This window comes from Mycoplana ramosa (assembly GCF_041930185.1).
GTDB classification, from domain to species: domain Bacteria; phylum Pseudomonadota; class Alphaproteobacteria; order Rhizobiales; family Rhizobiaceae; genus Mycoplana; species Mycoplana ramosa.
The window spans coordinates 170,786-226,352 of the sequence record NZ_JBHEEW010000005.1; the positions used below are offsets into that span (position 1 = coordinate 170,786).

Consider the following 55,567-nt stretch of genomic DNA (forward strand, 5'->3'; position numbering starts at 1 on the left):
GGACCGCTTCGACACCAAGACGCTCGACTTCACCTATGACGTCACCCGCGGCGCCGAGGCCATGCCAGAGATGCTCGACCGACTGTGCGAGCGGGCGGAAGCGGCGGTCAAGGGCGGCTACAACATCATCGTGCTCTCCGATCGCCAGATCGGCCCGGACCGCGTCGCTATCCCCGCACTTCTGGCAACGGCCGCGGTGCACCATCACCTTATCCGCAAGGGGCTGCGCACCTCGGTCGGTCTCGTGCTGGAATCGGGCGAGCCGCGCGAAGTGCATCACTTCTGCCTGCTCGCCGGCTACGGCGCCGAGGCGATCAACCCCTACCTCGCCTTCGACACGCTCACCGACATGCACAAGCGCGGCGAGTTCCCGAAGGAGGTCGAGGAGAGCGAGGTCGTCTATCGCTACATCAAGGCGGTCGGCAAGGGCATCCTCAAGGTCATGTCCAAGATGGGGATCTCGACCTACCAGTCCTATTGCGGCGCGCAGATCTTCGACGCGATCGGCCTGTCCTCGAAACTGGTCGACAAATACTTCTTCGGCACCGCCACGACGATCGAGGGCATCGGCCTGGAGGAGATCGCAAAGGAAACGGTCGCCCGCCACAAGGCTGCCTTCGGCCGCGATCCGGTGCTGGCCAACACGCTCGACATCGGCGGCGAATATGCTTACCGCATGCGCGGCGAGGACCATGCCTGGACGCCGGACGTCGTTGCCTCGTTGCAGCATGCCGTCCGCGGCAATGCAGCAGACCGCTACAAGGAGTTCGCCCGGCTGGTGAACACCTCGTCGCTGCGCATGAACACGATCCGCGGCCTGTTCTCGATCAAGGATGCGGCCGCCTGGGGCAGGAAGCCGATTTCGGTCGACGAGGTCGAGCCGGCCTCCGAGATCGTCAAGCGCTTCTCCACCGGCGCCATGTCCTTCGGCTCGATCTCCAGAGAGGCGCACACGACCCTGGCGGTTGCCATGAACCGGATCGGCGGCAAGTCGAACACCGGCGAGGGCGGCGAGGAAGCCGACCGCTACATGCCGCTCGCCGACGGCTCGATGAACCCGGAGCGCTCGGCGATCAAGCAGGTGGCCTCGGGCCGCTTCGGCGTCACCACCGAGTACCTGGTCAATGCCGACGTGCTGCAGATCAAGGTGGCGCAGGGCGCCAAGCCGGGCGAGGGCGGCCAGCTGCCCGGTCACAAGGTCGATGCGACGATCGCCAAGACCCGTCACTCGACTCCGGGCGTCGGCCTGATCTCGCCGCCGCCGCACCATGACATCTACTCGATCGAAGACCTGGCGCAGCTGATCTACGACCTGAAGAACGTCAACCCGCAAGCCGACATCTCCGTCAAGCTCGTCTCGGAGGTGGGCGTCGGCACGGTTGCGGCCGGCGTCGCCAAGGCGCGCGCCGACCACATCACCATCGCCGGCTTCGACGGCGGCACCGGCGCCTCGCCGCTGACCTCGCTGAAGCACGCTGGTTCCCCGTGGGAAATCGGCCTGGCCGAGACGCACCAGACGCTGGTGCTGAACGGGCTGCGCTCGCGCGTTGCGCTGCAGGTCGATGGCGGACTGAAGACCGGCCGCGACGTCATCATCGGCGCGTTGCTCGGGGCCGACGAGTTCGGCTTTGCCACCGCGCCGCTGATCGCGGCGGGCTGCATCATGATGCGCAAGTGCCACCTCAACACCTGTCCGGTCGGCGTCGCCACTCAGGATCCGGTGCTGCGCAAGCGCTTCAAGGGCACGCCGGAGCACGTCGTCAACTACTTCTTCTTCGTCGCCGAGGAGGTGCGCGAGATCCTGGCCTCGCTCGGCGTGCGCAAGCTCGACGAGATCATCGGCGCCTCGGAGCTCCTCGAGAGGGAGAAGATGATCAGCCACTGGAAGTCGCAGGGCCTCGACTTCAGCCGCATCTTCCACAAGGTCGATGCGCCGAAGGCGGCGACCTACTGGACCGAGCGGCAGAACCACCCGATCGACGACATCCTCGATCGCGCGCTGATCGAGAAGGCAAGGCCGGCTCTGGAGGAGAAGACGCCGACGTCTATCGAGGTCGACGTCAGGAATGTCGACCGTTCGACCGGCGCGATGCTTTCGGGCGAGGTCGCCCGGCGCTACGGGCACAAGGGCCTGAAGGACGACACCATCACCGTGCGCCTGAACGGCACCGCCGGCCAGTCGTTTGCGGCATTCCTTGCCCGCGGCATCACCTTCGATCTGGTGGGGGCCGGCAACGACTACGTCGCCAAGGGGTTGTCCGGCGGCCGCGTCATCGTCCGTCCGCCGGAAAGCGCCAGGACGGTGGCGCATGACTCGATCATCGTCGGCAACACCGTGCTCTACGGGGCGATCGCCGGCGAATGCTACTTCAACGGGGTGGCCGGCGAGCGCTTCGCGGTGCGCAACTCCGGTGCGGTCGCCGTCGTCGAGGGCGTGGGCGACCACGGCTGCGAGTACATGACCGGCGGCGTCGTCGTCGTCATCGGCCAGACGGGGCGCAACTTCGCGGCCGGCATGTCGGGCGGCGTCGCCTACGTCTTGGACGAGGAGGGCGATTTCGCCCGCCGCTGCAACATGGCCATGGTCGAGCTGCAGCCGGTGCCGGAAGAGGACGACATGCTCGAGAAGCTGCACCATCACGGCGGCGACATCATGCACAAGGGCATGGTGGACGTCTCCGGCGACATGACGCGGCACGACGAGGAGCGCCTGTACCAGCTCATTTCCAACCACCTGCACTACACCGGCTCGAAACGCGCCAAGGACATTCTGGACCATTGGACGGACTACCGCCCGAAGTTCCGCAAGGTCATGCCGGTCGAGTACCGGCGCGCGCTCGAGGAGATGGAGCGCATGAATATGGCGGAAGCGGCCGAGTAACCGGCCCCCGCATGCGTGCCCCTGATCGCATCAGGTCGGGGGCCATTCCACGCGCCGTGACGGCGCCTGTCGAGACACGCTTAAGTCAGGAAATTGAAAATGGGTAAGGTTACAGGGTTCATGGAAATCGACCGGCAGGTCGCGAAGTATCAGCCGGCGTCGGATCGCATTCGCCACTTCCGCGAATTCACGATTCCCATGTCGGATCAGGAAGTCCAGAAGCAGGCAGCGCGCTGCATGGATTGCGGCATTCCCTATTGCCACGGTCCGACGGGATGTCCGGTGCACAACCAGATCCCCGACTGGAACGACCTCGTCTACACCGGCAACTGGGAACTGGCGATCCGCAACCTGCATTCGACCAACAACTTCCCGGAGTTCACCGGCCGCGTCTGCCCGGCCCCTTGCGAGGAGGCCTGCACGCTCAACCTCGAGGACACGCCGGTTGCCATCAAGACGGTCGAGCAGGCGATCGCCGACAAGGCCTACGAGATGGGCTACATCGTGCCGCAGCCGGCAACGGTGCACACCGGCAAGAAGGTCGCGGTCATCGGCTCCGGTCCGGCCGGCATGGCAGCGGCCCAGCAGCTCGCCCGCGCCGGCCACGAGGTGCACGTCTTCGAGCGCGAGTCCAAGCCCGGCGGCCTGCTGCGCTACGGCATTCCGGACTTCAAGATGGAGAAGAACTTCATCGACCGCCGCATCGAGCAGATGCGCGGCGAGGGCGTCTCCTTTCATTGCGGCGTCAATGTCGGCGTCGACAAGTCAATGGACGAACTCTTCGCCGCCTTCGATGCCGTGCTCTACTGCGGCGGCTCCGAGACGCCGCGCGACGCCGGCATCCCCGGCGTCGATCTCTTCGGCGTGCATGACGCCATGCCCTATCTCGTGCAGCAGAACCGCCGTATCGGCCGGGAGAACATGGACAGCGTCGGCTGGCCGTCCGATCCGATCCTCGCCGGCGGCAAGCACATCGTCGTCGTTGGCGGCGGCGACACTGCTTCGGACTGCGTCGGCACCGCCTTCCGCCAGGGCGCGGTCAAGGTCACCCAGCTCGACATCCGGCCGCAGCCGCCGGAGAAGGAAGACAAGCTCGCCGTCTGGCCGTTCTGGGCGACGAAGATGCGCACCTCCTCCTCGCAGGCCGAAGGGGCTATCCGCGAATTCCAGGTCGGCACGCTCGAATTCGTCGGCGAGGAGGGCGTGCTGACGGGGGTGAAGTGCTGCCAGGTGGACGACCGCCGCAAGCCGGTCGCCGGTACGGAGTTCATCATCAAGGCAGACCTAGCCTTCATCGCCATCGGCTTTCGCGGCCCGTTTACCGACGGGGTGCTGAAGGATCTTGGCGATAGGCTCGCGATCAACACCGACCGGCGCGGCTCCTCGAACGTCGTCGCCAACGACCGCGACTACAAGACTTCAGTCGACAAGCTGTGGACGGCGGGCGACGTGCGTCGCGGCCAGTCGCTGGTGGTCTGGGCGATCCGCGAGGGCCGGCAGGCGGCGCGCGCCATCGACGAGGCGCTGATGGGCTCGACGACGCTGCCGCGCTGAGCGTTCTCGGGCGCGCCGATCTCCTCGGGCACGCCTCCTCGGGCGCGCTGGCCGTTATCCTTCGGTCATCCCGGCCTTGAGCCGGGATCCAGCAGCGCTGCGTCTGCAGCGCGAAAAGAGTTTTTGCGCTCAAGGACTCGAGCGCGCTGGCCTCCTCGGGCGCACTGGCCTCCATCTGCCGTCACCCCGGACTTGATCCGGGGTCCAGCCGCGCCGCGTCTGCGGCGCGAAAGGGTCTTCTGCGCTCAAGGACTTGAGCGCGCTGGATGCCGGATCATGTCCGGCATGACGGTGCAGTTTCTTGGGGCTGCTCGAATAGATGTTGCCAGCAGCCTGGATGGCGGCCTCGCGTCTACCAGGCCGGGCCGGGCTTTCCTTGTCCTGCGGGCGGGGCTGCGGCCCTGTCAACCCGCAAAGGCGATCAGGTTGCCGTCCGGATCGCTGACGATGATGGTGCTGGTGCCCCATTCTTCCGTGCGAAGGGGCTGGTGAAAGATCGCCCCCGAGGCCTCGTACTCGGCCGCCAGCGCTGCGACGTCCTCGACGAGGATGGTCGCCGAAAGCGCGTCCTGCTCCACCGAGCGGAATGCCGGGTCGAGGGGCAGCCGCTCTACCTGCCGCAGGTTCAACTGCACGCCGTCGCGATAGATCTGGCCATAATAGGGCGGATCGCCGTAGAGGAAGGCGATGCTGAAACCAAGCTTGTCGGCATAGTAGTCGCAGGAGGCCTCGATATTCGAGACGAACAGCTGCGGTTCCACTGCCATGAAAACCGGCCGGCCTTCGGTGGCGGGCGCGTTATCTTCGTTCGACATGCGAATCCTGTCCTGATCAGTTGGTGGCCTTTTGCGGGCCGATCGACTGTGGCCGCTTGTCCAGCCGGAAGTCGTCCACCCGGCCCTCGGGGGCGGCGGCGAACTCGCCTTTCTGTATCATCCTGTCGCGCGGGCTGCGGCCGCTGCCCTTGTCGAGTGCGGAGCCGCCGAGTAGCACCGTGCCGCCGTCGAGCGCCGGATCGGTCAGGCTGATCGGCTGCGTCCGGACGATGTCGGCGGCATCGGTCGGGATGGTCACGACCAGGTCGGAAACGGCTTCGCCACCCTGCCTTTGTCCATCGGTCGTCATGGCGTCGCCGAGGATCCGGCGGATCTCTTTTTCGACATAGAACGCCATCTTGCGCTTGCCGGCCTTCGTCATCGAGACTCCGTCGGACCCGCGCAAGCGCGCCTGCTGACCGTTGATGTCCGACCCGGTAACGACGAACTTGCCACTCTCGTCGACGAAGCCGTCCCAGATGTCGACGAAGGTGCCGCCGGCCTTTTCGACCGTGCTGCGGTAGGTCGTATTGAAGGCCGACATGTCGGCTGTCATCGAGGCGGTCTGGAACGCCGGCATGCCGACCCACAACAGCGGCACCTTCCTTTCCACCGCCAAGGACGCGAGCGCCGCGACGCGTTTTTCGTATTCCTTCGTCCAGGCTTCGCTGCGGAATTTCTCCTTGCTGCCGCCGATCGTCATCATCTGCCGGTCGTTGGCGCCGAGGCTCAGCACCACGACGGCCGGCTTGATCTCATCGATCAGCGCCGGCAGTTCAGTCTGCCAGTTGTAGTAGTCCTGCCGCACAAGGCCGGATGAGCCGTTCGTGCGTGCCTCGATCGCCACACCGGGCATCTCCATAAATGCATCCGTCAGGCCGTCGCCAATTCCGCTGGCGATGAAATCACCGACGACGAGCACCTTGCGGGCGTCCGGAAGTTTCGCCACCGCGACCGGCTCGGGAACGGCGACCGCCGGCGGCACCTTCTTCTTTGCTTTGGGCGTTTCGGTTCTCGTCTGTGTACGACGCTGCTGCTGGCGTTGCTGGCTCGGCTGCTGCTGGGCCCGGCGACCAAATCCGAAGCCGCCGAACAGAAGATCGAGCACAGTCCGGCGCTGGACGCGTTCCTGCGCAACCGCATCCGAATACACGGCCGCCGGCGGCACGGCGATCGCCAGACAACCCAGAAACAGCAGCAATCGGCGTAGTCGTCGCATTCGCGGTCAGGATCCTGTTCGGCCGGCATGATACGCCGACGCCCTTATGGCATGATCATGGCAAATTGATCGCGTTCGCGAAAGCCCGCGATACCATTCGGACGCCGCAAGGGCGCCCGAATGTCAGATTGGCGATGTCCAAATGGTCACTTGCGCAGGGCGTTCAGCAGGGCCGTGCTCGGCTGGCCGTCCGTCGTCAGGCCGAGGCGACTCTGGACGGCCTGAATGGCTGCCTTCGAGCCGGATCCGAGATTGCCGTCGACCTCGCCGTCATAGTAGCCGAGCTCCTTGAGACGGGATTGCAACTCGAATTTTTCGGCAATGTCGAGCGTGCCCTCAGGCCGCGGCCAGCGCTGCTTCACGCCGCCATAGCCGGCAAGCTGATCGGCCAGCATGCCCACGCCCATCGCATAGGAGTTCGAAGCGTTGTAGCGCTTGATGACGAAGAAGTTGCGGGTCATCAGGAAGGCGGGCCCATTGGCGCCGCCCGGCATCAGCAGTTCCGCACGGTCGCCGCCATTCTTGAAGCCCTTGCCGCCGGGACGGAGGAAGCCGAGCTTCTGCCACTGCGCGAGCGTTTTGGTCTGGCCCTCGTAGGCGCCGCCGCCATTCGGCGAGACGACTTCAAAGCCCCAGGTCTTGCCCGGTTGCCAGCCGTTCTTGTGCAGGAGGTTTGCCGCGGTGGCCAATGCATCGGGCACCGAGTTCCAGATGTCGCGGTGGCCATTGCCGTCGGCGTCGACCGCATAAAGCAGGTAGCTCGACGGAATGAACTGGGTATGGCCCATCGCGCCGGCCCAGGAACCGGTCATCTCGGACGCCTTGATGTCACCGTTCTGCAGGATCTTCAGCGCGGCGATGAGCTGGGTCCGCGCATACTTGGCGCGCTTCGGATCGGCATAGGCGAGCGTCGCCAGCGCCCGCGGCACGTAGTGCAGCTTGTCATCCTTGGCGAGCACGGCGCCGTAGTTCGTTTCCATCGACCAGATGGCGAGCAGGACGTTGCGGTCGATGCCGTAATGCCGCTCCAGGGCAGCAAGCGTGCGCGCGTGCTTCTTGCCCATCTCCTGACCGATCCGGACGGTGTAGGGATTGACGCGGGAATCGAGGTAGTCCCAGATCTTGTGCTTGAATTCCGGCTGGTAGGCCGCCTTCTCCAGCACCTCGGGATCCGGTGTCTTGACGCCGGCAAAGGCCTGCTTATAGGTCGACTTGGAAATGCCGCTCTTGGCCGCTGTAGCGTAGAAATTGGCGATCCATTGCTGGAAGCCCGCGTCGGCCCATGCGGCGGTCGGAGAGGCGAGGAGAGTCGCGGAGACGAACATGGCGAGAGCGGGGCGGAAAAGCCTTGACTTGCTAAGCTGGTACATCGGTCGTTGGTTCCGTCTTTCGAACTATCGATCGGGCGGAGCGTTAAGCTTCCGGTGGAAAGCTCAGCCTACAGACATGAAGTCAACAAATTCTTTACCATGGAATTCCACCTAGGTCTCTCTTTGCAAATCGGTAGCAAATTGAAACTAATGCGGGAAACGTGCCTCCGATGAACGGAGGCCATTCAAGAGGTTTATGATGGCTGAAAAACGCAAGTTGCGTAAAGCGGTGTTCCCGGTCGCGGGGCTCGGGACACGATTCCTGCCTGCAACCAAGGCCGTGCCGAAAGAAATGCTGACCGTCGTCGACCGGCCGGTGATCCAGTACGTGGTCGATGAAGCACTGGAGGCGGGTATCGAGCACCTGATCTTCGTCACGGGCCGCAGCAAGGCCGTCATCGAGGACTATTTCGACATCCAGGTCGAACTGGAACAGACTCTGCGCCAGCGCAACAAGACCGCCGAATTGACCCTGCTCGAACATATCCTGCCGGTCGCGGGTTCCACCAGCTTCACCCGCCAGCAGGAGCCACTCGGTCTTGGCCATGCGGTCTGGTGCGCGCGCGAGCTTGTCGGCAACGAGCCGTTCGCGCTGCTGCTGCCCGACATGATCATGAAGGCGCCGAAGGGCTGTCTGGCCGGCATGGTCGAGCTCTACGAGCATGATGGCGGTAACGTCGTTGCCGTGGAGGAGTGCGCCCCGGACCAGGCGCACAAGTACGGCATCGTCGGCATCGGCGGCGAGGTCGGCAACGGCCATCGGATCACCCAGATGGTGGAAAAGCCGGCCCCCGGAACCGCACCGTCCAACTTCTTCATCAACGGCCGCTACATCCTGCAGCCGGAGATCTTCTCCATTCTCGCAACCCAGGAGCGCGGTGCCGGCAACGAGATCCAGCTGACGGATGCGATGGTGAAACTGCTGAAAGAGCAGCCATTCGCCGCCTATCATTTCCGCGGCGAAACCTATGACTGCGGTGCCAAGGACGGGTTCATTCTTGCCAACGTCGCCTTCGCGCTGGCGCGCGCCGACATTCGCCCCACGGTTGAAGAGCCGTTGATGGCAATGCTCAAGAGCCTGAGGTAATTCGAGCGCGCAACCCAAAGTCTCAAATCGGCTTTGGGTGCTGCGCGTTGTTGGCAAGACCCGCCTGTGCGATTGCAGCGCGAACTTACTAGCGACGCAACACCAGTCCAAGGCCGGCGCGGGTCACTCCGGTGTTCGCGCCCGTCTCCGGCGTGGTCAGCTCATACGATACGTCACCGCTCAGCGCCAGGTAGCGGTTCAGGCCCCAGGTCAATCCCGTGCCGATGATGTAGACGTTCTGGTTCGATGAGGGAGATGTCGGAAAGTCGCGCCACTCGTAGGAGCCCGCCAGGCGCGCGACGAGGTTGCTGCGCATCTCGTGCGTGATGTCGGCGCTCGCGAGATAGGAAACATATCCGCTTTCGCCCGGTGTAGTTGACGGTTCGATGGACGTCCTGAGGCCGAGGTTGACGTTCGTGCCGCGCTGGGGCGACCAGTCCACCGATCCGTCGACGCTTAACGCATTGATGGTCTTCAGCCGCTCGTCGTCATAGGTCTCGCGATCGTAGCCGAACGCGAGTTCGCCGCGCAACTTTTCGCCGAGATCGAGCTCTACCCCGGTGCGCGCGGCGTAAACGTCGCCCGAGCGCGCATAGCCGGCGAAATCGCGCGCGTCGTCATAGCGAACGCGGCCGACGGCCGCTTCGATGAAGGGAATGAGGGCCGGCGAGAGCTCGTAGCCGATCCGGCCGGTGATAACCCCCTCGGTGTTGTTGCGGTCGCTCTGCGACAGCTCAGAACCGTCGGACAGCTCGACGTCGCCATAGGTGGTGCGTTCGATGTCCGCTCCCAGCGTGCCGCGGATCAGCCCGAAATCGCGCTGGATGCGGGCCCCGCCCCGGAAGGATTGCACTGCCGACTGCTCGTTGGCATTCGCAATCGCGTTGGGGTCAGCGGCGTCCTCGCGCTCGAGACTGTAGCCGGCGGTCAGGTTGGCCGTGGTTTCGGCCGACAGATCGAGCCTCAGGTCGGCGTCGACATTGGCCTCCGGCTCGGTGGTCTTGCCTCCGGAGAAATTCTTCTCGAAGGTTCCCGCACCGCCGATCGTCAACTGGTGCAGGGACCAGTCCGAAACCAGAATGCCACGCAAGGTGGTCGTCGAAAACGAGCGCGTCTGGACGTTGTCGCCGGTCTTGGTGCGCTCATACCCGATACCCTGGGAAACCGTGGGCCGGAGGATGAACGTGCCCAGGCGCATGCCGGGCGGCTCGTCGCTCCACGGAGCCGTGGCGGTCCGAAGTCCGTCGATCGATGGAACCGGGAGGTTCTGCCGGCCAATCTCTGTTGCGGCGTCGGCCTCCTGCCCATCGGCGGAGGCGAGCGGTATGGCCGGCGTCGTTCTGGTGGTCGCCGCGGGGCTGTCCGGGGCAGTTGCCTGTGTGGCAGGCGGTTCCGCGACAGGCGGGTCCTGCAGCGCATTCGTTGCGGTCGCGTCCCCGGGATCGGTTGGCCCGGTCTCCTGAGCCGGCGCCGGCCCCGCGGCCAGCATCGTGCCGGCAAGCAGCAAGCCGGCCACGCGGCGCGGCAGCGAGGCAGGTAGCGCCCGTAGAGATTTGCTGTGCGGATAAGGCATGGCTTTCGCGGATTCGTCGAATTCCTAACCGAACGTAAAGGCTTGTGGTTAACGTTTGGTTTCCGACCCGGCAGCTAATTTACCGGGACGATGCGACTCGATGCATGGACATCGAAAAACAAAAACGCTAACGAGGCGCATGATCAGAAAACTAGCATTGGTAGAAAGCAGCGGCGCAATCGCGTCCGCAATCCGTACCGTCGAAACCGAGCGCGCCGGCCTGGATGCGTTGACGCGCGCGCTTTCGGGCGCGTTGCACGACCCCTTTTGCGAAGCCGTGCGCGTCGTCGCAGGCATCAAGGGCCGCGTGATCGTTACCGGGATCGGCAAGTCTGGCCATATCGGATCGAAGCTCGCTGCGACATTTGCATCCACCGGAACGCCGGCGTTCTTCGTCCATCCGGTCGAAGCCAACCACGGCGATCTCGGCATGATTTCTTCGGACGACGTGGTGCTCGCCATGTCATGGAGCGGTGAAAGCTCGGAGCTGCAGGGAATCGTCTCCTATACCCGGCGCTTCTCGATCCCGCTCATCGCGATCACGGCCGGCGAGCGGTCCGCGCTGGCGCGCGAGTCCGATATCGTCCTGTTGCTTCCCAAGGAGCAGGAAGCCTGCCCGCATGGACTCGCCCCCACCACCTCGACCCTGATGCAACTCGCCGTCGGCGATGCGCTGGCGGTGGCGCTTCTGGAAGCACGCGGCTTCACGGCCAGCGATTTCAAGACCTTCCATCCGGGCGGCAAGCTGGGGGCTAGCCTGACTCATGTGGGCGACATCATGCACAGTGGCGAGAACATGCCGCTCGTGCCGCTCGGTACATCCATGCCGGACGCCGTGCTTCTGCTGTCGCAGAAGCACTACGGTTGCGTCGGTGTGATCGACGATGAGGGCAAGCTCATCGGTATCGTCACCGATGGCGACATCGCCCGAAACCTGGCGCGTAATCTCGCCGAGCTGGATGTCGACGACATCATGACGCGGTCGCCCAAGACGGTGCGCCCGACGACGCTAGCGACCGCTGCGCTCGGCCTTTTGAACCAGCACAACATTTCGGCGCTGATCGTCACCGACGAGACGTCCACCCCGGTGGGGATCGTCCACTTCCACGATCTGCTGCGGATCGGCGTCGCCTGACCGGCTTTAGTGCGGCTGCTTTCACGAAAATCCTGCCACACGGCATCGACCGGGGCGGGATTTCTGGTTTCTGGCCTATACCGGCTCGACCGTCAGGTCGCGACCCGAACTTGCCACCACGCGCACGCGCGTGCCTGTCGGCAGGTCCGGCCCCTGCACGCTCCACACGGTATCGTCGAGGCGAATGCGGCCACGACCTTCCGTTATCGGCTGGTCGAGGGTTGCCGTCCGGCCGACGAGGCTGCGGGCACGCTGGTTCAAGAAGGGCTCGTCGGTCCGCTGAGCATTAGAGAGCACGAGGCGCCGTCCGACGAGGACGGCTGCGATCGACAGGGCCGCGAAAACCAGCCATTGCACTTGCCAGATCCACCAGCCGACCTCCCAAAGAAGCAGCGACAGCGCGCCAGTGATGATCGCCGCGACGCCGATCCAGACGAGGAACACCCCCGGCATCAGCACCTCGAGGATCAGCAGCACGATGCCAAGCACCCACCAGGCCCAGGGCCCCAGTTCTGCGGCAATGCGGGCGATCATGGCTCAGCTTTCCCTCGTGGTATCGAACGGATTGCGGACGGTGCCGCCTGTGGTGGGGGTCGATTGACGCACCCGGTTGGTCGCCGGTGCGGGGCCATCGCCGAACACCTCCCTGGCGATTGCGCCGATGCCGCCGAGCGAGCCGATCAGCGACGACGCCTCCATTGGCATCAGCACGACCTTGGAGTTCGGCGCGCTGCCGACCGTCGCTAGCGCTTCGGTGTATTTCTGCGCGACGAAGTAGTTGACCGCCTGCACATTGCCGGCGGCGATCGCCTCGGACACCATCTTCGTCGCCTTGGCTTCTGCCTCGGCGAGGCGCTCACGGGCTTCGGCATTGCGAAAAGCGGCTTCGCGCTGGCCTTCCGCCTGCAGGATCGCCGACTGCTTGGCGCCTTCGGCCCGGAGGATCTGGGCGTTGCGCGAGCCTTCGGCTTCCAGCACCTGCGCGCGCTTGTCGCGCTCCGCCTTCATCTGCCGCGCCATCGCGTCGACCAGGTCCTTCGGCGGCGCGATGTCCTTGATCTCGACGCGGGTGATCTTCACGCCCCAGGGCTTGGCCGCCTCGTCGACGACGTGCAGCAGTCGGTCGTTGATCTTGTCGCGATTGGAGAGCAGCTCGTCGAGGTCCATCGAGCCCATGACCGAGCGGATGTTGGTCATCGTCAGGTTCAGGATCGCATTCTCGAGATGGGCGACCTGATAGGCGGCCTCAGCGGCGTTCAGCACCTGGTAGAAGGCGATGGCATCGGAGGAGACGCTGGCGTTGTCGCGGGTGATGACCTCCTGGGTCGGCACCTCCAGCACCTGCTCCATCACGTTCATCCGCGCGCCGATCTTGTCGAAGAACGGGATGATGATGTTGAGGCCGGGCTCGAGCGTGCGCGTGTAACGGCCGAACCGCTCCACCGTATATTGAAAGCCCTGCGGCACCGTCTTGATCCCGGCAAACAGCAGCCACAGGACCAGAACCACCACTGCAATGACGAAAATATCCAGCCCATCCAACGACATGCCACGCCCCTAACGCTCGGTTTCGCGTCACTCTACGCAATCCGTGCGACAAGGCCAGCGCAATTTGCGGGGCGTTTCGTGCTGCCGATGCGCAGGGGCCTGCGCGCTGCGTGCCGACGTCAGATCCAGCCGGCGAGTTCGCGGCGGACGACGGACTCCAGCACCGCCATACCCTCGGGGCTGTCGTTGAGGCAGGGGATGTGGGTGAACTTCTCGCCGCCGTTGTGCAGGAAACTCTCGCCCGCCTCGCCGGCGATTTCCTCGAGCGTTTCCAGGCAGTCCGAAACGAAGCCCGGGTTGATCACGGCGATGCGCTTGACGCCCTCCTGCGCCAGCTTCTCGACCGTCTTGTCGGTGTAGGGCTGCAGCCATTCCTCCGGGCCGAAGCGCGACTGGAACGTCACCTGCAGCTTCTCCTTCGACCAGCCGAGCCTGTCGCGCAACAGCCGGGCGGTTTTCTGGCACTGGCAGTAATAAGGGTCGCCCTTGTCGAAGTAGCTTTTGGGAATGCCGTGGAAGGAAGTCAGGACAACCTCCGGCTCCCAATCGAGACCCGCGAGATGTGTGTTGATCGAAGTTGCCAGCGCATCGATATAGACCGGATCGTCGTGATAGGGCGGCACGGTGCGAAGGGCCGGCTGCCAGCGCATCTTCAGCAACGTCTCGAAGGCCTTGTCGTTGACAGTTGCCGTCGTCGCTGCGGCGTATTGCGGATAGAGCGGAAAAACCAGGATGCGTTCGCATCCTTCCTTCTGCAAATACTCCATCCGGGAGGCGATCGAGGGTTGGCCATAGCGCATCGCCCAGTCGACGATCACATCCGGATGCCCGGCAAAGGACGTGGCCATCGACTCCGCCTGGCTGCGCGTGTAGGTGCGCAGATAGCTCTCGTTCCTCTCCTTGTTCCAGATGAGCTCGTAGGCCTTGCCGACCTTCTGGGGGCGCCTGTTCAGGACGATGCCGAAAAGGATCGGATACCAAAGGACCTTCGGCCATTCGATCACGCGCTTGTCGGTCAGGAACTCCTTCAGGTAGCGCCGCATCGACGTGTAATCGGTTCCGTCCGGCGTGCCCAGATTGACGAGCAGGACGCCGATCTTGCCATGCTTGACGGGCGGGTGTGCGGCGGGCTTTGGAGAGGCGGTTTGCATGTCGGGTCCTGTTCGGCTCATTGTCCGGGTGGATTTAAAAAATTGTCGGTCATCAACTCTGTGACCGTTCTAAGAAGAAATGCCGGCCCGGGAAAGCCCGAACCGGCGGAAAGAGCGGAGACAAATTGTCCTTTATCGACCCGGCACCTGCAACTCGGATCCGATCTTGAGCGCACGGGGCTTCGGATTGCCGTTGGCCTCGGAGATCTTCCGCCAAAGGTGGCCTTCGCCATACGCCGACTTGGCAATGTCCCAGAGGGTGTCGCCGCGGACGACGACGTGCTTCGTCGCCTCGCCGGAGGCGGCGGGCTTGGCGGCCTGCGTCGCCGGCGTCGCGGTGTCGGGGGTGGGTGTGCCCGCAGCCGCATCCGTCGCCGTCACAGCCGCAGCCGCCACGGCCGTGATGCGCCCATCGGTAAAAGGCTTGTAGGGCCGATTGGCGGCCAGATAGTCCGCCACCACCTGATCGAGCGTTGGGCCGTAGTCGTAGGCGTTCGTCGCGGCGGTCGCAAAGATCCTGTAGCCGTCGCCGCCGGCGCGCATGTAGTTGTTCGAGGCGAGCGTGTAGACCTTGACCGGATCGAGCGGCACGAAGACGTCGCCATCCTTCATCTCGACGGAGACGACGCGGCTGCCCGCCGGCCTCGACCTGTCGAAGGAGAACTTCATGCCGGCGACCTGTGGGAAGCGGCCGGCGTTCTCCTCGATCTGGCTCAGGCCGTTCTCGAGCGCCGCCAGCAGGTCCGTGCCCTTCAGCTGGAAGGTGGAGACGGTGTTCTGGAACGGCAGCACCGTCACCACTTCACCGATCGAGACCGGGCCGCCGTCGATCGAGGCGCGCAGGCCGCCGCCATTGGTGATCGCGGCGGTCACGCCCTGGCCCCTGGTGCGGTCGACCAGTGCGTCGGCGACGAGGTTGCCCATCTGGCATTCGCCGGTCCGGCAGCGCTCCCGCGATCCGTCGATCGGCGCGGCGGTCTCGGCGACGATCTTCGTCTTCATTTCCTCGATCGGCCCGGCCAATTCCTTGACGCGGGCGACGACCGCCTCATCCGGCTTGAAGCTCGAACCGATCAGGATCGGATCGCCCTTGGCCTCCTTGACGACGCCCTGATCGTCGAACACGACCTTCAGGTTGCCGAGGTATTTCGTGTAGGCGCTGGCCTGGACGATCGGAACCTTGTAGCCGCCCGGGTTGTCGACCATGGTCGGGTAGGGGCCTTCGGCCTTCTCGTCGGTATTGGAAAGCAGGCTGTGCGAATGGCCGCCGACGACCACGTCGACGTCCGGGATCTTGGCGATGGCGGCAAGATCGCGCGGACTCGCCGCCGACCTCGAGCACGATGAACGGCTTGATCCGGTCGCCGAGCCTGGAGCTGGCGCCGGCAGCGACGTTCGCGGTCACCACCGGAAACTGCACCTTGTCGAGAAAGGCGGCCAGCCCGTCCTCGCTGTCGTCGAACTCGTGGTTGCCGACGGTCATCGCGTCGAACTTCATCAGGTTCAGAAATTCGGCTTCGGCCGCGCCCTTGTAGGTGGTGTAGAACAGCGAGCCCTGAAAATTGTCGCCGGCGTTCAAAAGCAGCACGTTCTTGCCGGAGAGTGCCTGCCGCTGCGCGTCGATCGCGGCCTTGAGGCGCGCGACGCCGCCGAAGCATTCGTTCTTGCTCTCCTCTTCCGCCGAGCAGGTCGAATCGAACTTGTTGATCGGCTCGATGCGCGAATGCAGGTCATTGATGTGCAGGATGTCGAGTTCGTAGTCTGCGAAGGCAGCGCCCGCGGAAAAGGCAATCAGGGAAGCGGCCAGCAGGCTGATGCGGACTGAAGTCATGAACATGTTCTCCCGGTCAGGCGGAACGCCCGCTCGATCCGTCATGGGTCGAGCGGTCTCGTCTTCTGCGCGAGCAGATGGTTCCATTGCATCCAAAGAACTTCAAGGGGGAAAGCGGCCGGTCGCGTGAAGGCTTGCGAAGACGGTTAAGGCGCGCAGGCGACGAGCGGGATGGCCGCACGCGCGGCCACTGACCGCAGCGCGCAATGGACGTGATTGGCGGATTCTGCTAGGTGCGCCCGCACAGGCGTCGGCACTGCGTGTCGACCTCGCAAAGCTGGAGCGACCGAATTGCCCGGTAAATTTCCCCGTAGCACCGGAAACGTCACCTTGCAGCGCGCGTTTTCGAAGCTCGGCATCTGCTCGCGCACGCAGGCGGAGGCCTTCATCGCGGCCGGCCGTGCTCGCGTCAACGGGCGCAAGGTGGTCGACCCGAACGCCTGGGTCGATCTGGCGCGGGACAGGATCGAACTGGATGGCAAGGCGCTTGAGGCCAATGACAAGGTCTATCTGGCGTTGAACAAGCCGCGCGGGCTGGTCACGACGCGATCCGATCCGGAAGGCCGTCCGACGGTGTTCGATTGCCTGAAGGACCTCAACCTGCCCTTCGTTTCGCCGGTCGGTCGACTGGACAAGGCGAGCGAGGGGCTGCTGCTCTTCACCAACGACACGGCGCTGGCCCAGCGCCTGCTCGACCCCGAGACGCATGTCGGCAAGCTCTACCACGTCCAGGTCCGCGGAATTCCATCCGAGGAGGACCTGCATCGCATGACATCCGGCGTCGTCCACCAGGGAGAGACGTTGCAGGCATCCGCTGTCCGCGTGCTGCGCTCGGGCGAAAAGAACTGCTGGCTGGAGGTCGAGCTCGACGAGGGCAAGAATCGGCAGATCCGGCGAATCCTGGAGGTCATCGGACTGGAGGTCCTGCGGCTGATCCGGGTGGCGATCGGCGACCTGGTCCTCGGCGACCTGCCGAAAGGCAGCGCGAGGCATCTCACGGCAGCGGAGCTCCGGGCGCTGCAGGCCCAAACGGGAATGAAATAGCCCTCTCCGCCTCAGATCTAGGCAATGCCGTGGAGTGCCCTCGGCCTGCGGAGGACGACGATCGTTCTACTGCCTTCGACCTGCGGCCCCTCGGAGGTCGCGGCGCGCCCGCGGGCAAAATTCCTGCCTGGCGCCCGAGCGCGCCTCAGCCCTGCCGGTTGAGCGTGAACTGGGCGCCCGAACCCGAGGTGCAGTTCAGCTGGCGCGGGGTGACGAGCGAGCAGTTGGCCTTCGAGGCGGACTTGGAAATGTTGGAGTAGAGGCTGATCTCGATCAGCCCGCCCGGCTGGGTGACATAGGTGCCGGTCGCCATCGTCGTGTTCGTGTCCGTCGTCTTCGTGGCAAACTGGCCCGCAGAGAAGGTCGAGATCAGTCCGTTCGCATCAACCCATGATCCTTCCACGCCCTGCGGCGCCTGCGCAATCGGCCGCACCGGCGCCCGGTCGTACGACTGGCACGAGGCGAGCGTAGCGCCAGCCGCAAGCAGGGAAGCAAAGATCAAGGGTTTCATGGGGTTCTCCATAGCCTTGCCCAACGATACGGCATTGAAAATGTTGCCAGACCATGCCGTGAACAGTCGGTGAATGCAAGAGAAAGGCGGCTTTGGCGACAGGTTATCCGTGCCAAAACGAAACGCCCGCGGCGCGCCGCGGGCGTTTCAGGCAGCGATCTTTGCCGCGGATTGTCAGCGGAACAGGACGTTGCGGAACTGCCACGGATCCTTGGTGTCGAGGTCCTCCGGAAACAGGCCGGGGCGGCCGTCGAGCGGGGTCCAGTCGGTGTAGTGGCCCTCGACGGGGCCGAGATAGGGCCGCTGCACTTCGAGGCAGCGCTGGTAGTCCATCTCGTCGGCCTCGACGATGCCGGCCTTCGGGTTTTCCAGCGCCCAGACCATGCCGGCGAGTACCGCCGAGGTCACCTGCAGGCCGGTGGCGTTCTGGTAGGGGGCAAGCTCGCGGGCCTCTTCCAGCGACAGGCGCGAGCCGTACCAGTAGGCGTTCTTGTCGTGGCCATAGAGCAGCACGCCGAGCTCGTCGACACCGTCGACCAGCTCGTTCTCGTCCAGCACATGGTGCACCGGCTGCGCATTGCCGCCGTTGCCGAACATCTCGTGCAGCGACAGCACCGCGTCGTTGGCCGGATGGTAGGCGTAGTGGCAGGTCGGCCGGTAGGTCACGTCGCCGTTCTTGTCGCGGACGGTGAAGAAATCGGCGATCGAGATCGACTCGTTGTGGGTGACGAGGAAGCCGTATTGCGGGCCCGGCGTCGGGCACCAGGTGCGCACGCGCGTGTTGGCACCCGGCTGCTCGAGGTAGATCCCTGCCTTGCAGCCCTTCTTGTGCTTCTTGGCGTTCTTCGGCATCCAGGTCTCATGGGTGCCCCAGCCGAGTTCGGCCGGCTGCAGGCCCTCGGAGATGAAGCCTTCCACCGACCAGGTGTTCCAGAAGGTGTCGAGCGGCTTCGGCGTCTTGGCGCGCTGGGTGTCGCGCTCGGCGATGTGGATGCCCTTGACCCCGACCTTCTTCATCAGCTTCGCCCAGCCTTCGCGATCGTCCTGCGCCGGCACCTCGTGCTTGACGCCGAGATCGCCCGCGAGGTTGACCAGCGCTTCCTTGACGAACCAGGAGACCATGCCGGGGTTGGCGCCGCAGGTGGAAACGGCCGTGGTGCCGCCCGGGTTCTTGGCCTTCTCCTTGCGCAGGGTCTCGCGAAGCGCGTAGTTGGTGCGATCCGCATTCTTCATGTTCTTGTCGAAATAGAAGCCGAGCCAGGGTTCGATGACCGTGTCGATGTAGAGCGCGTCGTGCTTGCGGCAAAACCGCATCAGGTCGACCGAGCCGGTATCGACCGAGACGTTGACGACGAATGCCTGTCCGCCGCCTTCGGAAATCAACGGCTTCAGCAGGTCCTTGTAGTTGTCCTTGGTGACGAACTCGGTGATGTGGCGAACGCCGTGGCGGGCGTAGAGCTCGTCGTCGGCTGCGTCCTTGCGCGGTTCGATAACGATCAGGCGGTTCTTGTCGTACTTGAAATGGCGCTCGATCAGCGGCAGCGTGCCGCGGCCGATGGAGCCGAAACCGATCATCACGACCGGGCCTGTGATCTCGCCGTAAACCGGGTAGGTCTTTTCTGCCATTTTCCTTCGATCTCCTTCGGGAGTGCGTGTCGCCAACAAGGTCAAGTCGCCCCGTTTCCGGCATGCAACTGCCTAGAGCACAGAATTCCGTCACAAAAAAGTGGGCACGAAGCTTCGCGCCTGAATTGTCAACCGGGGCCTCATCCCGAGTTGGCGCGTTCAGCGCGAGCGTCGAGCAGCCGCTTGCACTCCGCCTGCGGATCCATGAGCTCGGGTCCCCTTTCTTCGGGCGGCATTGCTGGCGGCGGGGCAATGTGTTATTTTGTATACATTGTCGCCAAAGGTAAACGCCATGTCTCAAAACGTTATTTCTCTGCGGGTTTCCGACGAGATGAAGGAGCGCTTGGACCAACTGGCCGCGGCGACGAAACGGCCGAGATCGTTTCTCGCCCAGGAGGCGCTGGCCGAGTATCTTGACAGGCACGGTTGGCAAATCGCCGCGATCGACGAGGCAGTCGAGGCCGCGAGCGATGGGCATTTCGCTTCTCACGAGGCAGTCGCCGATTGGCTGTCCAGTTGGGGTACAGAGGATGAGAAGATGCCGCCCGCGGTTCGCCCGATGAAATCCGCCCGATGAAGATCATCTGGTCGCGTCTTGCCGTTCGCGATCTAATCGCCATCAGAGCTTACATCGCCCAGCATAACCCGGATGCCGCCAACGGTGTCGCACGACGTATTCTCCATGGGGTCGAACTGTTGCAACAGCAGCCGCACCTTGGTCTTCCCACGCACCGCACCGACGTCCGGCGTCTGATAGTTGCCGGGACGGCCTATTCTATCCCCTACCGCGTTGAAGGTGGTGTGATCGAAATCCTGGCGGTCTTCGACGGCCGGCAGCGGGCGCCGCGAACGGACCTTGGCGGGTAGCGCCTATCCTGCCAGACGAGCGCGGATCAGGCTGCGCAGCGAATTTCCGACGAACAGGTCGCCGCTTAGCAGGTCTCCCGCTTGCAGGCGCTGTTCCGTCGCGCGGCCGGTTTCGAGCAGTTCCTCGCGCAACACGCCGGCCAGCAAGCCGCAGGCGAGCGGCGGCGTCTTCAGCACGCGGGAGCCGTCGTCGAGGTAGATGGTGGTGATCGTTCCCTCGCAGATCTCGCCGCGCTCGTTGAGCAGGATCACCTCGTCGGCCTCGGCGGGGGGAAACTCGGCGCGCGCCGCCTCGTACACGGCGCGGTGCGACGTCTTGTGGCGCAGCAGCGGATTGGCGGAAGAAAGCCGCGTCGTCGCGATCCGAACCGTCCAGACGGCGTCTGCGGCGAGCGCCACGAACGGCGCCGTCCTCACCTCGATCCGGCCGTCGGCGAACAGCTCGAGACGGACGCGCAGCGGGCAAGCCCCTCCCCCTTGTGGGGAGGGGTTGGGGAGGGGAGGTGGTGAAGACGTCGCGGGCGGTTGCCGCGAAGACCCCTCCCGGCCCTCCGGGCCACCCTCCCCACGAGGGGGAGGGTAGGACGCCGCGGCCGCCGTCTTCATCGCATCCGAAAGCGCGGCCTCGGCCCGCTCTGCCCCAAAAATCCCCAGCGCCGTCGCCGACCGCTGCAGCCGCGCCAGATGCCGCTCCAGCCGGACGAAGCCTGTTTCCGGCTGCCAGCGCAGCGTCTCGATCAGCGAGATATCCATTGGTCTCCCACCGCGAAGCGTGCCTTGAGCAGGCACTCCTCGTACTCGGCCTCGGCGTTCGAATCGTAGACGATGCCGCCGCCGACGTTGAAGACCGCCTCGCCGCCGTCGAAGAGCGACAGCGTGCGGATCGCCACGTTGAACTGCATGGTGCCGTCCGGAGCGATCAGGCCGATGGCGCCGCAATAGGCGTCGCGCGGGCCGGCCTCGAGATCGTGCAGGATCTCCATCGCCCGCATCTTCGGCGCGCCGGTGACCGAGCCGCAGGGAAAGAGCGCGGCGAAGATGTCGCGGATCGTCGTGCCCGGCACAAGCTTCGCCCGCACGTGGCTGACCATCTGGTGCACGGTCGGGTAGGTCTCGATCGCAAAGAGTTTCGCCACCTCCAGCGTGCCGACCTCGGTGACGCGCGAGATGTCGTTGCGCAAGAGGTCGACGATCATGCGGTTTTCCGCTTGGCTCTTCGGGTCGGCCAGCATCGCCGCCACGATCGCTTCGTCCTCAGCGGCGTTGGCGCCGCGCGGTGCGGTGCCCTTCATCGGATGCGTCTCGATCCAGCCGTCCCGGTCGATGCGGAAGAACAGTTCCGGTGAGCGTGACAGCAGGATCGGCCCGTCGAGCGAGACCAGCGCGCCGTACTTCACCGGCTGGCGCTCGATCAGCGACCAGAAGGCCGCCACCGGGTCGCCGTTCCAGCGGGCATGAATCGGCATCGTCAGGTTCGCCTGGTAGCAGTCGCCTTCGCGCAGGTGCCGGTGCAGCCGGTCGAAGCGCTGGCGATAGGCTTCCAGGTCCCAACCGGCCCTGGGCTCGGTGACGAAGGGTTCGTTTTCGACGCGCTGCCTCGGCGTCGCCAGCGGATGATCGTCGCCCGGCGCGTCGAAGATGCCGAAGCTCATCAACGGCGTTTCGCGGCCGTTGAGCGCAAACGGCGCGAGTTTCTTCTCGAACAGATGCCCGGCCTCGTAGCTGATGAAGCCGGCGATCCATTGTCCGGCATCATGCGCTGCCTGAAGCGTCCTGAACGCCGGCTCAAAATCCGCGCGCTTGCGTACCGTGACCATCCGGGAGGGGTCGGCGAAGACCGTGGTCCGGTCCTCGCGGTCGTCCCGCAGGAGCACATAGCGTTGGCGATCGGTCATTTCATCGGTTCTCGGCAGAGTATTCAAGCAGCCTTATCAAGCGCCTCAAGCTCGTCGATGAGCCCCTCGATCATCGACAGGCCCTTGCTCCAGAACGACGGATCGGCGGCATTGAGGCCGAACGGCCGCAGCAACTCGGAATGGTGCTTGGTGCCGCCGGCCTTCAGCATCTCGAAGTACTTCTCCTGGAAGCCGCTTTCGGCCTGCTGGTAGACGGCATAGAGCGAGTTCACCAGGCAGTCGCCGAAGGCATAGGCGTAGACGTAGAAGGGTGAATGGATGAAGTGGGGGATATAGGCCCAGTAGGTCTCGTAGCCCTCGGAGATACGGATCGCCGGACCGAGGCTTTCCGACTGCACTGAGAGCCAGAGTTCACCGATCTGCTCGGCGGTCAGTTCGCCCTCTTTCCGGGCCGTGTGCACCTTGCGTTCGAATTCGTAGAAGGCGATCTGGCGCACGACCGTGTTGATCATGTCCTCGACCTTCTGCGCGAGCATCGCCTTGCGCTCGCGCTTGTCCTTGGTCTGGTCGAGCAGGCTGCGGAAGGTCAGCATCTCGCCGAAGACCGACGCCGTCTCGGCGAGCGTCAGCGGCGTCGAGGCCATCAGCGCGCCCTGGCCGCCGGCCAGCACCTGGTGGACGCCGTGGCCGAGCTCGTGCGCCAGCGTCATCACGTCGCGCGGTTTGCCCATGTAGTTGACCAGGACATAGGGATGGGCCGAGGGCACGGTCGGATGCGCAAACGCGCCCGGCGCCTTGCCGGGGCGCACCGGCGCGTCGATCCAGTTCTCGTCGAAGAAGCGGCCGGCGATCGCCGCCATCTCCGGGGCGAAGGCCCGATAGGCCGATAGCACGGTGTCCTTGGCGTCGCTCCAGGGGATCAGCGCGTTCGGCGTTTCCGGCAGCGGCGCGTTGCGGTCCCAGAACTCCATCTGTTCCATTCCGAGCCATTTCGCCTTCATGGAATAGTACCGGTGCGACAGGCGCGGATAGGCCTCCCGCACGGCCGCGGCGAGCGCATCGACGACTTCCCGCTCGACGCGGTTGGCGAGATGCCGGCTGTCGGCGATATCCTCAAAGCTGCGCCAGCGGTCGGAGATCTCCTTGTCCTTGGCGAGCGTGTTGGTGATCAGCGTGAAGGTGCGGATGTTCTCCCTGAAGGTCTTGGCCAGCGCCATCGCCGCCTTCTTGCGGGTCTCGCTTTTGGCATCCTGCAGCAGATTCAGCGCCACCTCGAGCGACACCTCCTCGCCGTCAATGGTGTAGCGCAGCGAAGCCATCGTCTCGTCGAACAGCCGGTTCCAGGCCGCAGCCCCGGTCATCGATTTTTCCAGGAAGAGCTGCTCGGTGCGGTCGTCGAGCTGGTGCGGCTTATCCTTGCGCAGGTCCTCGATCCACGGGCGGTAGTGGGCGGCGAGCACGTCACGCTCCAGGCTCTCGGCGAGGCGCCTGTCGTCTACCCTGTTCATTTCCAAGGGAAAAAACAGAAGGTGCGCGGAAATGTCGGTGATCTTCGCCTGCACATCGCCATAGAGCTTGCCGTTAGCCGGATCGGTCGTGTCGGAGAAGTAGGTAAGGCCCGCGAAGGAGGCAATGCGGCCGAGCAGATCTTCCAGCGCCTCGTATTCCTTGACCGCCGCGCCGATCCCCTCCGCACCCGACTTGGCCGCGGCCTCTGCGAGCTTGCCCTTCCACCGGGCCTCGAAGGCCAATGCATCCGTCATGCCCCTTTCCAGATCCGCGCGAAACTCCGGCGCGGTCGAAGAGGCGTAGAGGTCGGCGAGGTTCCAGCTGGGCAAGTCGCCGAGGTCGCCGGCAAGGGCGCCGGCGGTTGCTGTGGCATGGTGAATTGCGGGCGAAACGTTCAAAGCGGACATTGGAAGCCTCGTGGGTGATTGCGGCGCTCTTGCTTGCGTCGCCATTGGTTAAAATGCAAGCCTTTCTCAAAACGGCATGTTCAACCCTTCGTGCCAAGGTCCAACGGTATTGTTGTGCCAACACTGCGCATGACGCGCGGCGAGGAGGTTTCAATGGCGGCCCACATTCTTGTCATCGATGATGATCCTGTCCAGCGCAGGCTTCTGAAGAACATGATCGAGCGCAACGGCCATGTGGCGCACGTTGCCGAGAATGGCCGCGCCGGCCTGGAAGTCCTCGACCGAAAGGGCGGTCTGATCAGTGTGATCCTGCTCGACCTGATGATGCCGGAAATGAACGGCACGGCCTTTCTTGCCGCACTCGCCGAGCGCGAGAGCACGATACCGGTGATCGTGCAGACGGGGCAGGGCGGGCTGGAAACCGTGGTGACCGCGATGCGTGCCGGTGCGTTCGACTTCGTCGTCAAGCCGGTTTCGCCCGAAAGGCTCGGTGTTGCGATCGAAAACGCCCTGAAGCTGGAGCAGCGCGACCCGCATGGCCGCCCGGGCCGCCGCAACCGCAGCGAGGCCGTGCAGTTCGACGACATCGTGTCGGCCAGCCCGGAGATGCTGCGCGTCATCGATCTGGCCCGCCGGGCGGCCCAGTCGAACATTCCCGTCGTCATCGAGGGCGAATCCGGCGTCGGCAAGGAGATGGTCGCGCGCGCCATCCAGGCGGCGAGCGACCGGGCCCACAAGCCCTTCGTCACCGTCAACTGCGGCGCGATCCCGCACAACCTGGTGGAAAGCATCCTGTTCGGCCACGAAAAGGGGGCCTTCACCGGCGCAGTCGAGCGGCATATCGGCAAGTTTGCCGAGGCGGACGGCGGAACGATCTTTCTCGACGAGATCGGCGACCTGCCGCTGGAGGTCCAGGTCAAGCTGCTGCGCGCGGTGCAGCAAGGCGAGATCGAGACGGTCGGCGCCCGCGCGCCGCAGAAGGTCAATGTCCGGCTGATTTCGGCCACGAACAAGGACCTCATCACCGAGGTGAAGGAGGGGCGGTTCCGCGAAGACCTCTACTATCGCCTGAACGTCTTTCCGATCACCATTCCGGCGCTGCGCCGGCGCAAGGAGGACATTCCGGTTCTCGTGCGCTCGTTTGTCGAACGCTTTGCCGGCGAGCAGAAGCTCGCCACGCCGCTGACGCTTTCCCCTGCCGCCATTGCGCTTTTGACCGCCTTCGATTGGCCGGGCAACATCCGCCAGTTGGAGAACGCGATCTTCCGGGCGGTCGTGCTTGCGCAGGGGCCGGAGCTCCAGGCATCCGATTTCCCGCAAATTGCTACGCAGGTTCCCGGCTACACACTGACTGAATCGGGTAGCGTGACCTGGGAAGCAGCCACCGCACCGGTCTCCGCCAGGGCCGCGGACGTCGAAATGCCTTCGGTCTATCCCGACTTCCGGCCGCGCGAGGCGTCCGAATCACTGCCGCCTGCCGCTGGCGAGAACACGATTTCCAGCGTGGACCGGGGCGGGCAAGTGAGAAAGCTTGCCGATGTCGAGGAAGAGTTGATCCGCTTTGCATTGAAGTTCTATCGCGGCCAGATGAGCCAGGTCGCCCGAAAGCTGGGCATCGGCAGGTCGACGCTTTATCGAAAGCTGAAGGACTATGGTATCGATCCCGAGAATCCCCTGAAGGAAGCCGCCTGATTTCGGTTGATTTCTCAAGCCTCTCGTGTTTTTCCCGTTGCCGTTCACCCCTTATTAGTGGATCGTTCACTATATTTGGGGAGTATTGGAGACTGTGGCGAATTTGCCATGCTGTTACCGCAATTGGTCGTCATCTGGCTTTTCAGGGACGCACCTATTGTCCGGCAGGACGGGGATAGAGTTGGCAGACATAATTGGATCGATGACGCTCCGGGGAGCCAGCGCACTTGCCATGTGCAAAGCGGCGCTCGACAAGGCCCCCAGGATTTTGACCATCGCCGCCATGGCCGCTTCGCTCGTCGTTCCGGCTTTGGTTCCGTCGGCAACCGATGCCGCCTCCGGTACGCGCTCGCTGAAGCTTTACTTCGTCCACACCAATGAAAAGGCGGAGATCACCTTCAAGCGCAACGGGCGCTACGACCAGAAGGGCCTCCAGCAACTCAACCGTTTCCTGCGCGATTGGCGCCGCAACGAACCGACGAAGATGGATCCACGCCTCTTCGACCTCGTCTGGGAGGTCTACCAGAAGAGCGGCTCGCGCGGCTACATCCATGTCGTCTCCGCCTATCGCTCGCCGGCAACGAACTCGATGCTGCGTTCGCGTTCCAAGGGTGTGGCCAAGAAAAGCCAGCATATGCTCGGCAAGGCGATGGACTTCTACATTCCGGACGTGAAGCTGAAGACGCTGCGCGAGATCGGCATGAAGTTCGAGGTCGGCGGCGTCGGCTACTATCCAACCTCCGGCTCGCCCTTTATCCACATGGATGTCGGCAGCGTGCGCGCCTGGCCGCGCATGAGCCGCCAGGAACTTGTGTCGCTCTTCCCGGACGGCAAGACGATGCACCTGCCCGCGGACGGCAAGCCGCTGCCGGGCTATCAGCAGGCAGTCGCCGATTATAAGCGCCGCGTGGGGGCCGACGCAGTCCAGGTCGCCGGCGGCGGCTCTCCGGACAAGGCGGGTTCCGGCAGGAAGCGGAACCTCCTTGCAGCTCTCTTCGGCGGAGGCGGGGACGAGGACGAAGAACCCACGGCTATTGCCAGCGCCGAGCCGCTGGAGGCGGTCGCCCCGGCTGCGCGTCCCGCGGCAGGTGCCGGCAGCGCACTGCCCGGCATCGCGTCCAGCCAGCCGAGCGACGTGACGCCTGAAGCAAGACCGGTCGTCACCGAAACGGAGATTGCCGAGCTGAATGCTCCCGTCCCGCTCGTTCGTCCGGCGTTCAGGGATAATTCCGCGGCCGCCACCGAACTGGCGCTCGTGTCGCCGGCAACGAACAATGCGGCGGAAGCCCTCAATGCTGCAACGGTCTTGGGCCAGGATCAGGCCGGCGAATATGCCGATCTTGGCGGCTACAAGATCCCCGTACCGGAACTGCTCGGCAAGCGGACCATGCCCGGCGAGGCACAGGAAAGCTTGATGGCGGCTGTTGCGATGGACGACGAGGATTTCGGGATCGTTCCGGTTCCGGGTATGCGGCCGGGTGACGATGCCGCCCTGATGGCCATTGCCCAGGCCGATGTCGGTGTGCCGAGCCAGGATGGCGCCAGCAATGTTGCGGCCGTCGCCGAGGCTGAACACGACGACGGCTTGACGGCGGAAGCAGCGACCCGCGTCGCGCTCGCCGCGCCGAGCGATGACAACCTTGACGAAGCCGGCCCGATCGAACTGGCGGCTCTCGTTCCCGCGCGGGATGCCTTGACCGCTTTCGATGTCGCCCCCAGCGACGTTCCGACAAAGGGCGCGCGCCCGAAGAAGAGGGATGCCGATGCCGCGGCCCGCGGCGCAATCCGCACGGAACCGAAGCTGAACGACAAGATCATCTCCCGGTGGGCGCTGACGCAAGGACGCGTCGCCACCCTGACCAAGCCGGTCAAGGCGCCGCGGTTCGTCAGTCAGAAGCTGCGAGCGGCCCCGACCACCGTTTACATGGCCGGGTTCCAGCAGGAAACGGCCGCGATCGATCCGGCTCGGTTCAGTGGCAGCGCCGTCAATTTCCTGGAAGTGCGCAAGTTCTCCGATACGAACTGACCATTTGCAGCAAGCAGTCAAAGAAAACCCGCGAAACCTGGTTTCGCGGGTTTTCCATCGGCGGGTCGGTATGCCTTACTCGGCGTCCGGCGGCAGCTCGATCATGCCGAGCGCCTGCAGATAGGTGTCGAGGATCGCTTCCTGCTCCATGCGCTCGTCCTTGTCCTGCTTGCGGATCTGGATGACCTTGCGCAGGATCTTGGTGTCGAAGCCCACACCCTTGGCCTCGCCGTAGACATCCTTGATGTCGTCGGCGATGGTCTTCTTTTCTTCTTCCAGGCGCTCGATCCGCTCGATGAAGGCACGAAGCTGGTCGCGGGCGACGCCGTGAGCATCGGACATGGTCTTCTCCTCGTTGGGGGAATGGATGAAATCTGATGGCGTGATCTGCCGCGAAGTTCGGGCGAGATCAAGCCCCGCAAGCGGCGCGGCGGCGATTTTCGCCGCTTATACCAGTTTCCCCCACTATTCCTTGGGTCGGCTGATTTCGAAGGCCGCCAACTGTTCGGTGCTGGCTTCCTTCTGGTGCAGCGTCCGCCAGGCGTCGTAGGGCATGCCGTAGACGAGTTCACGCGACTGCTCCTTGTCCATCGCCACGCCGGCCTCGTTCGCGGCCTCGCGGTACCAATTGGACAGGCAGTTGCGGCAGAAACCGGCAAGGTTCATCAGGTCGATATTCTGCACGTCGCTGCGTTCGCGCAGATGGGCGAGCAGCCGCCGGAAAGCCGCCGCCTCGAAGGCCACGCGTTGTTCATCGCTCAGTTCCATCGTCTCGTCTCCTCTGGCCGGGGATCGATGCCGCCAATGCGGATATCGGTCGCCGCGCCCGTTTACCTTCGATCCGGTCAGTAAGGCCCGGTTCGGGAAGGGAATGTCTGATAGGTGTGCAGGCTCCCGTTGGCGTTCAACTCGGCAAGGATGGGCGCTAGCCGGGCAGCCCAAAGCGCGATGCCGGCCTCGTCTCCAATCTCGTCCTGCCGCACCTCGATCAGCGCATGCGGGATGCCGGCGGTCATGCAGTGCCGAAACATCGTGTCGCCGCGCAAGGCGCCGTCGTAGGGCTCGTTGTCGGCGGTGACCACGCCCGGAATGCCGCCAAGGGCGGCGAGCAGCGGACGGACCGCACGGTCGTCGCTGTCCCAGAGCACGGTGATGTGCCAGGGGCGTGACACCCCCTTCCAGGTCGGCGTGAACGAATGCAGCGAGATGACGAGCGGGGCCTTGCCGGTCGCAGCGGCCACATTGCCGATCACCTGCGACACGGCGCCATGGTAGGGCCGGTGATAGGTCTCCAGCCGATGGCGCCACTCCTCCTGTGAAATCGGATGGTTGCCGGGAATGATCGCCCCGTCCGAAATGCGCATGATGAGCGTCGGATCGTCCTCGCCGCGGTTGGGATCGATCAGGAGACGGGAAAACCGGCTGAGCACGGCCGGCACACCAAGCCGGGCGGCGAGGCTGCGGGTCAGGCCCTCGATCCCGATGTCGTAGGCGATGTGGCGGGCAAACGCGCTCTCGGGCAGGCCCAGCCGGCCGTATTCGGCTGGCAAGTGGTTCGTCGCATGGTCGGCGAGGAGAACGAGGCCAATGTGCGAATCGCCGTCGATGATCTCAAAGGGACTGTCGTTCAATTGCTCGGCCATGCAAACTCGTGGGGTGCGTGGAATGCTGCTCGGCTTGATGACACGCCAGGCGGACGATCGCAAGTCGGCCGCCAGCCGCAACGCATCGGACAGCAGGGTGGACGGACTGGCCGGTGTAATCGATTAGAGTTGCGTTGACATTCGTTCTCCGCCGTCGCAAGAAAGCGCGTGACCAAATCAACGGAGTTCCATTGGAAGCCGTGTCAGCTCAATCTCGCCCCCACCGCCTCCGCCCGGGAACCGGGCTTTCTCTGATGGGCCTTTTCGCCGCCGTTGCCTTTTTTTCGCTCGCTGCGCCCGGCTCGGCGCGGGCTGATTTCCGCGTGTGCAACGGCACTCAAAACCTTGTCGGCGTCGCGATCGGCTACCGCGCATCGGAGGGTTGGATCACCGAGGGGTGGTGGCAGGTTCCGGCTACGACCTGCGCCACGCTGATCGAAGGCGAGCTGCAGTCGCGCTACTATTATCTCTATGCGGAAGACGCGGCGCGCGGCGGCCGCTGGACCGGCGACGTCAACATGTGCGTCGCAGAGAACGAGTTCAAGATCACCGGCGTAAACGACTGCTTTGCCCGCGGCTTCCAGCGCATGGGCTTCAAGGAGTACGACACCGGCCGCCAGGGCAGCTGGATGGTTCAGCTCTCCGATACGCCAGGGACGCAAGAAAGCCAGAATTGATGAAGCGGAATAGAAAAGTAAAGATCCTCGCGACGCTCGGACCGGCTTCCGCCGAGGAAGAGATGATCCAGAAGCTGCACGAAGCGGGGGCCGATCTTTTCCGCATCAACATGAGCCACGCCAGCCACGACCTGATGCGTACGCTGATCAGCCGCATCCGGTCCGTGGAAGCGCGCTGCGGCCGGCCGATCGGCATCCTGGCGGACCTGCAGGGCCCGAAGCTGCGTGTCGGCAGGTTCAAGGACGGCAAGGCCGACCTCGTCGCCGGCCAGACCTTCACGCTCGACGGCAACGAGGAACTTGGCGACAGCCAGCGCGTCTTCCTGCCGCATCCGGAAATCCTCCAGGCGGTCAAGCCGGGCCATCGCCTGCTGATCGATGACGGCAAGCTGCATCTGCGCGCCGAGCAGGCGGACGGCAAGAAGATCGTCTGCACCGTGATCGCCGGCACGAAGATCTCCGACCGCAAGGGCGTCAGCCTGCCCGATACGCTCCTGCCCGTCGGTGCGCTGACCGAGAAGGACCGCGCCGATCTCGATGCGGTGCTGTCGACTGGCAGCGTCGACTGGGTGGCGCTCTCCTTCATCCAGCGCCCCGAGGATCTGGCCGAGGTGCGCAAGGTGGCGCGCGGTCGCGTCGGCCTGATGTCGAAGATCGAAAAGCCGCAGGCGATCGAGCGTATCAACGAGATCATCGAACTGTCTGACGCGCTGATGGTCGCCCGCGGCGACCTCGGCGTCGAGATGCCGCTGGAAGCAGTGCCCGGCCTGCAGAAGCAATTGACGCGCGCCTGCCGGCGTGCGGGCAAGCCGGTGGTCGTTGCAACGCAGATGCTCGAATCGATGATCTCCTCGCCGGTTCCGACCCGCGCCGAGGTCTCCGACGTCGCCACCGCCGTCTTCGAGGGCGCCGACGCGGTCATGCTGTCGGCCGAATCCGCGTCCGGCGAATACCCGGTAGAGGCGGTGTCGACCATGGCCTCGATCGCCAGCAAGGTCGAGCGCGACCCGAACTATCCGGGCATCATCAATGCCCAGCGCACCCCGCCCGAGGCCACCGGCGCGGATGCGATCTCGCTTGCCGCCCGCCAGATCGCCGAGACGCTGAACCTGACGGCCATCGTCTGCTACACCTCGTCAGGCACAACCGGGCTGCGCGCCGCTCGCGAGCGGCCCGAGGTGCCGGTGCTGGCTTTGTCGCCGATCATCGAGACGGCACGGCGCCTGTCGGTGGTCTGGGGGCTGCATTGCGTCGTCACGGGCGACGCCGAGAGCCTCGACGACATGGTCAACCGTGCCTGTCGGATTGTGGTCAGCGAGGGCGTCGGCAAGCCCGGCGACCGCATCATCATCTCCGCCGGCGTGCCGCTCGGGACACCGGGCGCGACGAACATGCTGCGCATCGCCTATATCGGCTCGGACGGCGCCAGCGGCGTCTGAAGGGTGGGCCCGGCCCGCCCCAGACTGCTGGCTGCCTTTCAACGCCTCTTCGTATCTGCGAGCAGTATCCAAACACTCCGTCCATGCCGGACTTGATCCGGCATCCAGCGCGCTCAAGTCCTTGAGCGCAGAAAACTCATTCGCGCCGCGGACGCGGTGCAGCTGGACCCCGGATCAAGTCCGGGGTGACGGAAGCAGGGCTGTTTGCGAAGATGACGGTTTGTCAGCAGGGCTCGGCCCGACTTTCCGATTCTTTGAGCTTACACTTCACCGGGAGAGCGGAGAGGCCCCGGCTTTCGAGGCTCAGGTCCGTTTTCCCGCCAGCTTCTCGGCGATTTCGCCGAGCGCCTTCTGGGCGCGCCGTTCGGAGGGGTAGACGTCGAGGAAGCGCTGCCACGCTTCCAACGCCAATTCGTCGCGGCCGTAACTCGTCAGGATCATCGCCATGCCGGCGATGGCGCCGAAATGGCGCGGCTCGATTGCCAGCACACGATTGATGTCGGACATCGACTTACGGTAGTTGCCGAGCTTGTAGTTCAAGGTGGCGCGCTGGTTCCACCCCTCGACATAGCCGGGCGCAAGCTGGATGACCTCATCCAGATAGTCGAGAGCGGCGGGGTCCTTGTCCTCGGTCATGGCCTTGTCGGCCTGCTGCATCAGGAAATTGACGGTGGGGCTGCCGGACTCGCGCCATTCCACCCGGATGCTGTCGGAGATCAGCTTCGCCTTGTCCGGATCCCGTTCGCGCTTCAGTTCGGCAAACAGGACGTTGAGACGTTCGGCAGGCGTTGTGAGCGCCGGTTCGTTCTGGGTGGTCGCAGCCGCCTGATCGTCCTGCGCGAAGGCGACTCCGGGCAACGGGACAAGCAACGACAGGGCGGCACAAACAACGTAAAAGCGCATGCCGTTATGCTAAACCGCATGCGCTTGAAAGCAAACTGCTATCTTTCGACAGGCCAGTACGCCTGCACTCAGCCCTGGCGGGCCTTGAAGCGCGGGTTCGACTTGTTGATGATGTAGACGCGACCCTTGCGACGAACCAGGCGGTTCTCACGGTGGCGGGTCTTGAGCGACTTGAGCGAATTCTTGATCTTCATGTTTCTGATCCGCGATGCTGGGGAGGAAACGAATCCGCCCGGAAAGGTCAATTAAAAACGCGCCGTTTCGGGCGCGCTCTCAGGTTGGCGTTCGTGTAACCGTTCATCCGATCGCTGTCAACCGTTTCACGGGTATTTTGGCTTCTGCGCATCGCGATTTCCACGGCGGGCGAAGCGCATTTTTCTCAGCGCAGCGCCGTCACATGGCCCATCTTGCGGCCGGGGCGCGACTCGCGCTTGCCGTAGAGGTGCACAAGCGCGTCGGGTGTCTTCAGCCAGGCAGGGACGGTCTCGATGTCGTCGCCGATCAGGTTCTGCATCACGCAATCGGAGTGGCGGCGGCCGTCGCCGAGCGGCAGGCCCGCGACGGCACGGATGTGCTGTTCGAACTGCGAGACCACGCAGGCCGCCTCCGTCCAGTGACCGGAATTGTGCACGCGTGGTGCCATCTCGTTCGCAACGAGTTGGCCATCGCCAAGCACGAAGAACTCGACGCCGACGACGCCGACGTAATCGAGCCGATCGAGGATGGCACGCGCGGCCCGCCGTGCCTGGTCGGCTGTCGCCTCATGGATGGCGGCCGGCACCGTGGAGGTGTGCAGAATGCCGTTGCGATGGACATTCTCGGCCGGATCGTAGCAGACGATCGTGCCGTCCTGGGCGCGGGCGGCAATGATCGAGATCTCGCGTTCGAAAGCGATCAGGCCTTCGAGGATGAGCGGCACGGAACCGAGCGCCTCAAAGGCGCCTTGTCTGTCCTCGGCCGGCGAGCGGAACATCCTTTGTCCCTTGCCGTCATAACCCAGGCGCCGGGTCTTCAGCACGCCGATGCCGCCGAAGGAATCAAGCGCCGCTTCCAGGTCCGCCTGGCTGTCGACCGCCGCGAATGGGGCCGTTGCGATCCCGCATTCGTTGATGAAGCGCTTCTCCGCCAGACGGTCCTGCGAGACCTCCAGCGCCTTCGGCGGTGGCAACACCGGCACCGACCGAACCAGGAGCTCGGCGGCCGCAACCGGCACGTTCTCGAACTCGTAGGTGACGACGTCGCTGCGCTGGGCAAGCTCATCGAGCGCCGCAAGATCGTCATAGGCTGCGACGATCTGGGCATTGGCCACTTGCGCGGCCGGGCAGTCGGCCTGTGGTTCGAGAATGATTGTGCGGAGGCTCAGCCGCGCGGCGGCCATGGCAAGCATGCGGCCGAGTTGTCCGCCGCCGATGATTCCGATCGTGCTGACGCTCATAGCGGACCGTCCACCGGGTAGTCCGCCACCGAGGCGCTCTGGTTCTCGCGCCACTCGTCAAGCCGAAGTGCGAGCTCCGGATCCGACAGGGCAAGGACGGCGGTTGCGAGCAGGGCCGCATTGACGGCGCCGGCCTTGCCGATGGCAAGCGTGCCGACCGGGATGCCGGCGGGCATCTGCACGATGGACAGAAGGCTGTCCTGGCCGGACAGCGCCTTGGACTGGACGGGCACGCCGAAGACCGGCAGCGAGGTCATCGCGGCGATCATGCCGGGCAGATGCGCAGCGCCGCCGGCACCGGCGATGATCACCTTGAAGCCATCGGGGCGCGCATTCTTGGCAAACTGGTACAACCGATCCGGGGTGCGGTGGGCGGAGACGATACGTGCCTCGTAGTCCACTTCCAGCGCATCCAGCGTGTCGGCGGCGTTCTTCATCGTCTCCCAGTCGGATTGGCTGCCCATGACGATGGCGACGGGGGGCGTTTGCGGTGCTTTCACTGCGCTTTCCGTTTCAGGCGATGATATCGGGAATAATCTGGTCCTCGATCTTGGAGATCCGGTCCTTGATCACGAGCTTCTTCTTCTTCATTCGCTGCACTCGCAAGGCGTCGCAGCCAACCTGGATCATGGCATTGATAGCGGCGTCATAATCCTCGTGTTCCTGGCGCAGCCGGGCTATTGCCAATCGCAGTTCCGCCTGTTCCTGGTCTGCCATGCTTTCATTCCCCATCCCTTCACGATGGCGATTTGTGCGCCATTCGCGTTCAGCAAGATCGCTGCTCCTATCACGAAATGAGGGCCTACGGGAAGTTATACTCAGCGACCTTTTCGCCTTCGACAAATGAAAAATGGCATGGCAAACTCCGGCTGTTGCAACCTGGACACCAGACGCGCAAGCGTCCGGGTGCGAACAAAATGGAAGGAACTGTCACATGTCGATTGAGGCTCACCTTGCCACGCTTGAAAAGAAGCACTTCGCTCTTGAAGAAGAGCTTCACGAAGCGATGAACCGCCCGTCTGCCGAAGACGAGATTATCGCCGACATCAAGCGACGGAAGCTGCGCATCAAGGACGAGATCGAGAGGCTTCGCTCGTCAACGAATTGATTGGACAGAGTTTTCCAAGAAGGAGTCAAATTGGGGTGGCCCCGCCCCGTCATCGCGAACCATGACAAAGGCGGATCAACAGGGCCGTGAAAGGCCGATTTCGATATCCCGGTTGCCGAACGGCAGCCGGGATATTTCGTCTGTGTGACGACGACTTCAAACCAGTGAAGCAAGTCCGTCATAGGCAAGTTTGAGGCCGGCCATCAGGGCCATCGTATACATGAAAGGATAGAACACCTCGGTCTTCATGCGCTTGACCAGGTAACCGCCGGCGGCGGTCGCAACCATGGCAAGGGGCGCAAGGGTTGCGGAGATTGTAAGGTTGGTTTTGTCGAGCTGTCCGAGCGCGAAATAGGGGATGAGCTTCACCGCATTCAGGATGGCGAAATAGCGCACGATCGCGCCCGTGTAGTCGCGCGGCGGAAGCTTCAACGGCAGGGCATAGACCTGGAACGGCGCGCCGCCGGCATGTGCAACAAAGCTGCCGTAACCGGCGAGCATGCCGAAAAAGGCGGCCGGACCGACCCGCTGCGATTTCGGCGGAATGACGATGCCGTGCCGCAGCCGCCACTGGCCGTAGAAGTAGCGCAGAGCAAAAAAGATGGTGATCGCGCCGATGATCAGGCGCAGCGCGTCGCGTGGAACATAGGCGGACGTCGCCCAGCCGAGTGCGATCCCGACGATGCCGCCCGGCAGCAGGAACTGGAGCGTGCGGCGGTCGTTGTGCCGGCGCCACATCCACAGCGAGACGATGTCGCTGATGACGAGGAGCGGCAGGAACACCGCAGCCGCTTGCACCGGCGGAACCGCCATGGCAAGGATGGGCACGCCCATCAGCGCCAGCGCCTCGCCCATCCCGCCTTTGGCAAGCCCGACGAGGATGACGGCGGGAACGGCGACAAGATAGATGCTGGGGTCGATGGACATGCGAGCGATTGATCCATTGGTGCAACCGGTCTATCGGCTTTGGCAGGGCATTGCGAGAGGGGCTGTGCTCTCCGAAGACAATTCTGACGAAATGGATGTTCGATGACTGGAACCGAAAACCGCTGCCGCCTCATGCTGATCCTGCCTGAAGGAGAGGACATCGACGCGCGCCGGGTGATGCTGGAGGATGCGCTACGCGGTGGTGACGTCGCCTCGGTGGTTCTGCCCCAATATGGGTTGGAGGACGGCGTCTTCCAGAAGCATGCCGAGGCGTTGGTGCCGGTGATCCAGAAGGCGGGTGCTGCGGCCCTGATCGCGGGGGACACGCGCGTTGCCGGACGCGCCAAGGCCGATGGCATTCACGTTACCGGCGGGCTCGAGGCGATGGCGGAAGCGATGGGGAACTATTCGCCGAAACTGATCGTCGGTGGCGGCAACGCCAAGGACCGGCACGTCGCGCTGGAAATTGGCGACCTCGCACCGGACTATATCTTCTTTGGAAAGATCGGCGGCGACATCAAGCCGGAGCCGCATTCCAAGAATCTTGCGCTGGCCGAGTGGTGGGCCTCCATGGTCGAGGTTCCATGCGTCGTCATGGGGGGCACCGATCCGCAATCGGCGCTCGCGGTGGCGGAAACCGGAGCCGAGTTCGTCGCGCTTTGCCAGGCCGTGTTCGCCGAGCCCCGGAATGCCGCCCAGGTTGTTGCCTCAGTCAATGCGCTTCTCGACGAAAAAGCGCCACGGTTCGAGGATTAAAGCAACCGCATGAAGAGGGCTTCCGATCTTTGGTCATTGCGGTTGACGACGATCCTGTGCTGTGCGCTCGGCGCCGGCGTTCCCGTCACATATGCCGAAGAACCGCCGAAACCGACCGTGGCACAGGAGCAGCCTGCCCCCGGAACCTCAGACGGGAAGGGCGCTTCGCTGCCTGCGCCGACCGGCGAAAGCGACCAAGCTGCGCCGGCCATGCCTCCCGGCGTCACCGATGGAGGCGGCACGGCAACCGCTGAGTCTTCGAAATCCTCGGAAGCCGAGGCCGATGCGCTGGACGCACCGGCACCCGATCAGCGCACGTCGCGACTTCTCGATCCTGCCGGCGGCAATCCGGCGGGGCGCATCTCGGCCAAGGGCGCAAATGATGCCGACAAGGAAAAGCAGTTGCAAGGACCGTCGGAGGGATTGAGCGTCCTCGACCGCATGGGAGCACCGCTTCCGGAGCTGCCGGCGGAAAAAGCCTACTCCGGCAAGGTGGACGAAGCCTATGGTGCCTATCAGCGCGGCTTTTACCTGACCGCGATGGATCTTGCCCTCCCGCGCGCCCAAGGTGGCGACGCGGCCGCCCAGACGCTGGTGGCCGAACTTTTCGACCAGGGCCTCGGCGTCAAGCGCGACCGCAAGGAGGCGGCCTTCTGGTACAAGCAGGCGGCAGAAGGCGGCGACCCGGCCGGGATGTTCAAGTATGCGCTGCTTCTGATCGAAGGCCGGATCGTTCCGCGCGATCGCAAGAAGGCGGACGAACTGATGAAGAAATCGGCCGAGGCGGGCAATCCTTCGGCACAGTTCAACTACGCCCAGATGCTCGTTGCCGACAGCCCCGGCGAAAAGGGGCTTCGCGCGGCGATGCCCTACTACGAGAAGTCCGCTGAGCAGGGCATTGCGGATGCGCAATACGCCCTGGCGCAGATATACACCAATCTCGCAAATCTGCCTGCCGAGAAGACCAGGCGTGCCCGCGAATGGCTGTTGCGAGCCGCACGCGCCGGATATGACACCGCCCAGCTCGACCTCGGCATCTGGCTCGTCAACGGGGTGGCGGGCGAGAAGGACTACCAGGCGGGCTTCAACTGGTTGAAAAGGGCGGCGGACGGCGGCAACGTCGTGGCACAGAACCGGCTGGCCTATCTTTATATCAACGCGCTTGGAACGCCGCCGGATCCGATCGAGGCGGGAAAATGGTTCGTGCTGTCGCGCCGCGCCGGTCTGAAGGACGACGGGCTTGAGGATTTCTATCTCGGTCTGACCGACGAACAGCAGAAAGCGGCGATCGCCGCCGCAAACAAGTTTCGGCCGCACTGAAGGACAGAGCATTGCGGCCGGCGAATGGCTGCATTCCGTGCGCGAGGCTTGAACTTTGAAGGGATTTATGGTCTTGAGGCCGCATAGCCGGTTCCCGATCCCGTCGATTGCGCAGAACCGGCGATTTTCTCTACGGAACTCTCATGAAAATCAACGGCAGCGAAATCAAGCCGGGCAATGTCATCGAGCACAATGGTGGTCTTTGGGCAGCGGTTAAGAGCACCACCGTCAAGCCCGGCAAGGGCGGGGCGTTCAACCAGGTCGAGTTGAAGAACCTGATCGACGGCACCAAGCTCAACGAGCGGTTCCGCTCGTCGGAGACAGTCGAGCGCGTCGAGCTCGAGAAGAAGGACTTCCAGTTCCTGTTCGAGCAGGGCGAGGGCCTCGTCTTCATGGATGTCGACACCTATGACCAGCTCGAGCTGCAGAAGGAATTCGTCGGCGATCGCGCCGCCTTCCTCAAGGACGGGATGATGGTCTCGGTCCAGCTCTACAATGACAAGCCGATCGGCATCTCGCTGCCCGACCAGGTCGTTCTGGCGGTGGCCGAGGCGGATCCGGTGGTAAAGGGGCAGACGGCGGCGTCGTCCTACAAGCCGGCGATCCTGGAAAACGGCGTCCGCGTTCTTGTTCCGCCCTTCGTCGAGGCTGGCGAACGCATTCTCGTCGATACCAACGAGATCACCTATCTACGTCGCGCCGATTGACACCGACATCTTCCGGCAGAGGTCACAGATGCCCGCCGGACAATTGACAAGGACAAGCCCAGATGGCTCGCTCAGCTCTTCTCAACGTCATGGTTCAGGCCGCATTCAAGGCGGGCAAGTCGCTTGCCCGCGATTTCGGCGAGGTGCAGAACCTCCAGGTGTCGCTGAAAGGGCCGGGCGACTACGTTTCCCAGGCCGACCGCAAGGCTGAGAAGCTGATCCGCGACGAACTCCTCAAGGCCCGGCCGACCTACGGCTTCCTTGGCGAGGAGAGCGAGGAGATCAAGGGGACCGACGGCGCGCACCGCTGGATCGTGGACCCGCTCGACGGCACGACCAACTTCCTGCACGGCATTCCGGCCTTTGCATCGTCGATCGCGCTGGAGCGCAACGGCGAGATCGTCGCAGCCGTCGTGCTCAACCCGGCGACCGATGAACTCTACACCGCCGAAAAGGGCGGCGGCGCCTTCCTCAACGATCGCCGTCTCCGGGTCGCCGCGCGCAAGGAACTGTCGGACTGCGTCATCGGCTGCGGCGTGCCGCATCTCGGCCGCGGCAACCACGGCAAGTTTCTGATCGAACTGCGCCACACCATGGGCGAAGTAGCCGGTATCCGCCGGATGGGGGCTGCCGCCCTCGACCTCGCCTATGTCGCCGCCGGTCGTTTCGACGGCTTCTGGGAGCGCGACCTTTCGGCATGGGACGTCGCCGCTGGTATCCTCCTGATCCGCGAAGCCGGCGGCTTCGTCAGTGATCTGAACGGTGGCAATGCCATGCTCGAAACGGGCACGATCGTGACCGGCAATGAGCATATCCACAAGGCACTTACCGAGGTCCTGCACCGTCCGGTTCCGGCGCGATAGGCCAATATATCGGGACGGCCCGCGCTCGTTGTTCGGACCGTCCCGTCCAATTGGAATGCGGTCGCAATCGCCCTGCAGCGGCGCCCGCATTTTGCATTTGGCGCACCAGCGCAGCGCCGCTGATCCTTTGCACTGTCCAGTGTAAGGTGATGCGTAACCTCTTCAATTCGGCGCAATCTTCCTCTAGGCTCCCAGCGTAGTGAAGCAGGAGATGCGGGGACAATGACAAAGCTGGCGCTGTCGGGTTGGGAGGGGCCGGCCGAGACCGGGGAAGACTACCCCCACAAGCTGTCGAGTCCGATGCCGTTCTTCTGGACGATGGTGATCTTCCTGATCATCGTCGGCTTCGTCGCGGCGATCCTGTTTCGCCAGGCCCACGCCGCCTTCGTCAGCAATCCCGGCCTCAATGGCCTGATTCTCGGCGTGCTTTCGATCGGTATCCTGCTCGTCTTCAGTCATGTGCTTTCGCTCCGGCCGGAGGTGCGCTGGTTCAATTCGTTCCGCGCCGCCGGCAGTGCCGAGAAGGTCGGCCGCGATCCTGTCCTGCTCGCGCCGATGCGGGCGCTGATCGGCAAGCATCACTCCATTGCGATCTCCACTACGGCGCTGCGCTCGATCCTCGATTCGATCGCGACACGCCTGGACGAATCGCGCGACACTTCGCGCTATCTCATCGGCTTGCTGGTCTTCCTCGGCCTGCTGGGCACCTTCTGGGGCCTGCTCGGCACGATCGGCTCGATCAACACCGTCATCCAGTCGCTCGACGCCGGCGCAGGGACGGCGAACGACGTGCTGACAGCCCTCAAGGAAGGGTTGTCCGCGCCGCTTTCCGGCATGGGCACTGCCTTCTCCACGTCGCTGTTCGGCCTGTCCGGCTCGCTGATCCTCGGCTTTCTGGACCTCCAGGCCGGGCGCGCACAGAACCGCTTCTACATGGAACTGGAGAACTGGCTGTCGTCGGTAACGGATGTTTCCTCGGAGCTGTCTCCCGCCCTGGCTGCCAATAGTGGCGACGCGACGGACATCAAGGCGCTCGCCGAGCAGATCCTGAAGTTGTCCCAGGAAGGCGGGCATAGCCGTTCGACCGCGGCGATGGCCAGCCTGGCGGAGGGGATCCAGGGCCTTGTCAAGAACATGCGTAGCGAGCAGCAGATGCTGCGCGACTGGATCGAGGCGCAGCAGGACGAGGCCAAGGCCCTGCGCCGAACGCTCGACCGGCTGGTTGCGAAGACCAATGGGGAACGTGCCTCCGACAGGGGGCATGACAACGAGCGGCTACGCGACAAGGCCGGAGGCGAATAACCTATGGCGCTTGCCCGCAACCGCCGCTCGCAACGGGCCGTCGACTACTGGCCCGGCTTCGTCGATGCCCTTTCGACACTGCTGCTCGCCATCATGTTCCTGCTTTGCGTGTTCGTGCTCGCCCAGTTCTTCCTGAGTCGCGAGATCACCGGCAAGGACGAGGTGTTGAACCGGCTGACGAGCCAGGTCAACGAACTCACCCAGCTTCTGGCGTTGGAAAAGAGTGGCAAGCAGGACCTGGAGGACACGCTGGTCAATCTCCAGGCGTCGCTGGCGGAATCCGAAGGCGAGCGCTCGCGATTGCAGCAAATGCTGGATCAGGGCACAGGCGCCTCAGATGCGGCCAATGCGCGTGTTTCGTCGCTGAACGAAACGCTCGACGCTGAAAAACAGGTGAGCGCACGGGCGATGAGCCAGATCGAGTTGCTCAACCAGCAGATTGCCGCCCTGCGAAGCCAGATCGCGGCGGTCGAAGGCGCGTTGCAGGCCTCGGAGGCCAAAGACCAGGCCTCGCAGGCGAAGATCGCCGATCTCGGCCGCCGTCTCAACGTGGCGCTGGCCCAGCGAGTTCAGGAACTGAACCGCTACCGGTCGGATTTCTTCGGGCGCCTGCGGGAAATCCTGTCTGACCGCGAGAACATCCGTATCGTCGGCGACCGCTTCGTGTTCCAGTCCGAGGTGCTCTTCCCCTCCGGCGGCAGCGAACTGAACCCTGATGGCCAGGCGGAAATGGCCAAGCTCGCCGCCGCACTCCTCGATCTTGCCAAGGAAATCCCGCCGGAGATCAACTGGGTGCTGCGTGTCGACGGCCATACCGACAACGTTCCACTTTCAGGAACAGGCAGGTACGCCGACAACTGGGAGCTCTCCTCGGCCCGGGCGACATCGGTCGTCAAGTTCCTGATCTCTAGGGGCGTTCCCGCCGATCGCCTCGTCGCCGCCGGCTTCGGCGAATTCCAGCCCTTGGCACCCGGCGAAACCGAGCAGGCCCGCGCGACCAACCGGCGGATCGAACTGAAACTGACGGAGAAGTAAACGGTGGGGCGTTTACTGCGCCGCCGTCGACTGCTCTTCACCATGGTCGAATTGCAGGCGCGCGAGCTTGGCATAGAGCCCGCCCTGCCGCACGAGCGACTGGTGCGTGCCTTCCTCGACGATGCGGCCATGGTCCATGACGAGGATCCGGTCCGCCTTGAGCACGGTCGCGAGCCGATGGGCGATGACGATCGTCGTGCGATGGCCCATCAACCCGTCCAGCGCCTTCTGCACCAGCTTCTCGCTCTCGGCGTCGAGCGCGGAGGTCGCTTCGTCTAGCAGAAGCAGCGGGGCGTCCTTCAGGATCGCGCGCGCGATCGCGATGCGCTGCCGCTGACCGCCCGAGAGCGTGACGCCGCGCTCGCCGACCATCGTATCGAAGCCGTGGTCTAGCCGGCTGATGAATTCTTCCGCCTGGGCGGCCTTCGCGGCGGCCCGGACCCGCTCGGGCGATGCACCCGGCAGGCCGAAGGCGATGTTGTCGGCGATGGTGGATGCGAAGATCGTCACGTCCTGCGGCACGATCGCGATGCGGCTGCGGATTTCCTCCGGATCGGCCGAGCGCAGGTCGACGCCGTCGAGCATCACCCTGCCGCTGGTGGGGTCGTAGAAGCGCAGGATCAGCGACAGGATCGTGCTCTTGCCGGCGCCCGATGGCCCGACGACGGCGACGGTCTCGCCGGGCCTGATCGAGAAGCTCAAGCCATTGAGGCTGCGATAGCCGGGGCGCGAGGGATAGGCGAAATGAACGTCGGAAAAGTCGAGCGCGCCGCGCGGGGGAACGGGGAGAGCGGTCGGGCGCGCGGGTGCGGTGATCGCCGGCCGCTCGTCCAGAAGTTCGGTCAGGCGCTCCGCGGCGCCGGCTGCCTGGGACAGTTCGCCCCAAACCTCCGAGAGCGAGCCGAGACTGCCGGCGGCAAAGACCGAGTAGAGCAGGAACTGGCCGAGCGTGCCGGCGGAGATGTGGCCGGAGAGCACATCCTGGGCCCCGAACCACAGAACTGCCACGACGCTGCCGAACACCATGGCGATGGCAAAGCCGGTCAGGAGCGAGCGGGCGAGGATGGCCGAGCGGGCCGCGCCAAACGCGGTTTCCACGGCGCTGCCGAAGCGGTCGCGCGCGGACTGCTCGGCGTTGAACGCCTGCACGGTGCGCACCGCGCCGATCGCCTCGCCGGCATAGGCCGACGCAGAGGCGAGCGTATCCTGCGCCTGGCGCGAGCGGCGGCGCACCGAGCGGCCGAAGGCGACGAGCGGGAAGACGATGATCGGGATTGCAGCAAGAACCAGGCTCGAGAGCTTGGGGCTGGTGTAGATCATCATGGCGATCGCGCCGAGGCACAGGATCAGGTTGCGCAGCGCCACCGATGCGGTCGCCCCGACCGCGGACTTGACCTGCGTCGTATCGGCGGTCAGCCGCGAGACGATCTCGCCGGACTGGTTCTGGTCGAAGAAGGCCGGCGACAGGTGCGTCACGTGATCGAACACCTCGCGGCGCAGGTCCGAGACGATCCGTTCGCCGAGCGTGATGACGAAGAAGTAGCGAAAGGCGCTGGCGAGCGCCAGGAGGATCGCCAGCGCCGCCAGCATCATGAAGTAGGTGTCGATGAAGCCGGCGTCGGATTCGGAGAAGCCGTGGTCGATCATCCGGCGCACGGCCATCGGCAGCGCCAGTGTCGTGACCGCGGCAGCCACCAGGGCGACGAGGGCGCCGGCGACCAGACCGCGGTAGCGGCCCAGATAGGGAGCAAGCGCTGCGAGCGGTCGGAGGGATTTGCGTTCGGACTTGCGCTCCGCGCCGGCTTCGGGTTCTTTGCTCACGTTTACCTCATTTCCGGTACGTTGCGGCACGAATTGTCTTTCGGCTCTTGTTATCCCGCCGGCCTTCATGTATAGGCTCGCCATCGAATTGGGAAGCCGCTGGCCTGAACGGTAGCGGCTTCATTTACGTCTTTGGCCCGGCTGCCGCAACCGATTGCGACAAATGGTCTCCCGAACAGGCAGGAAGATTGTCATGAAGGCTGATATCCATCCCGACTACCACACCATCAAGGTCGTCATGACCGACGGCACCGAGTACGAAACCCGCTCGACCTGGGGCACCGAAGGAGCGGTCATGAACCTCGAAATCGACCCGAAGTCGCACCCGGCCTGGACCGGCGGTAACCAGCAGCTGATGGACCGCGCCGGCCGCGTTTCCAAGTTTAAGAAGCGCTTCGAAGGTCTCGGCCTCTAAGCCGATCGCGAGCGACGAATTCAAAGCCCGGGTTTCCCGGGCTTTTTTGTTGCCGGCATTTCGGCTGCGGTTGCCGCTGCACAGCAAAAAACCCGGCGAATGGCCGGGTTGCGGTTGCCTTCGTTGAGCGGAAGCGCGGTCAGTTGTTGCCGAAAGCCGTTTGCAGCAGGTTGATCTGGGCCTGAACGCTGTTCTGGTTGTCCGGCACGAAAGTCTGGACGTCCTGTGGGCGGTACATTTCGCGGTCGAGCAGGGCGACACGATTCTGCAGGCGCAGCGAGCGCTCAATGAGGTCGCGGAAGGCTTCCGGCAGCTCGTTCCAGCCCGGTGCCGCGCGATCGACATTGAAGCCGTCCAGACGCACCTTGCTCTTTTCCGACAGCACCTGATCGCGCGTCATCTCGCCATTGTTCACGGCGCGCTGCAGCAGCAGCCAGGAGGCCATCTGCATCAGCCGGGTCGTCAAGCGCATGGATTCGGCGGCATAGAGGACGGATGCCATGCGCGGCAGGACCTTGGCTGCCTGGCGGCCCGGGCCGTCGAGGTAGCTCGCCGTTTCCTCCACCAGCCCCATGCCTTCGGCGTACAGGTTCTTGAACTGCGACGACGTTGCGACGTGACCGGCGAAGCTGACGGTATTCAATCCTCTATCAGACATGGCCCCATTATCCTGTTGAACGCAATCACGACTAAGATGCCACGACGCCCGGGGAAGTGTTCCGCTGCGTCGTTTTCATGCGGGAAGAATGTTCTCATAGACCATTTCGCGCAAGCACGATCTTAAGAAAGGGTTAATCTCCACAATTCTTTACAGCATGGGGCGACAGCAGGGAAGGAGGCAAAAAAAGAGCCGCGAAAGCGGCTCTCAAGGTAAAACAGGGAGAAAATCAGACCCATTCCCCAAGCGGTGAAAATGTCTGAATCCGGAAAAGTCCGGATACCCGATTCCTAGCGCAGGATGCTTAATGGCCGGTTAACCGTATCGCCGGACTCGTGTTAATTGTTTCGACCAAAGCGGAATTGTTAACGAAACAGTTTTTCGGCCGCCGAGCGGCTCGCCCCTTTCCGGATCTTCTCGGCCTCGAGGCGTGCGATCTCCTCCTGCAGCAACGCGATGCGGCTTGCCAGTTCGTCCACCGAAAGCAGCGACAGATCGCTGCCGATCTCGTGTGCCACCTTTCTGATCGGCCTGTCGTCGTCAGAGATGCTCATTTTCCATCCTCCGTTGGCGGGTGCGGTCCCGTCTCGTGCCCTGCGCGCGGCGAGAGGCGCAGGCTTTCCGGTGTGGTCAGCGTGCCGGGATTTGTAAAGGCCTCGCGGGCGACCGCGGGAAGGGCTGCCCGGCGGCGGCTGCGGAAGATCGCGTAGGCGGTAATCAGCAGGTGTGCGGCGAAGGTGACGAGAAACAGCGCATAGGGGCCGGCCTTCGACATGACCGGGCCGCCGAGGGTCGGGCCGATGATCGTGCCGATGCCGTAGAGCAGCAGCAGGCCGCCGGACACCTTTACGAAATCCTCCGGGCTGGCGAAGTCGTTCGCATGGCTGACGGCGATCGGGTAGAGCGCATTCGCCGCCGCACCATAGAGCGCGATGACAATCAACAGGGGGGTGACGGAGGCGGGCTGCAGAACGAACATGAAAAGTCCCGAGGCGGCGGCGACGGCCGAGAGTGCGGCCAGCACGTAGCGGCGGTCGACCCGGTCGGAAAGGCGGCCGGCCGGCAGTTGCATGATCGCGCCGGCGAAGATCGTGACGCTCATCATCAATGCGATGAAGCTTGCCGTCAGCCCGGCCTCGGCCCCGAAGACGGCGCCGAGCGTGCCGAAGGCGCCGTTGGCGATGCCGATCAGCACGATGCCGACGCAGGCCACCGGCGAGGTGCGGAACAGCGCCGGTATGTCGAGCCGAACCTGCTTCAGGGGCTGAGGCGAGGCGGCGGTCGAAAGCGTCGTCGGCAGCATCGCCAGGCAATAGAGGATGCCCGCGACCATGAAGAGGATCGGCGTGCCGACATCGCCGAGCGGCACCATCATCTGGCCGCCGACCACGCCGAAGAGGGTGATGGCGACGTAGAGCGAAAAGATGGCGCCACGGCTTTCATTTGTCGCCCGCTCGTTCAGCCAGCTCTCGATGATCATCGAGGTGCCGGCGATGGAAAAGCCTGTGACGGCACGCAGCGCCACCCACCAGATCGGATCGACGAGGATGCCGGTCAAAAGCGCGATGATGGCGATCAGCGAGGCGAAGCCGGAAAAGGCCCGCACGTGGCCGATGCGCTTGACGACCTTCGGCGCCAGCAGGCAGCCGAGCACGAAGCCGCTGGCCCAGGAGGTGCCGAGCAGTCCGAGAAGGGTGGTCGCATAGCCCTCATGCGCGCCGCGCACCGGCAACAGCAGGCCGTGAAGGCCATTTCCGAGGAAGAGGAACAGGGTGCCGAGCAAGAGCGCGAAGACGGATAGGAGGTTTTTTCGCATCGAGTATCCCTGAAGCCTGCGACGGGTACGACTATGCAGACAAGCGCATGTTTTCCAAAGCCGAATCTTGACGAGAATCAGGTCGGCCGGTTTGCGTCGTCGCGATGCCAACCCACGGCTTGGAAAAGTGTCCGCCTTGTGACAGGAAGCGATAAAAGGGAACAGGTCATGTCGAAAGTTCTGCCGCTTCTTCTCCTTGTCGCCATGGCACTGCATCTGCTCCGCCCGCTCGGGCTGCCCGGCCTGCGGCGACGCCGCGATTTCTGGAAGATTGCCGTCGGCGCCATCGCGCTGATGATGCTGACGGTGCTGATCCGACCGTAAGCCAGGCGGATGGTCGTGATCGCGTCATCGGGTTCGGTCGGAATGACCGGCCGTCTCTGCCCTGCCGCCCCGGCGAATCAAAAAGGGCCGCGCTTGGCGGCCCTTCATGAGGTTTGGCCCTGTGTGACAGGCCCGGACCTATGGGTCCGAGGAAGGTGGGACTTAGAACGAGGGCTGCCTCGCTGCTGCCACCACAAATCCCAGTGCCGTCACGAGGTCCGAAATCTCATTAGACATTGGATCACCTTCCTTTCTGTTCGTTGACGTTGCTTAAAATGTAGGTCGATGGCCGGCAAACGCAAGGCCGCTTGCGCATTTTGCCGGCCGTTCGCTGCAGTTCAGGCTGCGCTTTCCATCTCCTTCTTCCATTCGCCCTTGGCGGCGAGGCTGCACATTCTCGCCCGGTGGACGAAGGCGCGCTGGCCGGCGGCGACATTGTCCGGCTTGCCGCCCCAGGCGGCAAGCGCCTCGGCCTGCAAGGCGCGGCCATAGGAAAACGTCAGTTTCCAGGGATGATGACCCAGGGCGTTGATGGCGGAGAGATGGGCGGTCGCTTCTTCGGTGGACTGCCCACCGGAAAGGAAGGCAATGCCGGGCACCGCGGTCGGCACGGTGCGTTTCAGCACGCGCAGGGTGCGCTCGGCAACCTCCTCGATCGACGCCCCGCGCGCCTTCTTGCCGTCGATGACCATGGAGGGCTTGAGGATCATACCCTCGAGGCGGACACGCTGGTCGGCCAGTTCCTCGAAGGTGATGCGCAGGGTCTCCTCGGTTACGTCCTGGGATCGCAGGATGGAATGGTCGCCCGGCTCGCCGTCCATCAAGACTTCCGGCTCGACGATCGGCACGATGCCGGCCTCCTGGCAGAGCGCGGCGTAGCGGGAGAGGGCATGGGCGTTGGCCTTGATCGCGCTGTAGCTCGGCAGCGTATCGGAGACGGCGATGACGCCGCGCCACTTGGCGAAGCGTGCGCCGGCCTCGCGATACTTCGCCAGCCGGTCGGCAAGGCCATCGAGCCCCTCGGTGATCTTTTCGCCGGGGAAGTTCGCCATCGGCTTGGCGCCGGTGTCGACCTTGATGCCGGGGATTGCGCCGGCGGCACGAATGATCTCGGTCAGCGGCCGGCCGTCGGAGGCCTTTTGGAACAGGGTCTCCTCATAGAGGATCACGCCGGAGATAAAGGAGCGCATCGCTTCTTCGGCGGAAAACAGCATCTGGCGATAGTCGCGCCGGGAAGTCTCGGTCGATTCGACGCCGATATTGTCGAGGCGTTTCTTGATGGTGGCGGTGGACTCATCGGCGGCAAGCAGCCCCTTGCCGGTCGCGACCATGGCGGCAGCAATGTCTTCCAGTCGTTCGCTCATGCCTTCCTCCCTTGCCCTGAGGCGCTGATCTTTGTCCTCTCCCGGTCTGCCTGCGCGGCGGCCGTTTCCGGCCGCACCTTGCGTCATCTTCGACCAGCACGGATGGGGCGTCAACGAAAATGGCCCCCTCCATTGGGTGGAGAGGGCCGGCGATTGGTAAGGGGGATGCGAGCCTGAGGTTGGTCGAGCGGCTGCAGCCTCTCCTCCGTCATGCCGGACCTGATCCGGCATCCAGTGCGCTCAAGTCCTTGAGCGCAGAAGGAGCCTTTCGCGCCGCAAACACGGGGCGGCTGGATGCCGGATCAAGTCCGGGGTGACGGCGTGAACCAACCTGCGGCCTGCTTAGCGCGACTGCAGCACGTCGACGCCCGGCAGCGGCTTGCCTTCCATCCATTCGAGGAAGGCGCCGCCGGCGGTGGAGACGTAGGTGAAGTCGTCGGCGACGTCGGCATGGTTGAGGGCTGCGACCGTATCGCCGCCACCGGCGACCGAGATCAGCGCGCCCTCCTTCGTGCGGGCGGCCGCGTGCTTGGCTGCTGCAACGGTGGCCGTGTCGAAGGGGGCGATCTCGAAGGCGCCGAGCGGGCCGTTCCAGACCAGAGTGGACGCGCGTGAGATCCAGGCGTTGACCACCTCGACCGACTTCGGACCGACGTCGAGCACCATGGCGTCGGCGGGGATCGCATCGATGGCGACGACCTCGTTGTCCGCACCCGCCTTGAACTCGCGGGCGACGACGCCGTCCTCGGGCAGGATGATGGCGCAGCCGGCGGTCGCAGCCTCGATCATGATCTGCTTGGCGGTGTCGGCGAGGTCATGCTCGCAGAGCGACTTGCCGACATTCGTGCCGCGGGCGGCGAGGAAGGTGTTGGCCATGCCGCCGCCGATGACGAGCGCGTCGACCTTCTTTACGAGGTTCATCAACAGGTCGATCTTGGTGGAGACCTTGGCGCCGCCGACGATGGCGACGACCGGACGCTTCGGCTTGCCGAGGCCCTTTTCCAGCGCCTCTAGCTCGGCCTGCATGGTACGGCCGGCATAGGCGGGAAGCAGGTGGGCGAGGCCTTCGGTCGAGGCGCGCGCGCGGTGGGCGGCGGAGAAGGCGTCGTTGACATAGATATCGCCGTTGGCGGCGAGCGCCATGGCGAACTCGGCGTCGTTCTTCTCTTCGCCCTTGTGGAAGCGGGTGTTTTCCAGAAGCAGGATGCCGCCGTTGTTGAGCGCGTCGATGGCGGCTGTCGCCTTGTCACCGATGCAGTCTTCGGCGAAAGCGACCGGCTGGCCGAGCACGTCCTTCACCGCTGACACGATCTGCGCAAGCGACTGGTCGGCGACCACTTCACCCTTCGGGCGGCCGAAATGGGCGAGCAGGACGACCTTGGCGCCCTTCTTCGACAGCTCGACGATCGTGGGGGCGACCCGCTCGATGCGCGTCGCGTCGGTGACCTTGCCGTCCTTGACGGGAACGTTGAGGTCGACGCGGACGAGAACGCGCTTTCCGGTGATATCGGTGAGGTCGTCTAGGGTCTTGAAGGTCATGGCACCGCTCCTCGAATTCTGGGCCTGCAGCGCGGCGCTCCCCCGACGGGCGCGCAAGATCGCTGCAATATATGTTTCGGAAGTGTCCCACCTTCAATCCGGACGGCGGGATATTCGGAAAGGCTGATGGCAAAGAAACTTTGCCACCGGGCTCTTGGAGCAACGGCGGCCTCATCTTCTCCGTCATGCCGGACTTGATCCGGCATCCAGCGCGCTCAAGTCTTTGAGCGCAAGAGAAAGTTCTGCGCCGCAGACGCGGCGCAACTGGACCCCGGATCAAGTCCGGGGTGACGGAAGGTAGATGGCGCCCCATCACCAAGCGCCGTGTCAGAGAGGCACCCGGGCATCGCTACCCGGGTGCCGTCTGACTTGCCTTAGATCAGCTTGCCGAGCGCGACGGCGGTGTCGGACATGCGGTTCGAGAAGCCCCACTCGTTGTCGTACCAGGAGAGGACACGGACGAGGTTGCCCTCGAGCACCTTCGTCTGGTCGGCGGCGAAGCTCGACGAATGGCTGTCGTGGTTGAAGTCGATCGAGACCAGCGGGCCGGTGACGTAGTCGAGAATGCCCTTCAGTTCGCCTTCGGCGGCGGCCTTGATGGCGCCGTTGACTTCCTCGGCGGTGACGTTGCGCTTCGGCACGAACTTCAGGTCGACGACCGAGACGTTCGGGGTCGGCACGCGGATCGACGAGCCGTCGAGCTTGCCCTTCAGCTGCGGCAGCACCAGGCCGACGGCCTTGGCGGCGCCCGTCGAGGTCGGGATCATCGACAGCGCCGCGGCGCGGGCGCGGTAGAGGTCCTTGTGCATGGTGTCGAGCGTCGGCTGGTCGCCCGTATAGGCGTGGACCGTCGTCATGTAGCCCTTCTCGATGCCGAAGGCCTTGTCGAGAACATAGGCGACCGGCGCCAGGCAGTTCGTCGTGCACGAGGCGTTCGAGATGACGAGATCGTCCTTGGTCAGCGTGTTGTGGTTGACGCCGTAGACGATGGTCTTGTCGGCGTTGTCGCACGGGGCCGAAACGATGACGCGCTTGGACCCGTTGGCGAGGTGGGCCGACGCCTTTTCCTTCGTCGTGAACAGGCCGGTGCACTCCAGAGCGATATCGACGTCGCCCCAGGGCAGTTCCTTCGGGTCGCGGATGGCGGTGACGCGGATCGGACCGCGGCCGACATTGATCGTGTCGCCATCGACGGTGACGGTGTGCGGGAACCGGCCGTGGACCGAATCGTAGCGCAGCAGATGAGCGTTGGTCTCGACCGGGCCGAGGTCGTTCACCGCGACGACTTCGATGTCAGTGCGGCCGGATTCGATGATCGCGCGGAGCACGTTGCGGCCGATGCGGCCAAAGCCGTTGATGGCAACTTTTACGGTCATTTCAGGACTCTCCCTGTCAAACGTTGATATGCAAAAAGGCCGGCGCGCAGGTGAGGCGCGCCGGCCGAAGATCAGGCCAGCTTGGCTTCCGCGGCGGCAACCACCGCTTCAGGCGTGATGCCGAAATGCTGGTAGAGTTCCTTGTAGGGGCCGGAGGCGCCGAAGGTGCTCATGCCGATGAACGTTCCGTCGGCGCCGATGATGTGGTCCCAGCCCTGGCGGATGCCAGCCTCGACGGCGATCTTGACCGGCGAATTGCCGATGATCGCCTTCTGGTACTCTTCCGGCTGCTCGTAGAACAGCTCGAAGCAGGGCACCGAGACGACGCGGGTGGCAACACCCTTGGCCGTCAGCGCCTCGCAGGCCTTCACCGCGATCTCGACCTCGGAACCGGTGGCGAAGATCGTCACCTTGGCGTCGGCGGCCGAGATCAGGTCGTAGGCGCCGCGGGCGCAGAGGTTCTGCTCCTCGAACTCGGTGCGAACCGCCATCAGGTTCTGGCGGGTCAGCGCCAGGCCGGAGGGACGATGCTTGTTTTCCAGCGCCAGCTGCCAGCACTCGGCCGTCTCGGTGGCGTCGGCCGGGCGGAACATCAACAGGTTCGGAATGGCGCGCAGGGCCGCCATGTGCTCGACCGGCTGGTGCGTCGGGCCGTCCTCGCCGAGACCGATCGAATCGTGGGTCAGCACGTGAATGACGCGGATGCCCATCAGCGCGGCCAGGCGGATCGACGGACGGCAGTAGTCGGAAAAGATCAGGAAGCCGCCGGAATAGGGGATCAGGCCGCCATGCAAGGCCATGCCGTTCACCGCCGCCGCCATGCCGTGCTCGCGCACGCCCCAGTGGATATAGCGGCCGGAGAAGTCGTCCGGCGTGATCGAAGCGGTCTGGCTGGTCTTGGTGTTGTTGGAGCCGGTCAGGTCGGCCGAGCCGCCGATCGTTTCCTTCAGCACGCCGTTGATGACCTCGAGCGCATCCTCAGAGGCCTTGCGGGTCGCGGGCGACGGCTTCGTTTCGGCAAGCTTCTTCTTGTACTCGACGATGGCCGAACCGAGGCCGCTTTCCAATTCGCCGGCAAAGCGGCGGACGAACTGCACACGCTTCTCGGCGTCCGCCTTTTCCAGGCGCTCCTGCCATTCCTTGTGGGCCTTGGTGGAGCGCAGGCCGGCGAGGCGCCAGGCGTCCAGCACGTCGGAGGGAACGACGAAGGATTCGGATTCCCAGCCGAGGGCCTTGCGGGTGGCGGCGATCTCGTCGGCGCCGAGCGGCGAGCCGTGAACCTTGTGGGTGCCGGCCTTGTTCGGCGCGCCGAAGCCGATCGTCGTCTTGCAGGCGATCATCGTAGGCTTGTCGGATTTCTGGGCCTGCTCGATGGCGGCGGCGATCGCGTCCGGGTCATGGCCGTCGACGGCGATCGTGTTCCAGCCGGAGGCGCGGAAGCGGGCGTGCTGGTCGGTGGAGTCGGCGATCGAGATCGGGCCGTCGATCGAGATGTTGTTGTCGTCCCAGAAGACGATCAGCTTGTTGAGCTTCAGGTGGCCGGCGAGCGAGATCGCCTCCTGGCTGATGCCCTCCATCAGGCAGCCGTCACCGGCGAGCACGTAGGTATAGTGATCCATCAGATCGGCGCCGAACTCGTCGCGCAGCTTGCGCTCGGCGATCGCCATGCCGACTGCGTTGGCAATGCCCTGGCCGAGCGGACCGGTGGTCGTCTCGATGCCGGCGGCGTGGCCGTATTCCGGGTGGCCGGCGGTCCGGGCGCCGAGCTGGCGGAAGTTCCTGATCTCGTCGATCGTGATGTCCTCATAGCCGGTGAGGTAGAGGAGCGAATAGAGCAGCATCGAACCGTGGCCGGCCGACAGCACGAAACGGTCGCGGTTCGGCCAGGACGGCGCCTTCGGGTCGAAGGTCATGAAGCGGGTGAAAAGCACCGTTGCGATGTCCGCAGCACCCATCGGCAGGCCGGGATGGCCGGAATTTGCCTTCTCCACGGCATCCATGGAAAGGAAGCGAATAGCATTCGCCATCCGGTCGTGTTTTTCGCGAGAGATCATGACTATTCCAAATCAATCGGGGTGTCGGGGCCGATGCCTGCTGGGTCACCGGGCAGAGCGCGGCTGACACATAGCAGGTGCGTTGCGGGAGTCAACGAATTGAGCCGCTTTCGCCGCCTTTTGCGGCAATTTGCCGGCGGAAAGGGCAAAGCCGGAAAGGCCGCTTTTGGGCGTTCCGTTGCATCGCAAAAAACCTCATCCACAGCCGAACACATCCGCGCCTCGCCGCGTAGTTGACGGTGATGCTCGCTGTTGAATAGTGTCAAGACCTTGAAGCAGGCGACAGCTACCTCGATTCGACAGCTACACTTGATGTGCCGGTGAAGGCGTTATGGCGGCAGGAGAAACAGTCCGGACGGCAATCGAACAGTTGCGCAAGGCTTTGGAAGGCCTCGACAACGCACTGGAGATGCGCTTCGACCGTGAGCGGAATTACAGCGAAATCGAGAGCGAGGTTCGGCGCGTCAACACGGATCGCTCCCGCCTGGCCCAGGAACTCGACGAGTCGGAATTTCGGGCGAACCGCCTCGAGGAGGTCAATCGCGAGGTCTCCCGCCGGCTGGTGACCGCGATGGAGACGATCAGGGCGGTGCTCGACCGCTGATGGGACGCAGACGGCGATCCTCTAGCAAGCACGGGAACATCCGATGGCGCAGGTAACGGTGTTGATCGACGGCAAGGCCTACCGCATGGCCTGCGAGGAAGGGCAGGAGCAGCATCTGACCGATCTTGCCTCCGGCTTCGATCGCTACGTCGGCCATCTGAAGGGGCAGTTCGGCGAGATAGGTGACCTGCGCCTCACCGTGATGGCCGGCATCATGGTGATGGATGAACTGAGCGAACTCACGCGTCGGCTGCAAGCTTTGGAAGCGGAAGTCGCCGGATTGCGGCACGAGCGGGAAAATGCGCTGGCCGACGTCTCGCGTGAAGAGGAAGCGATCGCCCAGGCGCTCGGCGAACTGACGACCCAGATACAGGGGATGACGGCAAAGCTGACGAGCCGGCCCGCCGCGAATTGAGACGTTTGTCCCGGTCTGCACATCCATAAGGACCTTTCCGCGGTCTCCGAGGCCGGGCCATTCGGGTGTTCGCTTTCTCCCGATCACGCCGCCGCCCTCGACTTCTTTTCAGGGTATAGGCTTTGCCACCGGGGGTGGGACGCGCAAGCCTCTGTGGCTGCCCGGCATTCTTCATGGCGTCGCTTGAATCGCACTGGCGGACGGGCCGGATTCATCCTATATGTAAAAGGCGGTCTGCGCTTCCCGACAGGTAACCACAATCCCCGGGGCCATACACGATCTCAAGGGAGCTGTCCCTGACCGGACCCGTGGGTCCGGATATACGGCGCCCACCTACTTTGTAGGCACCCGGGATCGTAAAAAAACCATCGGTCGTCGTGGATCGCGCTCTTGTCCTCGCTTAGTGCATTCGACGCTAATCCGCACCTTTTGATGCCGCTTGGATACCGTTTGGTTGCGACGGTGCGCGCCGCCTGCGAGAGGCCGAAGACGGGCCCTCCGCAAAATTGCATTTCATTACTTATACAACTCACTGATTCAAAATAATTTATTTTGATCTCCAGAGGACGCATACACTTCTCGTTAACCAAAGCGACGCATTCATTGCAATCAGTATGACATGCTCATGACGAGCGCTTCCCAATAAGTATCGAGCATTTCAATGACCAGCATTCTTACGAATGTCGGGGCGATGGTTGCGATCCAGACGTTGCGCGCACTCGACAGCAGCATGCAGAAGACCCAGGGCCAGGTAAGCAGCGGTCTGCGCGTGGCGAGCGCATCAGACAATGCCGCCTATTGGTCTATCTCGACGACGATGCGTTCGGACAACATGGCGCTTTCGGCGGTGAAGGATGCCCTGGGCTTGGGGGCTGCGAAGGTGGACGTGGCCTATGCGGGGATGGAGGCGGCAGTCGACGTCATGAACACCGTGAAAGCGAAGCTTGTCGCTGCGCGGGAAGCGGGGGTCGACAAGACCAAGATCGACGAGGAACTGACGCAACTGAAGGATCAATTGCGTTCGATTGCGGCGTCGGCATCCTTCTCCGGTGAAAACTGGCTTTGGATGCAATCAGCAGAACAGGACGGTCCGAAGCAGGTTCCCGGAGCTTTCGTTCGAGACGCGTCCGGTAACGTCTCCGTCAATATGATTACCTACGATATGACTTCCGATTGGGACACGACGCGGGTCTTCTACCTGATCGACGACCTGAGCGGCGACAGTGGTATCATCACAAACTCCGCCTTCGCGGATGAGCTTGGTCTGGCTTCGGACTGGGTTCTTTTCAATGGTGAGAACCATCAGGTGCACCCCGAAATCTCACTTTCGTCCGCGACGACCGATCTCGAGGTTGACGAGATGA

52 protein-coding genes, 1 other RNA gene and 1 pseudogene (2 of these 54 cut by a window edge) are annotated in these 55,567 nt (G+C 64.0%); 24 read left to right on the plus strand and 30 right to left on the minus strand.

Annotated features, from left to right (window positions below; translation table 11 throughout):
* Together gltB and JNC62_RS08245 are read left to right on the plus strand one after the other, a co-directional pair.
* Positions 1-2,881, plus strand: partial view of a glutamate synthase large subunit gene (gene gltB / locus JNC62_RS08240; protein WP_374837703.1) — the 3' portion only. It extends 1,844 nt beyond the left edge of the window; the window shows 2,881 of its 4,725 coding nt (coding positions 1,845-4,725); the start codon falls outside the window, past its left edge; the stop codon is at positions 2,879-2,881.
* Positions 2,882-2,980: 99 nt separating this feature from the next.
* Complete coding sequence (locus tag JNC62_RS08245; RefSeq protein WP_374837705.1) at positions 2,981-4,435, plus strand: glutamate synthase subunit beta; 1,455 nt, start codon at positions 2,981-2,983, stop codon at positions 4,433-4,435.
* A 404-nt stretch (positions 4,436-4,839) separates the two neighbouring features.
* Here the strand turns inward: JNC62_RS08245 and JNC62_RS08250 are convergent, their stop codons facing one another.
* From JNC62_RS08250 to JNC62_RS08260, 3 genes are all read right to left on the minus strand, one after another.
* On the minus strand, positions 4,840-5,250 hold the full coding sequence (locus JNC62_RS08250; protein ID WP_374837707.1) for a VOC family protein: 411 nt from the start codon (positions 5,248-5,250) through the stop codon (positions 4,840-4,842).
* A 16-nt stretch (positions 5,251-5,266) separates the two neighbouring features.
* The gene (locus JNC62_RS08255) at positions 5,267-6,469 is read right to left on the minus strand and encodes an SGNH/GDSL hydrolase family protein (RefSeq protein WP_374837709.1); all 1,203 of its coding nucleotides are present in this window, start codon (positions 6,467-6,469) and stop codon (positions 5,267-5,269) included.
* A 146-nt stretch (positions 6,470-6,615) separates the two neighbouring features.
* A complete protein-coding gene (locus tag JNC62_RS08260) occupies positions 6,616-7,794 on the minus strand; it encodes a lytic murein transglycosylase (protein WP_374837910.1) in 1,179 nt (392 codons plus the stop codon).
* 244 nt (positions 7,795-8,038) lie between these two features.
* Between JNC62_RS08260 and galU the strand changes: the two genes are divergently transcribed.
* The gene (gene galU, locus JNC62_RS08265) at positions 8,039-8,926 is read left to right on the plus strand and encodes a UTP--glucose-1-phosphate uridylyltransferase GalU (protein WP_374837711.1); all 888 of its coding nucleotides are present in this window, start codon (positions 8,039-8,041) and stop codon (positions 8,924-8,926) included.
* Positions 8,927-9,014: 88 nt separating this feature from the next.
* Here galU and JNC62_RS08270 read toward each other — a convergent pair whose 3' ends face one another.
* Positions 9,015-10,499 (minus strand): outer membrane beta-barrel protein, encoded by a 1,485-nt coding sequence (locus JNC62_RS08270; RefSeq protein ID WP_374837713.1) that lies wholly within the window; start codon positions 10,497-10,499, stop codon positions 9,015-9,017.
* A gap of 139 nt (positions 10,500-10,638) precedes the next feature.
* On the opposite strand from JNC62_RS08270, the gene JNC62_RS08275 reads away from it, so the two are divergent.
* Positions 10,639-11,634, plus strand: a complete 996-nt coding sequence (locus JNC62_RS08275; protein WP_374837715.1) for a KpsF/GutQ family sugar-phosphate isomerase — start codon at positions 10,639-10,641, stop codon at positions 11,632-11,634.
* A 75-nt stretch (positions 11,635-11,709) separates the two neighbouring features.
* Here the strand turns inward: JNC62_RS08275 and JNC62_RS08280 are convergent, their stop codons facing one another.
* The 4 genes and pseudogenes from JNC62_RS08280 to JNC62_RS08295 all read right to left on the minus strand — a co-directional run bounded on the left by JNC62_RS08280 (position 11,710) and on the right by JNC62_RS08295 (position 16,164).
* On the minus strand, positions 11,710-12,168 hold the full coding sequence (locus tag JNC62_RS08280) for an NfeD family protein (RefSeq protein ID WP_374837717.1): 459 nt from the start codon (positions 12,166-12,168) through the stop codon (positions 11,710-11,712).
* A 3-nt stretch (positions 12,169-12,171) separates the two neighbouring features.
* The gene (locus tag JNC62_RS08285; RefSeq protein WP_374837912.1) at positions 12,172-13,176 is read right to left on the minus strand and encodes an SPFH domain-containing protein; all 1,005 of its coding nucleotides are present in this window, start codon (positions 13,174-13,176) and stop codon (positions 12,172-12,174) included.
* Positions 13,177-13,301: 125 nt separating this feature from the next.
* Entirely contained in the window at positions 13,302-14,333 is a 1,032-nt protein-coding gene (hemH, locus tag JNC62_RS08290) for a ferrochelatase (RefSeq protein WP_374837719.1), read from the minus strand.
* A 132-nt stretch (positions 14,334-14,465) separates the two neighbouring features.
* A pseudogene (locus tag JNC62_RS08295) lies at positions 14,466-16,164 on the minus strand (5'-nucleotidase C-terminal domain-containing protein).
* 291 nt (positions 16,165-16,455) lie between these two features.
* Between JNC62_RS08295 and JNC62_RS08300 the strand changes: the two are divergent.
* The gene (locus JNC62_RS08300) at positions 16,456-17,208 is read left to right on the plus strand and encodes a pseudouridine synthase (RefSeq protein ID WP_374837721.1); all 753 of its coding nucleotides are present in this window, start codon (positions 16,456-16,458) and stop codon (positions 17,206-17,208) included.
* A gap of 145 nt (positions 17,209-17,353) precedes the next feature.
* Here JNC62_RS08300 and omp10 read toward each other — a convergent pair whose 3' ends face one another.
* A complete protein-coding gene (gene omp10 / locus JNC62_RS08305) occupies positions 17,354-17,719 on the minus strand; it encodes an outer membrane lipoprotein Omp10 (RefSeq protein WP_374837723.1) in 366 nt (121 codons plus the stop codon).
* 174 nt (positions 17,720-17,893) lie between these two features.
* Positions 17,894-19,345: a homospermidine synthase gene (locus JNC62_RS08310; RefSeq protein ID WP_374837725.1), complete on the minus strand. Its 1,452-nt coding sequence runs from the start codon at positions 19,343-19,345 to the stop codon at positions 17,894-17,896.
* 292 nt (positions 19,346-19,637) lie between these two features.
* Here JNC62_RS08310 and JNC62_RS08315 point away from each other — a divergent pair, with 292 nt between their 5' ends.
* Positions 19,638-19,922 carry a CopG family ribbon-helix-helix protein gene (locus JNC62_RS08315; RefSeq protein WP_374837727.1) on the plus strand — a complete coding sequence of 95 codons (285 nt, stop codon included), beginning with the start codon at positions 19,638-19,640 and terminating at the stop codon, positions 19,920-19,922.
* Positions 19,919-20,212 carry a type II toxin-antitoxin system RelE/ParE family toxin gene (locus JNC62_RS08320; RefSeq protein ID WP_374837729.1) on the plus strand — a complete coding sequence of 98 codons (294 nt, stop codon included), beginning with the start codon at positions 19,919-19,921 and terminating at the stop codon, positions 20,210-20,212. The genes JNC62_RS08315 and JNC62_RS08320 overlap by 4 nt, the downstream gene beginning before the upstream one ends.
* A 3-nt stretch (positions 20,213-20,215) precedes the next feature.
* Here the strand turns inward: JNC62_RS08320 and JNC62_RS08325 are convergent, their stop codons facing one another.
* The 3 genes from JNC62_RS08325 to JNC62_RS08335 are packed head-to-tail and all read right to left on the minus strand — an operon-like array spanning position 20,216 to position 23,984.
* Positions 20,216-20,965 carry an aminotransferase class IV family protein gene (locus JNC62_RS08325; RefSeq protein WP_374837731.1) on the minus strand — a complete coding sequence of 250 codons (750 nt, stop codon included), beginning with the start codon at positions 20,963-20,965 and terminating at the stop codon, positions 20,216-20,218.
* The gene (locus JNC62_RS08330) at positions 20,950-22,107 is read right to left on the minus strand and encodes an aminodeoxychorismate synthase component I (protein ID WP_374837732.1); all 1,158 of its coding nucleotides are present in this window, start codon (positions 22,105-22,107) and stop codon (positions 20,950-20,952) included. The genes JNC62_RS08325 and JNC62_RS08330 overlap by 16 nt, the downstream gene beginning before the upstream one ends.
* 23 nt (positions 22,108-22,130) lie before the next feature.
* On the minus strand, positions 22,131-23,984 hold the full coding sequence (locus JNC62_RS08335; RefSeq protein WP_374837733.1) for a M3 family oligoendopeptidase: 1,854 nt from the start codon (positions 23,982-23,984) through the stop codon (positions 22,131-22,133).
* A gap of 153 nt (positions 23,985-24,137) precedes the next feature.
* Between JNC62_RS08335 and JNC62_RS08340 the strand changes: the two genes are divergently transcribed.
* Both JNC62_RS08340 and JNC62_RS08345 read left to right on the plus strand, forming a co-directional pair.
* Entirely contained in the window at positions 24,138-25,676 is a 1,539-nt protein-coding gene (locus tag JNC62_RS08340) for a sigma-54-dependent transcriptional regulator (RefSeq protein ID WP_374837734.1), read from the plus strand.
* A 181-nt stretch (positions 25,677-25,857) separates the two neighbouring features.
* Positions 25,858-27,702, plus strand: a complete 1,845-nt coding sequence (locus tag JNC62_RS08345; protein ID WP_374837736.1) for a peptidoglycan L,D-endopeptidase MepK — start codon at positions 25,858-25,860, stop codon at positions 27,700-27,702.
* Between the two features lie 75 nt (positions 27,703-27,777).
* Here the strand turns inward: JNC62_RS08345 and JNC62_RS08350 are convergent, their stop codons facing one another.
* From JNC62_RS08350 to JNC62_RS08360, 3 genes are all read right to left on the minus strand, one after another.
* The gene (locus tag JNC62_RS08350; RefSeq protein ID WP_097137244.1) at positions 27,778-28,044 is read right to left on the minus strand and encodes a DUF2312 domain-containing protein; all 267 of its coding nucleotides are present in this window, start codon (positions 28,042-28,044) and stop codon (positions 27,778-27,780) included.
* Between the two features lie 123 nt (positions 28,045-28,167).
* Entirely contained in the window at positions 28,168-28,470 is a 303-nt protein-coding gene (locus tag JNC62_RS08355; protein WP_374837738.1) for a DUF1244 domain-containing protein, read from the minus strand.
* A gap of 77 nt (positions 28,471-28,547) precedes the next feature.
* Positions 28,548-29,345, minus strand: coding sequence for an N-formylglutamate amidohydrolase (locus tag JNC62_RS08360; RefSeq protein ID WP_374837739.1), 798 nt, complete (start codon positions 29,343-29,345; stop codon positions 28,548-28,550).
* Positions 29,346-29,599: 254 nt separating this feature from the next.
* Between JNC62_RS08360 and JNC62_RS08365 the strand changes: the two genes are divergently transcribed.
* A complete protein-coding gene (locus JNC62_RS08365; protein WP_374837741.1) occupies positions 29,600-30,022 on the plus strand; it encodes a DUF1036 domain-containing protein in 423 nt (140 codons plus the stop codon).
* Positions 30,022-31,461, plus strand: a complete 1,440-nt coding sequence (gene pyk / locus JNC62_RS08370; RefSeq protein WP_374837743.1) for a pyruvate kinase — start codon at positions 30,022-30,024, stop codon at positions 31,459-31,461. Before JNC62_RS08365 ends, pyk begins: the two co-directional genes overlap by 1 nt.
* A gap of 303 nt (positions 31,462-31,764) precedes the next feature.
* On the opposite strand, the gene JNC62_RS08375 is transcribed toward pyk, so the two are convergent.
* The 5 genes from JNC62_RS08375 to JNC62_RS08395 all read right to left on the minus strand — a co-directional run bounded on the left by JNC62_RS08375 (position 31,765) and on the right by JNC62_RS08395 (position 34,516).
* Positions 31,765-32,364 (minus strand): tetratricopeptide repeat protein, encoded by a 600-nt coding sequence (locus JNC62_RS08375; protein ID WP_374837745.1) that lies wholly within the window; start codon positions 32,362-32,364, stop codon positions 31,765-31,767.
* A 68-nt stretch (positions 32,365-32,432) separates the two neighbouring features.
* Positions 32,433-32,558: a type B 50S ribosomal protein L36 gene (ykgO, locus tag JNC62_RS08380; protein ID WP_012709334.1), complete on the minus strand. Its 126-nt coding sequence runs from the start codon at positions 32,556-32,558 to the stop codon at positions 32,433-32,435.
* A 185-nt stretch (positions 32,559-32,743) separates the two neighbouring features.
* Positions 32,744-33,799 carry a 5-(carboxyamino)imidazole ribonucleotide synthase gene (locus JNC62_RS08385; protein ID WP_374837747.1) on the minus strand — a complete coding sequence of 352 codons (1,056 nt, stop codon included), beginning with the start codon at positions 33,797-33,799 and terminating at the stop codon, positions 32,744-32,746.
* Positions 33,796-34,263 carry a 5-(carboxyamino)imidazole ribonucleotide mutase gene (gene purE / locus JNC62_RS08390; protein ID WP_374837914.1) on the minus strand — a complete coding sequence of 156 codons (468 nt, stop codon included), beginning with the start codon at positions 34,261-34,263 and terminating at the stop codon, positions 33,796-33,798. Before purE ends, JNC62_RS08385 begins: the two co-directional genes overlap by 4 nt.
* Positions 34,264-34,312: 49 nt before the next feature.
* Entirely contained in the window at positions 34,313-34,516 is a 204-nt protein-coding gene (locus tag JNC62_RS08395) for a YdcH family protein (RefSeq protein WP_108003658.1), read from the minus strand.
* Between the two features lie 217 nt (positions 34,517-34,733).
* Here JNC62_RS08395 and JNC62_RS08400 point away from each other — a divergent pair, with 217 nt between their 5' ends.
* The gene (locus JNC62_RS08400; protein ID WP_374837749.1) at positions 34,734-34,907 is read left to right on the plus strand and encodes a YdcH family protein; all 174 of its coding nucleotides are present in this window, start codon (positions 34,734-34,736) and stop codon (positions 34,905-34,907) included.
* Between the two features lie 156 nt (positions 34,908-35,063).
* Here JNC62_RS08400 and JNC62_RS08405 read toward each other — a convergent pair whose 3' ends face one another.
* Entirely contained in the window at positions 35,064-35,834 is a 771-nt protein-coding gene (locus JNC62_RS08405) for a sulfite exporter TauE/SafE family protein (protein WP_374837751.1), read from the minus strand.
* Positions 35,835-35,936: 102 nt separating this feature from the next.
* Between JNC62_RS08405 and JNC62_RS08410 the strand changes: the two genes are divergently transcribed.
* The 6 genes from JNC62_RS08410 to JNC62_RS08435 all read left to right on the plus strand — a co-directional run bounded on the left by JNC62_RS08410 (position 35,937) and on the right by JNC62_RS08435 (position 41,817).
* The gene (locus JNC62_RS08410; RefSeq protein WP_374837753.1) at positions 35,937-36,590 is read left to right on the plus strand and encodes a thiamine phosphate synthase; all 654 of its coding nucleotides are present in this window, start codon (positions 35,937-35,939) and stop codon (positions 36,588-36,590) included.
* 9 nt (positions 36,591-36,599) lie between these two features.
* Positions 36,600-37,910, plus strand: a complete 1,311-nt coding sequence (locus JNC62_RS08415) for a tetratricopeptide repeat protein (RefSeq protein WP_374837755.1) — start codon at positions 36,600-36,602, stop codon at positions 37,908-37,910.
* A gap of 143 nt (positions 37,911-38,053) precedes the next feature.
* The gene (efp, locus tag JNC62_RS08420; RefSeq protein WP_374837757.1) at positions 38,054-38,617 is read left to right on the plus strand and encodes an elongation factor P; all 564 of its coding nucleotides are present in this window, start codon (positions 38,054-38,056) and stop codon (positions 38,615-38,617) included.
* 62 nt (positions 38,618-38,679) lie between these two features.
* A complete protein-coding gene (locus tag JNC62_RS08425) occupies positions 38,680-39,480 on the plus strand; it encodes an inositol monophosphatase family protein (RefSeq protein WP_374837759.1) in 801 nt (266 codons plus the stop codon).
* A 222-nt stretch (positions 39,481-39,702) separates the two neighbouring features.
* Entirely contained in the window at positions 39,703-40,782 is a 1,080-nt protein-coding gene (locus JNC62_RS08430) for a MotA/TolQ/ExbB proton channel family protein (RefSeq protein WP_374837761.1), read from the plus strand.
* Between the two features lie 3 nt (positions 40,783-40,785).
* On the plus strand, positions 40,786-41,817 hold the full coding sequence (locus JNC62_RS08435; protein WP_374837763.1) for a peptidoglycan -binding protein: 1,032 nt from the start codon (positions 40,786-40,788) through the stop codon (positions 41,815-41,817).
* A 12-nt stretch (positions 41,818-41,829) separates the two neighbouring features.
* Here JNC62_RS08435 and JNC62_RS08440 read toward each other — a convergent pair whose 3' ends face one another.
* Positions 41,830-43,638: an ABC transporter transmembrane domain-containing protein gene (locus JNC62_RS08440; protein WP_374837765.1), complete on the minus strand. Its 1,809-nt coding sequence runs from the start codon at positions 43,636-43,638 to the stop codon at positions 41,830-41,832.
* Between the two features lie 193 nt (positions 43,639-43,831).
* Here JNC62_RS08440 and rpmE point away from each other — a divergent pair, with 193 nt between their 5' ends.
* Positions 43,832-44,053, plus strand: a complete 222-nt coding sequence (gene rpmE / locus JNC62_RS08445; RefSeq protein ID WP_310421752.1) for a 50S ribosomal protein L31 — start codon at positions 43,832-43,834, stop codon at positions 44,051-44,053.
* A 139-nt stretch (positions 44,054-44,192) separates the two neighbouring features.
* Here the strand turns inward: rpmE and rcdA are convergent, their stop codons facing one another.
* The 3 genes from rcdA to JNC62_RS08460 all read right to left on the minus strand — a co-directional run bounded on the left by rcdA (position 44,193) and on the right by JNC62_RS08460 (position 46,527).
* The gene (gene rcdA, locus JNC62_RS08450) at positions 44,193-44,711 is read right to left on the minus strand and encodes a protease adaptor protein RcdA (protein WP_374837767.1); all 519 of its coding nucleotides are present in this window, start codon (positions 44,709-44,711) and stop codon (positions 44,193-44,195) included.
* A gap of 365 nt (positions 44,712-45,076) precedes the next feature.
* Entirely contained in the window at positions 45,077-45,265 is a 189-nt protein-coding gene (locus JNC62_RS08455; protein ID WP_374837769.1) for a DUF1192 domain-containing protein, read from the minus strand.
* The gene (locus tag JNC62_RS08460) at positions 45,262-46,527 is read right to left on the minus strand and encodes an MFS transporter (protein ID WP_374837771.1); all 1,266 of its coding nucleotides are present in this window, start codon (positions 46,525-46,527) and stop codon (positions 45,262-45,264) included. Before JNC62_RS08460 ends, JNC62_RS08455 begins: the two co-directional genes overlap by 4 nt.
* 168 nt (positions 46,528-46,695) lie before the next feature.
* Between JNC62_RS08460 and JNC62_RS08465 the strand changes: the two genes are divergently transcribed.
* Positions 46,696-46,851, plus strand: a complete 156-nt coding sequence (locus tag JNC62_RS08465) for a hypothetical protein (RefSeq protein ID WP_374837773.1) — start codon at positions 46,696-46,698, stop codon at positions 46,849-46,851.
* A 338-nt stretch (positions 46,852-47,189) separates the two neighbouring features.
* Here the strand turns inward: JNC62_RS08465 and JNC62_RS08470 are convergent, their stop codons facing one another.
* The 4 genes from JNC62_RS08470 to tkt form a co-directional block, all read right to left on the minus strand.
* Complete coding sequence (locus JNC62_RS08470) at positions 47,190-48,215, minus strand: class I fructose-bisphosphate aldolase (RefSeq protein WP_374837775.1); 1,026 nt, start codon at positions 48,213-48,215, stop codon at positions 47,190-47,192.
* 342 nt (positions 48,216-48,557) lie between these two features.
* Positions 48,558-49,754, minus strand: coding sequence for a phosphoglycerate kinase (locus JNC62_RS08475; protein ID WP_374837777.1), 1,197 nt, complete (start codon positions 49,752-49,754; stop codon positions 48,558-48,560).
* 374 nt (positions 49,755-50,128) lie between these two features.
* Positions 50,129-51,130, minus strand: a complete 1,002-nt coding sequence (gap, locus tag JNC62_RS08480) for a type I glyceraldehyde-3-phosphate dehydrogenase (RefSeq protein WP_374837778.1) — start codon at positions 51,128-51,130, stop codon at positions 50,129-50,131.
* A gap of 71 nt (positions 51,131-51,201) precedes the next feature.
* Complete coding sequence (tkt, locus tag JNC62_RS08485) at positions 51,202-53,184, minus strand: transketolase (RefSeq protein WP_374837780.1); 1,983 nt, start codon at positions 53,182-53,184, stop codon at positions 51,202-51,204.
* 331 nt (positions 53,185-53,515) lie between these two features.
* Here tkt and JNC62_RS08490 point away from each other — a divergent pair, with 331 nt between their 5' ends.
* The 4 genes from JNC62_RS08490 to JNC62_RS08505 form a co-directional block, all read left to right on the plus strand.
* Entirely contained in the window at positions 53,516-53,788 is a 273-nt protein-coding gene (locus JNC62_RS08490) for a DUF4164 domain-containing protein (protein ID WP_374837782.1), read from the plus strand.
* 43 nt (positions 53,789-53,831) lie between these two features.
* Positions 53,832-54,203 (plus strand): cell division protein ZapA, encoded by a 372-nt coding sequence (locus JNC62_RS08495; RefSeq protein ID WP_374837784.1) that lies wholly within the window; start codon positions 53,832-53,834, stop codon positions 54,201-54,203.
* Positions 54,204-54,431: 228 nt separating this feature from the next.
* Positions 54,432-54,591: non-coding RNA, 6S RNA (gene ssrS / locus JNC62_RS08500), on the plus strand.
* A 273-nt stretch (positions 54,592-54,864) separates the two neighbouring features.
* Positions 54,865-55,567, plus strand: the 5' portion of a protein-coding gene (locus JNC62_RS08505; protein WP_374837786.1) for a flagellin N-terminal helical domain-containing protein. It continues 263 nt past the right edge of the window; only the first 703 of its 966 coding nucleotides appear in the window; the start codon lies at positions 54,865-54,867; the stop codon falls past the right edge of the window.

Coding starts and splice junctions, on each gene's coding strand:
- JNC62_RS08400 (WP_374837749.1), top strand. CDS start 34,734: ATGTCGATTGAGGCTCACCTTGCCACGCTTGAAAAGAAGCACTTCGCT.
- JNC62_RS08250 (WP_374837707.1), bottom strand. CDS start 5,250: ATGTCGAACGAAGATAACGCGCCCGCCACCGAAGGCCGGCCGGTTTTC.
- JNC62_RS08465 (WP_374837773.1), top strand. CDS start 46,696: ATGTCGAAAGTTCTGCCGCTTCTTCTCCTTGTCGCCATGGCACTGCAT.
- JNC62_RS08255 (WP_374837709.1), bottom strand. CDS start 6,469: ATGCGACGACTACGCCGATTGCTGCTGTTTCTGGGTTGTCTGGCGATC.
- JNC62_RS08270 (WP_374837713.1), bottom strand. CDS start 10,499: ATGCCTTATCCGCACAGCAAATCTCTACGGGCGCTACCTGCCTCGCTG.
- purE (WP_374837914.1), bottom strand. CDS start 34,263: ATGGGCAGCCAATCCGACTGGGAGACGATGAAGAACGCCGCCGACACG.
- JNC62_RS08245 (WP_374837705.1), top strand. CDS start 2,981: ATGGGTAAGGTTACAGGGTTCATGGAAATCGACCGGCAGGTCGCGAAG.
- JNC62_RS08280 (WP_374837717.1), bottom strand. CDS start 12,168: ATGATCGCCCGCATTGCCGCAGAACTGGGGCCCTGGGCCTGGTGGGTG.
- JNC62_RS08320 (WP_374837729.1), top strand. CDS start 19,919: ATGAAGATCATCTGGTCGCGTCTTGCCGTTCGCGATCTAATCGCCATC.
- omp10 (WP_374837723.1), bottom strand. CDS start 17,719: ATGAAACCCTTGATCTTTGCTTCCCTGCTTGCGGCTGGCGCTACGCTC.
- JNC62_RS08405 (WP_374837751.1), bottom strand. CDS start 35,834: ATGTCCATCGACCCCAGCATCTATCTTGTCGCCGTTCCCGCCGTCATC.
- JNC62_RS08395 (WP_108003658.1), bottom strand. CDS start 34,516: ATGGCAGACCAGGAACAGGCGGAACTGCGATTGGCAATAGCCCGGCTG.
- JNC62_RS08360 (WP_374837739.1), bottom strand. CDS start 29,345: ATGGCCGAGCAATTGAACGACAGTCCCTTTGAGATCATCGACGGCGAT.
- ykgO (WP_012709334.1), bottom strand. CDS start 32,558: ATGAAGATCAAGAATTCGCTCAAGTCGCTCAAGACCCGCCACCGTGAG.
- JNC62_RS08340 (WP_374837734.1), top strand. CDS start 24,138: ATGGCGGCCCACATTCTTGTCATCGATGATGATCCTGTCCAGCGCAGG.
- rcdA (WP_374837767.1), bottom strand. CDS start 44,711: ATGTCTGATAGAGGATTGAATACCGTCAGCTTCGCCGGTCACGTCGCA.
- JNC62_RS08415 (WP_374837755.1), top strand. CDS start 36,600: ATGAAGAGGGCTTCCGATCTTTGGTCATTGCGGTTGACGACGATCCTG.
- JNC62_RS08350 (WP_097137244.1), bottom strand. CDS start 28,044: ATGTCCGATGCTCACGGCGTCGCCCGCGACCAGCTTCGTGCCTTCATC.
- efp (WP_374837757.1), top strand. CDS start 38,054: ATGAAAATCAACGGCAGCGAAATCAAGCCGGGCAATGTCATCGAGCAC.
- pyk (WP_374837743.1), top strand. CDS start 30,022: ATGAAGCGGAATAGAAAAGTAAAGATCCTCGCGACGCTCGGACCGGCT.
- JNC62_RS08375 (WP_374837745.1), bottom strand. CDS start 32,364: ATGCGCTTTTACGTTGTTTGTGCCGCCCTGTCGTTGCTTGTCCCGTTG.
- JNC62_RS08455 (WP_374837769.1), bottom strand. CDS start 45,265: ATGAGCATCTCTGACGACGACAGGCCGATCAGAAAGGTGGCACACGAG.
- JNC62_RS08470 (WP_374837775.1), bottom strand. CDS start 48,215: ATGAGCGAACGACTGGAAGACATTGCTGCCGCCATGGTCGCGACCGGC.
- JNC62_RS08475 (WP_374837777.1), bottom strand. CDS start 49,754: ATGACCTTCAAGACCCTAGACGACCTCACCGATATCACCGGAAAGCGC.
- JNC62_RS08435 (WP_374837763.1), top strand. CDS start 40,786: ATGGCGCTTGCCCGCAACCGCCGCTCGCAACGGGCCGTCGACTACTGG.
- JNC62_RS08325 (WP_374837731.1), bottom strand. CDS start 20,965: ATGGATATCTCGCTGATCGAGACGCTGCGCTGGCAGCCGGAAACAGGC.
- JNC62_RS08430 (WP_374837761.1), top strand. CDS start 39,703: ATGACAAAGCTGGCGCTGTCGGGTTGGGAGGGGCCGGCCGAGACCGGG.
- JNC62_RS08315 (WP_374837727.1), top strand. CDS start 19,638: ATGTCTCAAAACGTTATTTCTCTGCGGGTTTCCGACGAGATGAAGGAG.
- JNC62_RS08330 (WP_374837732.1), bottom strand. CDS start 22,107: ATGACCGATCGCCAACGCTATGTGCTCCTGCGGGACGACCGCGAGGAC.
- hemH (WP_374837719.1), bottom strand. CDS start 14,333: ATGCAAACCGCCTCTCCAAAGCCCGCCGCACACCCGCCCGTCAAGCAT.
- JNC62_RS08490 (WP_374837782.1), top strand. CDS start 53,516: ATGGCGGCAGGAGAAACAGTCCGGACGGCAATCGAACAGTTGCGCAAG.
- JNC62_RS08495 (WP_374837784.1), top strand. CDS start 53,832: ATGGCGCAGGTAACGGTGTTGATCGACGGCAAGGCCTACCGCATGGCC.
- JNC62_RS08410 (WP_374837753.1), top strand. CDS start 35,937: ATGACTGGAACCGAAAACCGCTGCCGCCTCATGCTGATCCTGCCTGAA.
- JNC62_RS08385 (WP_374837747.1), bottom strand. CDS start 33,799: ATGAGCGTCAGCACGATCGGAATCATCGGCGGCGGACAACTCGGCCGC.
- JNC62_RS08310 (WP_374837725.1), bottom strand. CDS start 19,345: ATGGCAGAAAAGACCTACCCGGTTTACGGCGAGATCACAGGCCCGGTC.
- JNC62_RS08335 (WP_374837733.1), bottom strand. CDS start 23,984: ATGTCCGCTTTGAACGTTTCGCCCGCAATTCACCATGCCACAGCAACC.
- JNC62_RS08260 (WP_374837910.1), bottom strand. CDS start 7,794: ATGTTCGTCTCCGCGACTCTCCTCGCCTCTCCGACCGCCGCATGGGCC.
- galU (WP_374837711.1), top strand. CDS start 8,039: ATGGCTGAAAAACGCAAGTTGCGTAAAGCGGTGTTCCCGGTCGCGGGG.
- gap (WP_374837778.1), bottom strand. CDS start 51,130: ATGACCGTAAAAGTTGCCATCAACGGCTTTGGCCGCATCGGCCGCAAC.
- JNC62_RS08355 (WP_374837738.1), bottom strand. CDS start 28,470: ATGGAACTGAGCGATGAACAACGCGTGGCCTTCGAGGCGGCGGCTTTC.
- rpmE (WP_310421752.1), top strand. CDS start 43,832: ATGAAGGCTGATATCCATCCCGACTACCACACCATCAAGGTCGTCATG.
- tkt (WP_374837780.1), bottom strand. CDS start 53,184: ATGATCTCTCGCGAAAAACACGACCGGATGGCGAATGCTATTCGCTTC.
- JNC62_RS08425 (WP_374837759.1), top strand. CDS start 38,680: ATGGCTCGCTCAGCTCTTCTCAACGTCATGGTTCAGGCCGCATTCAAG.
- JNC62_RS08365 (WP_374837741.1), top strand. CDS start 29,600: ATGGGCCTTTTCGCCGCCGTTGCCTTTTTTTCGCTCGCTGCGCCCGGC.
- JNC62_RS08460 (WP_374837771.1), bottom strand. CDS start 46,527: ATGCGAAAAAACCTCCTATCCGTCTTCGCGCTCTTGCTCGGCACCCTG.
- JNC62_RS08275 (WP_374837715.1), top strand. CDS start 10,639: ATGATCAGAAAACTAGCATTGGTAGAAAGCAGCGGCGCAATCGCGTCC.